General features: G+C 43.9%; 45 protein-coding genes (1 of these 45 running past the window's edge). 37 read left to right on the top strand and 8 right to left on the bottom strand.

The window, feature by feature from the left end; genetic code table 11:
- Both IEV61_RS15370 and IEV61_RS15365 read left to right on the top strand, forming a co-directional pair.
- Nucleotides 1-1348, top strand: partial view of a hypothetical protein gene (locus IEV61_RS15370; RefSeq protein ID WP_188417928.1) — the 3' portion only. Its footprint begins 86 nt before the window's first position; the window shows 1348 of its 1434 coding nt (coding positions 87-1434); the start codon falls outside the window, past its left edge; it ends in the stop codon at nt 1346-1348.
- A 132-nt stretch (nt 1349-1480) separates the two neighbouring features.
- Nucleotides 1481-2464, top strand: a complete 984-nt coding sequence (locus IEV61_RS15365) for a hypothetical protein (protein WP_188417927.1) — start codon at nt 1481-1483, stop codon at nt 2462-2464.
- A gap of 3 nt (nt 2465-2467) precedes the next feature.
- Here the strand turns inward: IEV61_RS15365 and IEV61_RS15360 are convergent, their stop codons facing one another.
- Nucleotides 2468-3349, bottom strand: a complete 882-nt coding sequence (locus IEV61_RS15360; RefSeq protein ID WP_188417926.1) for a LysR substrate-binding domain-containing protein — start codon at nt 3347-3349, stop codon at nt 2468-2470.
- Between the two features lie 142 nt (nt 3350-3491).
- On the opposite strand from IEV61_RS15360, the gene IEV61_RS15355 reads away from it, so the two are divergent.
- The 4 genes from IEV61_RS15355 to IEV61_RS15340 all read left to right on the top strand — a co-directional run bounded on the left by IEV61_RS15355 (nt 3492) and on the right by IEV61_RS15340 (nt 10480).
- Complete coding sequence (locus tag IEV61_RS15355; protein WP_188417925.1) at nt 3492-4721, top strand: MFS transporter; 1230 nt, start codon at nt 3492-3494, stop codon at nt 4719-4721.
- Between the two features lie 560 nt (nt 4722-5281).
- Nucleotides 5282-6031, top strand: coding sequence for a segregation and condensation protein A (locus IEV61_RS15350; protein WP_188417924.1), 750 nt, complete (start codon nt 5282-5284; stop codon nt 6029-6031).
- A 31-nt stretch (nt 6032-6062) separates the two neighbouring features.
- A complete protein-coding gene (glyA, locus tag IEV61_RS15345; RefSeq protein ID WP_188417923.1) occupies nt 6063-7334 on the top strand; it encodes a serine hydroxymethyltransferase in 1272 nt (423 codons plus the stop codon).
- 17 nt (nt 7335-7351) lie between these two features.
- On the top strand, nt 7352-10480 hold the full coding sequence (locus IEV61_RS15340; RefSeq protein WP_188417922.1) for a PAS domain S-box protein: 3129 nt from the start codon (nt 7352-7354) through the stop codon (nt 10478-10480).
- Nucleotides 10481-10712: 232 nt separating this feature from the next.
- On the opposite strand, the gene IEV61_RS15335 is transcribed toward IEV61_RS15340, so the two are convergent.
- Both IEV61_RS15335 and rlmN read right to left on the bottom strand, forming a co-directional pair.
- Entirely contained in the window at nt 10713-11411 is a 699-nt protein-coding gene (locus tag IEV61_RS15335) for a ComF family protein (RefSeq protein ID WP_188417921.1), read from the bottom strand.
- Between the two features lie 62 nt (nt 11412-11473).
- Nucleotides 11474-12574: a dual-specificity RNA methyltransferase RlmN gene (gene rlmN / locus IEV61_RS15330; RefSeq protein WP_188417920.1), complete on the bottom strand. Its 1101-nt coding sequence runs from the start codon at nt 12572-12574 to the stop codon at nt 11474-11476.
- Between the two features lie 187 nt (nt 12575-12761).
- Here rlmN and IEV61_RS15325 point away from each other — a divergent pair, with 187 nt between their 5' ends.
- The 16 genes from IEV61_RS15325 to IEV61_RS15250 all read left to right on the top strand — a co-directional run bounded on the left by IEV61_RS15325 (nt 12762) and on the right by IEV61_RS15250 (nt 35079).
- Nucleotides 12762-13925 carry an amidohydrolase family protein gene (locus IEV61_RS15325; RefSeq protein ID WP_188417919.1) on the top strand — a complete coding sequence of 388 codons (1164 nt, stop codon included), beginning with the start codon at nt 12762-12764 and terminating at the stop codon, nt 13923-13925.
- Between the two features lie 53 nt (nt 13926-13978).
- Complete coding sequence (locus IEV61_RS15320) at nt 13979-14254, top strand: acylphosphatase (RefSeq protein ID WP_308472336.1); 276 nt, start codon at nt 13979-13981, stop codon at nt 14252-14254.
- A 196-nt stretch (nt 14255-14450) separates the two neighbouring features.
- Complete coding sequence (locus IEV61_RS15315) at nt 14451-15932, top strand: lipopolysaccharide biosynthesis protein (RefSeq protein WP_188417918.1); 1482 nt, start codon at nt 14451-14453, stop codon at nt 15930-15932.
- A gap of 3 nt (nt 15933-15935) precedes the next feature.
- On the top strand, nt 15936-16370 hold the full coding sequence (gene dut / locus IEV61_RS15310) for a dUTP diphosphatase (RefSeq protein WP_188417917.1): 435 nt from the start codon (nt 15936-15938) through the stop codon (nt 16368-16370).
- 9 nt (nt 16371-16379) lie between these two features.
- On the top strand, nt 16380-18110 hold the full coding sequence (locus IEV61_RS15305; RefSeq protein WP_188417916.1) for a tetratricopeptide repeat protein: 1731 nt from the start codon (nt 16380-16382) through the stop codon (nt 18108-18110).
- Nucleotides 18088-18885: a lipoprotein insertase outer membrane protein LolB1 gene (lolB1, locus tag IEV61_RS15300; protein WP_188417915.1), complete on the top strand. Its 798-nt coding sequence runs from the start codon at nt 18088-18090 to the stop codon at nt 18883-18885. The genes IEV61_RS15305 and lolB1 overlap by 23 nt, the downstream gene beginning before the upstream one ends.
- Before the next feature lie 19 nt (nt 18886-18904).
- Entirely contained in the window at nt 18905-20218 is a 1314-nt protein-coding gene (locus tag IEV61_RS15295) for a murein hydrolase activator EnvC family protein (protein ID WP_188417914.1), read from the top strand.
- Between the two features lie 55 nt (nt 20219-20273).
- On the top strand, nt 20274-20588 hold the full coding sequence (locus IEV61_RS15290; RefSeq protein ID WP_188417913.1) for a Sec-independent protein translocase subunit TatA/TatB: 315 nt from the start codon (nt 20274-20276) through the stop codon (nt 20586-20588).
- A 21-nt stretch (nt 20589-20609) separates the two neighbouring features.
- The gene (locus tag IEV61_RS15285; protein ID WP_188417912.1) at nt 20610-20822 is read left to right on the top strand and encodes a Sec-independent protein translocase subunit TatA/TatB; all 213 of its coding nucleotides are present in this window, start codon (nt 20610-20612) and stop codon (nt 20820-20822) included.
- 93 nt (nt 20823-20915) lie between these two features.
- Complete coding sequence (gene gatA, locus IEV61_RS15280; protein ID WP_188417911.1) at nt 20916-22349, top strand: Asp-tRNA(Asn)/Glu-tRNA(Gln) amidotransferase subunit GatA; 1434 nt, start codon at nt 20916-20918, stop codon at nt 22347-22349.
- Between the two features lie 54 nt (nt 22350-22403).
- Nucleotides 22404-23702 (top strand): lytic transglycosylase domain-containing protein, encoded by a 1299-nt coding sequence (locus tag IEV61_RS15275; RefSeq protein ID WP_188417910.1) that lies wholly within the window; start codon nt 22404-22406, stop codon nt 23700-23702.
- 130 nt (nt 23703-23832) lie between these two features.
- Entirely contained in the window at nt 23833-24243 is a 411-nt protein-coding gene (locus IEV61_RS15270) for a hypothetical protein (RefSeq protein ID WP_188417909.1), read from the top strand.
- 145 nt (nt 24244-24388) lie between these two features.
- Nucleotides 24389-26674 carry an NADP-dependent malic enzyme gene (locus IEV61_RS15265; protein ID WP_188417908.1) on the top strand — a complete coding sequence of 762 codons (2286 nt, stop codon included), beginning with the start codon at nt 24389-24391 and terminating at the stop codon, nt 26672-26674.
- Nucleotides 26675-26875: 201 nt separating this feature from the next.
- Nucleotides 26876-27460 carry a Holliday junction branch migration protein RuvA gene (gene ruvA / locus IEV61_RS15260; protein ID WP_188417907.1) on the top strand — a complete coding sequence of 195 codons (585 nt, stop codon included), beginning with the start codon at nt 26876-26878 and terminating at the stop codon, nt 27458-27460.
- Between the two features lie 26 nt (nt 27461-27486).
- Entirely contained in the window at nt 27487-34515 is a 7029-nt protein-coding gene (sov, locus tag IEV61_RS15255; protein ID WP_229747165.1) for a T9SS outer membrane translocon Sov/SprA, read from the top strand.
- Between the two features lie 69 nt (nt 34516-34584).
- Nucleotides 34585-35079 carry a hypothetical protein gene (locus IEV61_RS15250; protein ID WP_188417906.1) on the top strand — a complete coding sequence of 165 codons (495 nt, stop codon included), beginning with the start codon at nt 34585-34587 and terminating at the stop codon, nt 35077-35079.
- A gap of 7 nt (nt 35080-35086) precedes the next feature.
- Here IEV61_RS15250 and IEV61_RS15245 read toward each other — a convergent pair whose 3' ends face one another.
- Nucleotides 35087-36871 carry a hypothetical protein gene (locus tag IEV61_RS15245; RefSeq protein ID WP_188417905.1) on the bottom strand — a complete coding sequence of 595 codons (1785 nt, stop codon included), beginning with the start codon at nt 36869-36871 and terminating at the stop codon, nt 35087-35089.
- 227 nt (nt 36872-37098) lie between these two features.
- On the opposite strand from IEV61_RS15245, the gene IEV61_RS15240 reads away from it, so the two are divergent.
- The 9 genes from IEV61_RS15240 to IEV61_RS15200 all read left to right on the top strand — a co-directional run bounded on the left by IEV61_RS15240 (nt 37099) and on the right by IEV61_RS15200 (nt 46633).
- Nucleotides 37099-38613: a MiaB/RimO family radical SAM methylthiotransferase gene (locus IEV61_RS15240; RefSeq protein WP_188417904.1), complete on the top strand. Its 1515-nt coding sequence runs from the start codon at nt 37099-37101 to the stop codon at nt 38611-38613.
- 40 nt (nt 38614-38653) lie between these two features.
- On the top strand, nt 38654-39034 hold the full coding sequence (locus IEV61_RS20790; RefSeq protein WP_373867851.1) for a four helix bundle protein: 381 nt from the start codon (nt 38654-38656) through the stop codon (nt 39032-39034).
- 27 nt (nt 39035-39061) lie between these two features.
- A complete protein-coding gene (locus IEV61_RS15230; RefSeq protein WP_188417902.1) occupies nt 39062-40297 on the top strand; it encodes a sigma-54 interaction domain-containing protein in 1236 nt (411 codons plus the stop codon).
- Complete coding sequence (gene lptE, locus IEV61_RS15225) at nt 40297-40815, top strand: LPS assembly lipoprotein LptE (RefSeq protein ID WP_188417901.1); 519 nt, start codon at nt 40297-40299, stop codon at nt 40813-40815. The genes IEV61_RS15230 and lptE overlap by 1 nt, the downstream gene beginning before the upstream one ends.
- Nucleotides 40816-40837: 22 nt before the next feature.
- Nucleotides 40838-41917 (top strand): hypothetical protein, encoded by a 1080-nt coding sequence (locus tag IEV61_RS15220; RefSeq protein WP_188417900.1) that lies wholly within the window; start codon nt 40838-40840, stop codon nt 41915-41917.
- An 8-nt stretch (nt 41918-41925) separates the two neighbouring features.
- The gene (secG, locus tag IEV61_RS15215; RefSeq protein ID WP_188417899.1) at nt 41926-42282 is read left to right on the top strand and encodes a preprotein translocase subunit SecG; all 357 of its coding nucleotides are present in this window, start codon (nt 41926-41928) and stop codon (nt 42280-42282) included.
- A gap of 298 nt (nt 42283-42580) precedes the next feature.
- Complete coding sequence (locus IEV61_RS15210; RefSeq protein WP_188417898.1) at nt 42581-42856, top strand: co-chaperone GroES; 276 nt, start codon at nt 42581-42583, stop codon at nt 42854-42856.
- Nucleotides 42857-42956: 100 nt separating this feature from the next.
- Complete coding sequence (gene groL / locus IEV61_RS15205) at nt 42957-44591, top strand: chaperonin GroEL (RefSeq protein ID WP_188417897.1); 1635 nt, start codon at nt 42957-42959, stop codon at nt 44589-44591.
- Nucleotides 44592-45205: 614 nt separating this feature from the next.
- The gene (locus IEV61_RS15200; RefSeq protein WP_188417896.1) at nt 45206-46633 is read left to right on the top strand and encodes an L-serine ammonia-lyase; all 1428 of its coding nucleotides are present in this window, start codon (nt 45206-45208) and stop codon (nt 46631-46633) included.
- Nucleotides 46634-46958: 325 nt separating this feature from the next.
- Here IEV61_RS15200 and IEV61_RS15195 read toward each other — a convergent pair whose 3' ends face one another.
- Nucleotides 46959-47240, bottom strand: a complete 282-nt coding sequence (locus tag IEV61_RS15195; RefSeq protein WP_188417895.1) for an ATP-dependent Clp protease adaptor ClpS — start codon at nt 47238-47240, stop codon at nt 46959-46961.
- 175 nt (nt 47241-47415) lie between these two features.
- Between IEV61_RS15195 and IEV61_RS15190 the strand changes: the two genes are divergently transcribed.
- Together IEV61_RS15190 and IEV61_RS15185 are read left to right on the top strand one after the other, a co-directional pair.
- Complete coding sequence (locus IEV61_RS15190) at nt 47416-48276, top strand: DOMON domain-containing protein (protein WP_188417894.1); 861 nt, start codon at nt 47416-47418, stop codon at nt 48274-48276.
- Between the two features lie 116 nt (nt 48277-48392).
- The gene (locus tag IEV61_RS15185; protein WP_188417893.1) at nt 48393-49241 is read left to right on the top strand and encodes a DUF5694 domain-containing protein; all 849 of its coding nucleotides are present in this window, start codon (nt 48393-48395) and stop codon (nt 49239-49241) included.
- 242 nt (nt 49242-49483) lie between these two features.
- Here the strand turns inward: IEV61_RS15185 and IEV61_RS15180 are convergent, their stop codons facing one another.
- Nucleotides 49484-52198, bottom strand: a complete 2715-nt coding sequence (locus tag IEV61_RS15180) for a carboxypeptidase-like regulatory domain-containing protein (protein WP_188417892.1) — start codon at nt 52196-52198, stop codon at nt 49484-49486.
- A gap of 96 nt (nt 52199-52294) precedes the next feature.
- Nucleotides 52295-52831 carry a dCTP deaminase gene (gene dcd, locus IEV61_RS15175; protein WP_188417891.1) on the bottom strand — a complete coding sequence of 179 codons (537 nt, stop codon included), beginning with the start codon at nt 52829-52831 and terminating at the stop codon, nt 52295-52297.
- A gap of 75 nt (nt 52832-52906) precedes the next feature.
- On the opposite strand from dcd, the gene IEV61_RS15170 reads away from it, so the two are divergent.
- From IEV61_RS15170 to IEV61_RS15160, 3 genes are read left to right on the top strand one after another with little or no spacing between them, the layout of a single operon-like run.
- Nucleotides 52907-53626: a 4'-phosphopantetheinyl transferase family protein gene (locus IEV61_RS15170; RefSeq protein ID WP_188417890.1), complete on the top strand. Its 720-nt coding sequence runs from the start codon at nt 52907-52909 to the stop codon at nt 53624-53626.
- Nucleotides 53623-54354, top strand: coding sequence for a lipoyl(octanoyl) transferase LipB (gene lipB, locus IEV61_RS15165; protein ID WP_188417889.1), 732 nt, complete (start codon nt 53623-53625; stop codon nt 54352-54354). Before IEV61_RS15170 ends, lipB begins: the two co-directional genes overlap by 4 nt.
- Before the next feature lie 59 nt (nt 54355-54413).
- Nucleotides 54414-55079 carry an SGNH/GDSL hydrolase family protein gene (locus IEV61_RS15160; RefSeq protein ID WP_188418092.1) on the top strand — a complete coding sequence of 222 codons (666 nt, stop codon included), beginning with the start codon at nt 54414-54416 and terminating at the stop codon, nt 55077-55079.
- A gap of 211 nt (nt 55080-55290) precedes the next feature.
- Here the strand turns inward: IEV61_RS15160 and IEV61_RS15155 are convergent, their stop codons facing one another.
- Complete coding sequence (locus IEV61_RS15155; protein WP_188417888.1) at nt 55291-56262, bottom strand: NAD-dependent epimerase/dehydratase family protein; 972 nt, start codon at nt 56260-56262, stop codon at nt 55291-55293.
- A 76-nt stretch (nt 56263-56338) separates the two neighbouring features.
- Between IEV61_RS15155 and IEV61_RS15150 the strand changes: the two genes are divergently transcribed.
- The gene (locus IEV61_RS15150; RefSeq protein ID WP_188417887.1) at nt 56339-57523 is read left to right on the top strand and encodes a formimidoylglutamase; all 1185 of its coding nucleotides are present in this window, start codon (nt 56339-56341) and stop codon (nt 57521-57523) included.
- The last annotated feature ends 148 nt before the right edge of the window (nt 57524-57671 follow it).

The raw sequence follows: 57671 nt of genomic DNA, 5'->3' as shown, positions 1-57671 counted from the left end.
TGCTATTGCCGCCCAGGTAGAGCTATTGAACCAAAAATATCAGCATGAAATTGAACTGGAAACACTGAAACAGAAGGGGGCTACTGCTATGCAGGAACTAATTAATAAAGCAACACTTGCCCAGCTTAAACTAACTGATAGTTTGACTCAAAAAAATGTTGCGGCCGATAGAAAAAGAGATTACAGTGTAACTGTTGTTGACGTAGTTACTAACGCACCTGTAGCAGCTGCTGATGTAACTGTTTCTTCAGAAGGGAAAATTTTTTCAGCAAAAACTAACGAACAAGGCGTTGCAACATTTTCTTCATTGTATCTGTTTCCAACCACTCCTTTTTTAATTTCCAAAACAGGGTATGCAGCAACACAAATTCTACAGCAAAACCTGCTTGTTGGTACGGCCAAGTTGTGGAACACGGCAGATTTAACCAACGAAATTACAGGTACGTTATACATTGAAACCGACTTAATCAATACAACACCCGAAAAAGTAGGCGCAAATGTTTTAGTAACAGCTTCGGCCAGTATACCTGCCAGTCCGTCTGGTGCATATACCGTGTATTTTCCAACTTACACTACTGCAACCGGTACCTATTCTCTTAAAGTACCTGTAGCGCCTAATGGCTACACACTGTCTTTTGAACAGGTTACCGCCGATCAAAAACTTATTGTTAATGCAACGGAAGATGATGCCGCTACCACGTTTCCTGCTGCCTTGCCAAGAGTTGCTACCATTAAAACCTATTTTGGCGTAAATAAATTTACAGCACCGGTTCCAACTGCAGTTAATACTATATACTTTAAGTTTGCGCCCGATGTTACAGGTAAAACTTTATACCTTTCGGGCAATGGATATTATTCAAACAATCAAGTGCTTTTATCTGCAACAGGTAGCAAATACCAGGTAGAAAGATTGAATGTTACCAGCACCTATAATAACAATGGTAACTATATAGACTACAACGCATTTACTTACACACCAAATAGTAAGGTGGATGTAGAATTGGTTGACGTAGTAGGAAATGTTATTGAAACGGCGCCGAAGTTAACCGGAATTATAGGTAGTAATGGAAAGCTGGCATACTATTATTCATCTGAAGGCGGAAATGGCTATGTTCATCTTAAACGAAACGATGCAGGTGTTTTAGTAGAAGGAGCTAAAGGAAGTATATTGAAAGCTAATCTTTACGATACATATTCTAATCTATATACGTTAAACCCTTCAAATTCAGTAAATACGGCAACTAATATAAGCGTTGCAAATACGTTTTTGATAACTAATAAAGGCGATAAAAAAGTTGTAAACTTTTATTACGGTGCCGGTGAAAGCAGAGTAAAGCAAGTTTATTAAAATAAGACAAGTGTTTAGGCCGCACCTTTTTTAAAAGGTGCGGCTTTTTTTTGAATGTTATTTTGCGTTTTTTATAACTACATTGTTTTTAAATTAATTTTCCCCAGGCCATTTGGGTAGCCTTCAATATTTATGAATCCGATACTAATTAAAATTGGTGCATGTGTTTTATTATTGACAGTTCTGCAAAGCTGCAAAGAAGCGCCGGGTACCTGGGTTAACAATAAGATAGCAACCAAACACAGGGCAGAATTTCATCAACTTAATGATCAATTGCTGGGCGCACTCAAAAGTAATAATACCTCACAATTGGAAAACATCATGTCGCGGGAGTTTTTAGAGAGCTCCGGCAAGAACAGGCAGATAGAGCTGTGCAGCATCCGTATGCGCGAAGGCAAAAACTATTTGCTGGATGAATACTACATGGTGCATCCCACGCCTGATCCTATTTCGGTGAAGTCATTTAAGTATGACATTAACAGCTATACCATAAGCTATAACCCGCTTACCCGCGAAAGGTATTTAGCCTTTTTTACCGTACAATATCATGGCGATAAGTGGCTGCTAACCGCCGTTTACAACAAATACAAATATGGTTGGAAAGTAGACGACCTGGAGCTGAACCCCTACACCGTAGGCGGTAAAACAGCCCCTGAGCTATTTAAACAGGCACAGCAGGAATATGACAAGCATTACCTCGTAAATGCCATGACCACTATGCAGCTATCACGCTCATGCGCACTACCCAGCGTACTTTGGCGGTATGATGAACAGGAAGAAATGGATGAGTTTTACTCCAAAATTGGCGAGGAAGCAGATAACGCTTATACTTTCCCTATAGTAGTTAAACAACTGCCTACCAAGCCTGCCATCATCAAAATATTTACGCAGAACCGCGATGAAGGTGTAATGCCTAACATCTATTACATTTCCAAAGTGAGCCTGAACGATACCCTGGCCGTTAAGAAAGAGCATGATGCCATGAAAAAGGTAATAGGCCTTATTATGCCCGGCATTGACAAAGGCAATAAGTACATACACTACACGGTATTTAACAAAATGCCCGACTGGCAAAAGAAAAATACACCGCAGTTTGACATCCTGGATAAGTATTAACGTTTACCCGCCGTTCATTACCCGCATAAGTTCATCAATAAACAAGATAGCCGCCTTTTTACGGTAAACGCCCTTTTGCCAAAGAATGTACGATTGCCGCTTGATTTCTTTGCCAGCAATAGGAACGGCGGCTACCTTGTCCCAACCAAAAATGGCTTTCTCATTTAAAATAGTGGCCCAATGTCCGTTTTGCACCAGTGATAACAGCGAATGTACATCGTTCATCTCTATCTTGATGTTGGGGCTGATCTTGCTTTTATAAAACAACTGGTTTATAAACTCGCGGGAACTAAAGCCTTTACCGGGCAATATGAGTTCCTGTTCGGCCAGTTCCTTTAAGCTTATCTTTTCCAGTTTGGCCAGCGGGTTACTCTTGGCTACCACCATTACGATGGTAGAGCTGAACAGGATCTGCATTTCCAGGTCTTCATCGTCTGATTCGTTGTGGAAAGCCAGGATCATATCCAGTTCGGCCAGGCGGAGTTTCTTCTCCAGTTCTTCGGGGTTACCATAGGTAATAAAGATCTTGATGCCCGGGTATTTGGTTGAAAAAGGTGCCAGTGCAGGCAGCAGGAGCGAGGTAAAGGCGTAGGATACGCCAATGTTTAACTCGCCGGTGGCAGCGTTGTTTAATTCGGAAATGGCTTGTTTGCCTTTTTGCACCTCGCGCAAAATCTTTTGGGCATGGGTTAAAAACACATGCCCGGCTTCGGTAATGCGTACGTGTTTGCCAATGCGGTCAAATAGCAGCATGCCCAACTCTTCTTCCAGCTGTTTAATTTGTTGCGATAGTGTGCTTTGGGTAATAAATACGGCCCCGGCTGCTTCGGTAAAGTTCATCGTTTCGGCGGCTTTTACAAAATATTGCAGTTGTCGTAGCTCCATAATCAATCGGTTTTACTAATCAATATCATTAAAACAATCTATTTTACAAATGTATCATTAAGGCCGATATTTGTAGCGTAAAGTATTTCAATAGTCTTGCATTAAGATCTCCCCTGAAATACTGCAGAAAACAGATTAGTGCATGAACGTGTTCCGCTCCCTTAAATACCGTAATTTCAAGTTGTTTTTCTATGGTCAGTCCGTATCGCTTATAGGCACCTGGATGCAAAAAACGGCCGTTAGCTGGCTGGTATATCGCCTAACCGGTTCGGCATTATTGTTAGGACTGGTGAGCTTTGTAAGTTTAATACCGTCGTTGGTGCTGGCCCCTTACGCCGGTAGCGTGGTAGACCGTCATAATCGTTACCGCATATTGCTAATTACCCAGGTGGTATCTATGTTGCAGGCGGGAGCATTGGCATTCATGATCTTGTTTAAATTTTACAACATTCCGGCTATTATAGGGCTGAGTTTGGTGCAGGGCATTATTAATGCATTTGATGTTACCTGCCGGCAGTCGATGATGGTGGAAATGGTAGATAAGAAGGAGGACCTGCCCAACGCCATTGCGCTTAACTCTACCATGACCAATTTTGCCCGTATAGCAGGTCCGGCTGTTGCGGGTATAGTGCTGAGTACTTTTGGCGAAGACTTTTGTTTCTTCGGTAACTTTCTAAGCTACATCCCGGTGCTCACCTGTTTGTTTATGATGAAACTGAATACGGTGGTGATCAGCAAACCGCAAAAAAGTATCTGGTACGAATTACAGGACGGTTTCAAATACGTATCGGGCGACCGCGACCTGAGCAGCCTCATTATTATGCTTAGTGTAAGCAGCCTGTTCGTTATACCGTTCAATACACTGATGCCCATATTTGCCAAAGATATTTTTAACGGCGATGCTAAAACGTTCAGTTGGTTTGAAAGCGCCGCAGGTTTAGGCTCAGTAATTAGTGCCGTTTATTTGGCTACCCTGAAAACCGATAAGCACATTACCCGCATCATCATTATTGCCAGTTTAATATTTGGCTCAAGTGTGCTGCTGTTGTCATACGCCCCGCAGTTGCCTTTAGCCCTACTGTTCATGGTAGTAACCGGTGTAGGGATGATGGCGCAAACATCGGCCATAAACACCTATATACAAACCCACGCAATACCTGCCATGCGAGCAAGAGCTATCAGTTATTATGTAATGGCTTACCAAGGTATGATCCCTATTGGTAGCTTACTCATAGGCTGGTTAGCCAACGAATTAGGCCCACGCGGTGCAGTTTGTGTAGAAGGGGTAGTGGGGATATTGGCTACGGGTTTGTTTGTACTTTACAAACGCAGGCAAGGTATGGAGCCGGTTATGGGTAGGCTGGCAGCATAACCCCTCCCAACCCTCCCCAAAGGGGAGGGCTTTATTGTGCTACACGGCTTATTTTTCAAATTCTCTCCTCGGGGAGGGGTGCGGCTGGCTTGTGTTGGGGCAGGGAGGGGTTTAACACGTATGATTAATGAACGCTTCACTAACCCCTCCCTGCCCTCCCCAAGGAGGGAATTAAAAAGAACACTCACCCCGCGAACAAGAGCATCGGCCTGACAGAAAAGGGGGCCAGCGTGGGCCTTGTGCGGGGAAGCTTTTTTCTGTCTTGATTTTTTTGTTACTTTTTGTATCAAGACAAAACTTAGCGGTAGCGATCTCATGAACACCATAAAAAAACAAACATATGTGAATAACGTAATGGGCCTCTCCGGCCAAGAGGAGACGAAGGTTGTTCGTTAGCATAAAATAAGGTTCAAAACGCACTAACCGAGCTAACCAGCACCTAACCGCTCGAACAGGATTTCTCACTACCGTTCGAAATGACAATACTTGAATTTGGTGTGCATTGACAGACTGTTAATTTAGACAAAGTCTTAACACACAATCACTATCTTTGAATTAGCATGTCTGATGAGAGTTTCGCCATCCGCTTACCGCAGTTCGAAGGCCCTTTCGATCTGTTGTTGTTCTTCATAGAACGCGATGAACTGGACATTCATGAAATAGCCATTTCGCAAATCACCAACGACTTTCTCGACTATATTCACCAGATGAGCAGCCTCAATATGGAGCTGGCCAGCGAGTTTATTTTTGTGGCGGCTACGCTCATGCGCATCAAAGCCAAAATGTTGCTGCCCCGCTACGAGGCCGAAAATGGCGAAACCGAGGCCGACAGTAAAGAAGACCTCATTCGTAAACTCATCGAATACAAAAAGTTTAAAGATATATGCGAGCAGCTGCGCCCGCTGGAAGAGGAACGCCTGAAGCAGGAACGCCGTGGCAACATTGCCGAAGAACTGGCCGGTATTGAGGCAGTAACAATGCCCGGCGAAGAACTCGCCGACTTAACCCTATACCGCTTAATGCAGGTATACGAGCGGGTAAACCGTCGCTTTTTATCCCGCAGCGAAGAGGTTACCCACACCGTAGTGCAGTATCCTTATACTATTGAAAAGCAAAAAAAAGCCATTGATGATTTGCTTCGTATTAACGGCCGGTTAGATTTTGATGCCATGGTTAAAAACTCAGATAACCGGGTACATTTTATCTATAACTTTTTGGCCATGTTAGAGATGTTGCAGCAAGAATTAATAGACATACAAATAGGGGTAAGCTATAATAATTTTTGGATTGCGCCCAAAACACCCCATTGATTTTGATTAACTTAGGCGCCTTATAAAGATCATGAAAAAAGATAAAATAATATTTCAGCTACTGGATGATGAGCAGAAACGCCAGGAAGAAGGCCTTGAACTTATCGCATCAGAAAACTTTGTGAGCAAGCAGGTAATGGAAGCCGCAGGCTCTGTTGCCACCAATAAATACGCCGAGGGTTTACCCGGTAAACGCTACTATGGCGGTTGCGAAATTGTTGACGAAATTGAAACCATAGCTATTGAGCGTGCCAAGCAATTGTTCAATGCAGAGTGGGTTAACGTGCAGCCGCACTCAGGTGCCCAGGCCAATGCTGCCGTAATGCTGGCTATACTAAACCCCGGAGATAAAATTTTAGGTTTCGACCTCTCGCATGGCGGTCACTTAACTCATGGTTCGCCGGTAAATTTTTCAGGTAAATTGTACCAACCGTTCTTTTACGGGGTTAAAAAAGATACCGGTTTAATTGACTACGAACAACTGCGCGAGGTTGCCCTGCGCGAAAAACCAAAACTGATCATCTGCGGTGCTTCGGCCTACTCACGCGATTGGGATTATGCCTTCATACGCCAGGTAGCCGATGAAGTTGGTGCCCTGGTACTGGCCGATATTTCGCACCCGGCAGGCTTAATTGCCCGCGGTTTATTAATAGACCCGCTTCCGTTTTGTCATATTGTAACCACTACCACCCACAAAACCCTGCGCGGCCCACGTGGCGGTATGATTATGATGGGTAAAGATTTTGAAAACCCATGGGGGTTAAAAACGCCTAAAGGCGAGGTCAAAAAAATGTCGGCCTTGTTAGATTCGGCTGTTTTTCCAGGTACGCAAGGCGGACCGTTAGAGCATATTATTGCAGCTAAAGCCGTTGCTTTTCATGAAGCATTGAGCGATGGCTATTTAAAATACGTAGTACAGGTTAAACTCAATGCACAGGCTATTTCTAAGGCTTTGGTTGATATGGGTTACGAAATCGTATCGGGCGGCACCGATAATCACCTGATATTAATTGATTTGCGTAACAAAGGCATCTCGGGTAAAGCAGCCGAAAATGCTTTGGTGCAGGCAGATATTACCGTGAATAAAAACATGGTGCCTTACGATGATAAATCGCCGTTTGTTACGTCGGGTATCCGTATTGGTACCGCTGCGGTTACCACACGCGGTATGAAAGAGAAGCAAATGGAGCAAATTGCCGAACTGATTGACGCGGTAATAAAAAATCCGGAAGATGAACCTTCTATAAAGAAAGTACGTAAAAGTGTTCATGCGTTAACGGAGAAATTTCCGCTTTACAGCTAAACAACATTAAAATTGAAATGATAATAACACGGGGCATTGTTCCTGATAATGAAGACGAACGCTTAAAGGCACTGCATACTTACGATATTCTGGATACCCTTCCGGAAGCGGAGTACGATGCCATTACGCGTTTGGCTTCATATATCTGTCAGGCCCCGTTTGCACTCATTTCTTTTATTGATAACAGTCGACAGTGGTACAAATCTGCCGTTGGTTTGCCCCTTTCAGAAACGCCCCGCGCCGAAACCTTTTGCCAGCACACCATTATGGATGATGTATTGGTTGAAGTGCCCGATGCTACGTTGAGCGAACTGTTTCATGACTACGAACATGTAAAAGGAGGGTTGGGTGTAAGGTTTTACGCCAGCGCTCCTTTAATAGATCCTGATGGATACCGCTTAGGTACTCTATGTGTATTTGATCAGCAGCCAAAGGTATTAACCGATGATCAGCGCGATGCCTTGCGTACGCTGGCTGGCGCCGTGATATCGCACCTGGCATTACGCAAGCAAAAAAAAGAGCTCGAACTAAATCTCAAGCGCCACGAAGAGTTTTTTCTGCTCTTCAACAGTTCGTCGGAAATCCACTACATAGCCGACGAAACTTCTAAAATAGAACTTATTAACAACACGGTTGAAACTGTTTTAGGCTATAAGCCCGAGCAGTTGATAGGCCGTTCATTGTGGGAATTTGAGGTAAACCAGGACCGTAACCAGTTTGCCCAGCAAATTGAAAGCGGCCTGCGGTCAAAAAGGGCTTTTGAAATAGAAACCTGTGTGAGGGCTAAAAGTGGCGCCGAAAAGTGCATTAGCTGGACGGTAATAAACCGCGAGGGCAAATGGTACGCCAGCGGCCGTGATGTTACTGAACAAAAAAAGGTGCAGGCGCAGTTAGAGCAGCTTTCGCTGGTGGCCAGTAAAGTTAGCAACGGTGTGGTAATAGCCGATGCCGAAAACCGGGTAATTTGGACCAATGAAGCCTTTGAGCGCATAACCGGCTACCAACTGGCCGATATGCAGGGCAAACGTATGGGCCTTACCCTGATGGGCGATTATGCCGACCAGGCCATTAGCAGCCACGTTGACGAAATGCTGAAGACAAGTAAGGCTTTCGAAATAGAGATCAAAATTCAGCATAAAGAAGGCCACATCATGTGGGTTTCGATCACTAATTCGCCCATACTCAACAGTGCTGGCAAGGCCGAAAAATATGTAAAAATTGTTACAGATATTACTGCCCGCAAAAGTGCCGAAAAGGATGTGGAGATCTTATCCTTCGCTTCAGAAAAATCGCCAAGTGGTGTGGTTATACGCGACCGCGATAGCCGGATTATTTGGATGAACGAGGCGCTCGAAAATACGCTGGGCTATAAGCTCGAAGAATTAAAGGGCAAAACATTTGGTAATTTTCTCATTGGAGCTAATACAGACCTGAGTGTTTATGAAAAGGCAAAAATTGCCTATGCCGAAAACCAGCCTTACGAGGTAGAACTTCAAATCTATAAAAAAGACGGAACACCTTACTGGGTAAATTTGGCCAATAGTCCGTTCTTTAATAAAGAAGGAACATTGGAACGGCAAATTACCGTTTGCGTAGATATAACCGAGCGTAAAAGGAACGAAGAGCAGCTTACCATGCTTTCGTTAGTAGCCAGCAGTACAGTAAGCGGGGTTATTATTAACGATGCTGAGGGTAACGTGGAATGGGTAAACCCGGCGTTTGAGGCAATAACCGGCTACGGCATTATGGATGTTTATGGTAACCACCTGGGCGATGTATTGAAAGGGGAATTGACGGATACTAGCATCATCGAACAATCGCGCGAGTTGTCAAAGAATAAGCAATCTTTTGAGGTAGATTTGCTGGTTTACCGCAAAAATGGTCAGCCGCTGTGGATCACGGTCATTAACTCAGTGATATTGAATGAAGCCGGTAAGGTGAATAAATATATTGAGGTGATCATTGACATTACCTCTAAGAAAATGGCCGAGCGTGAACTTATTGCTGCCAAAGAAGAAGCGCAGCAGTTGAACAAGGCCAAAGATATGTTCATCTCCGTAATGAGCCATGAAATACGTACGCCGCTGAATGCGGTGATCGGCATGTCGCACTTATTGTCTGAAGATAATCCTACTGAGTCGCAAAAAGAGAACCTTGATATACTTAAGTTTTCGGCCGAGAACCTGATGACGCTGATTAATGATGTGCTCGATTTTACCAAAATAGAAACAGGTAACATAGAGCTCGAGAAAATTAACCTCGACCTGCGTGAGATGGTGCAGAGTATTACCAGCTCTTTGCAGTACAAGGTGGCCGAGAAAGGTATTTATCTTAGCCAGAGTATAGATGACGCACTGCCAAAATACATATTAGGCGACCGTACACGGCTGGTGCAAATACTGCTGAATATTATTAGCAACGCCGTTAAGTTTACCGAAAAAGGTGGGGTTAACATTGATTTAAAGGTAATTGAAGAAAGCGCCCAGGAAGTACGCATACGTTTTGCCATAATTGATACCGGAATTGGTATCCCGGCTGACAAAACAAATACTATATTTGAATCTTTTAAACAAGCCTCGGCCGATACCACGCGTAAATACGGGGGTACAGGTTTAGGACTGGCTATATCTAAAAGTTTAATTGAGCTGCACGATTCGCGTATAAACGTAGATAGTGAGCTTGGCCAGGGGTCAACCTTCTGGTTTACTATAACCTTTAAAAAAGTGGATCAAACAGCTGTAAGTAATGATAATGCTGCCGAAATTGGCTTGAAGATGAACGTATTGGTGGTTGATGACAACCAGATCAATCGTTTGCTTATTAATAAGGTACTCAAGAAATGGGGCGTTACTGCCGATTTTGCCGAGAATGGCTTAGAGGCTATCCAAAAAACGGTTGCCAATCATAATTACGATGTAATATTAATGGATATTCATATGCCCGAAATGGGCGGCCTGGAAGCTACCCAGCTGTTACGCGGCAAAGATGATGAGTATTGCCGCAAGGTACCTATTATAGCCTTAACAGCATCGATGTTGAGCAACCAGCTTGATCAGATTGAAGAAGTGGGTATGAACGATTTTATCCTGAAACCCTTCGATCCTAAAAATCTGTACGATAAATTAAGCCGTTACCAAAAGCAATAAAATTTGGCATAAAAAAACAGGAGCTGCAACTTATCGCAAACTCCTGCCATTAATTATGATCAAACGCTCCGGGTACTTGTACGGGAGTGTTCTATAAAAGTTTCATTAATTATTAAGAAATTTTTATTTTCTAATTTTGCAAGCAAAAGCGAATGAGGAAATATGAAGTTTTTTGTACTTTTTTGATGAAACGGCGAAATATTATGAACTTATATGAGCCGTTTTTGCCATTTTAAACGGCGTAAGCCATAGCAGCAATACTTAGCTGCAACCCTGGTATTTTTAACAACTCCTGCGCGCAGGCCTCTAAAGTTGAGCCTGTGGTAATAATATCATCCACTAACAAAATATGCTTGTCTTGCAGGCGCTCCGGGTGCTTAAGGGCAAACACCTGTTGCATATTCTCAAACCGCGCAAAACGGCTTTTGTGGGTCTGTGTGGCCGTTTTAACAGTACGGATGAGGTTGTTTTCTTCTACTTGGGCCAACAATTTAGCCGCCAATCCGTGTGCAAAATTAGCGCTTTGGTTGTAACCCCTTTCGCGCAACCTGCTCTTGTGAAGTGGAACTGGTATAATATAGTCAACCTGTTGTAATTGAGTATTTTGCGATAATTGTAGCCCGCTAATTTCCCCCAATTTATTACCTATTTTTTGCATGCCCTGGTACTTAAACTGGTGCATGAGGTGCTGTACTTCACCTCCTTTTTCAAAGTAAAGCAGGGCGTATGCATACTGTAAATCAATTTTCCCCCAAAACTGGCGGGCCACCATATTATCGGGCTGACTGTGGAAGTTGGTATAGGGGAGGTTATACAGGCAAGCCGTACAAATAAGTTCTTCGGTGCCCAGTAAATTAGCCCTGCATGCCTGGCAAAGCCTTGGAAATAAGAGATTTAAAAAATTGGCCAGGTAACCGGTACGCAGGTTCATGCTTAAACAGAATATAGAATCAAGAGTACAGATTCAAGCGCACAAAAGCAAGTCGGGGCAAATTAAGATACCAATGCCTGTACAACTGGCGCTGTATTCTTAACTTCTTCCTTGGCTTTATCCTTTACGGCTAACTGTCCACAGGCGGCATCAATATCTTTACCGCGGCTGCGGCGTACGTTAGTAATAACGCCTTGTTTGCGCAAATAAGCGGCAAAGGCATCTATTTTATCCTCGCCTGCATTGGTGAAATCGGCAAAAGAAATAGGGTTATATTCGATGATATTGACCTTACAAGGTATGTGCTTGCAAAATTTAGCCAGTTCTACGGCATCCTGCAATTCATCATTAAAGTTGTTAAATACAATGTACTCGTAGGTAACCGCATTCTTGGTTTTGCTGTAATAGTATTTAAGCGCCTCGGCCAAAGCTTTTAACGAGTTTTGCTCATTAATGGGCATGATTTCGTTACGCTTAATGTCATTAGCCGCATGTAACGACAGGGCTAAATTGAATCTTACCTCATCATCGCCCAGCTTTTTAATCATTTTGGCAATGCCTGCAGTAGATACGGTAATGCGTTTAGCCGCCATGCCCAGCCCGTCTTCGGCAGTAATGCGCTCTATAGATTTAAGTACATTAGCATAGTTAAGCAAGGGCTCGCCCATACCCATGTAAACGATATTAGTAAGCGGAATGCCATAATTTTGTTGCGCTTGCTGGCTAAGCAACACTACCTGGTCGTAAATTTCGTCGGGATTTAAGTTGCGTTTACGGTCCATGTAACCCGTTGCGCAGAATTTACAAGTAAGGCTGCAACCCACCTGCGATGAAACACAAGCCGTCATACGCTCGGTGGTTGGAATTAAAACACCCTCAATTAGGTGGGTATCGTGCAACTTAAAAGAATTTTTTATAGTTTTATCCGCACTAAACTGTGAGTTATTTATTACAACGTTATTTATAGCGAAGTTTTCATCCAGTTTTTTGCGTAGTTCTTTAGAAATGTTGCTCATGTCCTCAAATGAAAAGCACGATTTTTTCCAAAGCCACTCATAAACCTGCTTGGCTCTGAAACTTTTTTCACCAAGATTGGTAAAGTGTTGCTGCAGAGCTTCTAAACTCAGGCTACGGATATCAATTTTGCTATTATTTGCGTTCACAATACAAAGATAGTTAAATTTAGTTGGCCTATATTTGCAGCTACGTTTTTGAATTGTAAAATTAAAAAACAACAACTTTAAGTTAATTGTATTACAAAGTCGTTATATAATTGTACAATGTTGTTATAGATACATTCTGTATCAGATTAGTGCCGGGGTGGTAGATAGATAGATAAATTTCATTTAAATGAAAAGTTTTAGAGCCGATTACGTTTTTCCTATTAATGCCGATCCAGTAAAAAATGGAATAGTTACTGTTGATGACGATGGTAAGATAATATCTGTAAGCACCCATGCCCAACCCGATGTTGAGGTTGAACAATTAAACGGCATAATTTGCCCCGGTTTTATAAACACCCACTGTCACGTAGAGTTATCTCACCTTCACGAAAAAACTACACAGGGTACAGGTTTAGTTGATTTTATTAAAGCTATACAGCAATTGCGAGCAGGCGATAACGATGCCATAGCCGATGCAGCCATTCGTGCCGACCAGCAAATGTATGACAACGGAATAGTAGCCGTTGGCGATATTTCTAATAGTGCGCTTAGCTTACCGGTTAAGCAAAATAGCAAGCTATATTATCACACTTTTATTGAAATGTTCAGCTTCATACCCGAAAGGGCCGAAGAAACATTTCAAACGGCGGTAGAACTACAGAAACAATTCAAACCACTCTCTGCCTCGCTTACACCACATGCGCCTTACTCTGTATCTAAAGACCTGTTTAAGCTTTTAAAACAGCACACCGATGCTAACGAGAACCTCATTAGCATGCACAATCAGGAATGCGAGGATGAGAATAAGTTTTATCGCTATAAAAACGGCAAGTTTTTAGAGATGTACGAGAGCTTTAGCCTGGATATAAGCTACTTTAAGCCACAGGCACGTAATTCTATACAGTCGGTTATACCGCTTATCAGTAACAGGCAGCAGGTGTTGTTGGTTCATAATACTTGTACCAATTTAAAAGATATCTATTTTGTAAAGCGTTTTGATCGTAAAATAAACTGGTGTTTTTGCCCTAATGCCAATTTATACATCGAGGGTAAACTTCCAAAAGTTGATCTTTTTGTTGATGAAGGCTTTAATATAACGCTGGGTACCGATAGTTTGGCTTCTAATGCCAAGCTCTGCATTTTGAGCGAAATGCGTACCATACAGCAGCATTTTCCGGCCATAACTATGGCTAAACTGTTGGAGTGGGCTACCATTAACGGTGCTAAATTTTTAGGTATAAGCGATGATTACGGTTCGCTTGAAGCCGGTAAAAAGCCAGGCTTAAACTTGATCACAGGTTTAGATGGCTTAAAAATCACGCCTGATACGCAGGTAAAACGTTTACTTTAATCTCTTCTTAATTAATCATAACCCGTATAATTGCATTTAGTAATTTAAGGGTTATGATCAAGCATTTAAATATAACCGTGCAGGGTAAAGTGCAGGGTGTGTCTTACCGTGCCACCACTAAAGCCGTAGCCGACCAGTTAGGCGTACGTGGCCTTGTACGCAACGAGCCCAATGGCGATGTATTTATTGAAGCCGAAGCCGAACCTATGCTGATGGACATGTTCGTAGAGTGGTGCAACGAAGGCCCGGATCCGGCTCGTGTAACTTTGGTAACCACCGAAGAGGGTGAAATTAAAAACTATCGTAATTTTGAAGTGGTGAAGAAGTAGAGTAACGAGTACAGAGTGCGGGGATAAGAGATGCCGGATATATGTTACTTGAAATTTACTCCAAATGCGTTAGGGGTATAAGCTGATACCGGCCCGTGGCTAAGGCCTGCAGGCGTATAAGCGGATAGCCCGAGCCCAACGGGAACGCCCGATAACTTATTCTTTAAGAAGATAAAACCAATTTAAATAATATTACTTGTCAACTGCTAAAAAATTTGCCGGGCAAACCGCAGTATATGGTTTAACAACCGTAGCGGGCCGTACATTAAACTTTTTTCTTACTTCTTTATATACCCGCGCCTACTCACCGAGTGTTTACGGCATATTTGGTAACATGTTTAGCTGGGCCTCTATATTTAATGCATTGCTTGCATTCGGTATGGAAACCACTTATTTCAGGTATCTTAATAAACATTCTGATAGTAAGCAAAAGGTATACAACAATTCTTTTGGAGCTATTTTTATTATAACGGTATTGTTTCTGTTAGTAACCCTGCCTTTGGTAAAGCCAATAACAGCATGGATACGAATTGATAGACATACATCTATGGCGGATTATGTAAATTATACCCGCTTTTTTATAGGTATATTAGTTATTGATGCCTGGTGTGTAATTCCGTTCGCTAAGCTACGTGCCGAAGGACGCCCGGGTCGTTATGGGATGCTTAAACTGGTGAATATCTTTATTTTCATCGGCTTGAATTTACTTTTTATTGTCGGCCTACCTTACATAATTAACCATCAATTGCCTGGTGCAGGTTTCTTGCTCGCAAATTTTAGACCTGGCTGGCTCGGTTATGTATTTCTGTCGAACTTAATAGCAAGTTTTGTGACATTTTTAATGTTACTGCCAGAACTGCTAAAACTGCGACCGGTATTAGATAAGCCCATGCTCAGCGAAATGCTGAAGTACAGCTGGCCTGTATTAATAGCTAACTTCTCGTTTATTATTAACGAAACATCAGATAAACTGCTTTTAGGTAAACTACTGCCCGAGAGTATAAGTAGCGGTCAGGTTGGTATTTACACGGCATGTGCTAAAATAGCTATATTTTTAAACCTCTTTGTACAGGCGTTTAGATTAGGTGCCGAGCCATTCTTTTTTAGCCAGGCAAAAAATAAGAATGCAACCGGTACATATGCTCAAATTATGAACTATTTCATCATAGCCGTGGCACTAATATTTGTGGGGCTAATGGCTAACATTGAGTTGTTGAAGTATTTTGTAGGAAAATCTTATTGGTCTGGCTTAAATGTGGTGCCGTTGTTACTGTTGGGTTATGTATGTTTAGGTATATACATGAACTTATCTATATGGTATAAGTTATCCGACCAAACTAAATACGGACTATATATCTCCAGTGTAGGCGCAGTGTTAACTATCGTTATAAACGTTGTTTTTATACCCAAGTATAGTTACATGGCATCGGCATGGGCCTCGTTAACAGCTTATGCCAGTATGATGATCATGTCGTACATCTGGGGGCAAAAAAATTATCCTATCCCTTATAATCTCAAAAAGAACTTAACCTACATTATAAGTTCCGTCATAATCGTATTTTTATCTTTTAGCGTATTTCACCGTAGTTTGCTGATAGGTAACGGCCTGCTTGTTTTATTTGCAGGTGCTGCTTTTATGGCCGAACGTAAACAGATAATGGCTATACTTAAAAAATAAACAATGATCATTCGCATTATCAATAACTCTAAAAATAACCTGCCCGCTTACGAAACGCTGCATGCCGCTGGTATGGACCTGCGTGCTGATGTAGAAGCTACCGTAGTGCTAAAACCTATGGAGCGCAAACTCATCCCTACCGGGTTGCATATAGAATTGCCTGAAAGTTTTGAGGCGCAGATACGCCCACGTAGTGGTTTAGCGTTTAAGCATGGTATTGGCATTGTTAACTCGCCCGGTACGGTTGATGCCGATTACCGCGGAGAGATTAAAGTATTGCTTATCAATTTTTCGGACACCGATTTTGAGATCAACGTGGGCGATCGTATTGCACAAATGGTGGTAGCCAAGCATGAGAAAGTACAGTGGGAGCAGGTGGAAGTGTTAAACGAAACATCGCGTGGTATGGGTGGTTACGGGCACACAGGCGTGGTATAATTTAAAAACATGAAATTTGGTTACTGGTGTTTAGGATTGTTGCTGTCACCGGCTTTGACATTTGCTCAGGGCAGTGGAGGTAATTCGGCTATTATTCCGGGGCGTACGCCAGTTCTATCTGCCGATAGCCTGGCCGTTAATCAAATTTATTTTGAAGCCCTGCGCCGTAAAACCATTGAAGACCAAAAAGGCGCTGCCGAGATGTTTGCGCGCGTGCTGCAGTTAGACTCCCGTAACGATGCCGCCATGTACGAGCTTTCGAGCTTGCAAAAGCTTCAGAATAACCAGCCCGAGGCGCAAAAGTTGCTGGAACGTGCTGTGGCCCTGAAACCCGATAACGAATGGTATTGGGTTTCGTTAGCTACCAGCTACGAAAAATCTAACGATATTCTCAAATTACAGCATGTTTTTGATGAACTGCTTCGCATTAATCCCAACAAGACCGATTACTATTTTGACAAAGCCAGTGCCTTTATGCTGGAGCAAAAGTATGATGAAGCATTAGCAGTATACACACGTTTAGAACAACTGACCGGCTTAACCGACGATTTGGTTGCAAGCAGACAAAAAATCTATCTAAAACAAGGCAAAATAGATTTGGCCGCTGGCGAAGTTGAGCAGTTATTGGTTAACAATCCCGACCAGGTAAGATATTATCTGCTGTTAGGCGAAATTTATAACTCCAATAACTTAACCGATAAAGCCCTTAAAGTACTGCAACGCGGTGAGAAGGTTAAACCCGACGATGGGATGATTCATCTGGCCCTGGCCGATACGTATCGTACTAAAAAAGACCTGGAAGCCAGTTATAAACAATTGCAGCTGGCCTTTTCATCGCCTGCGTTGGATATAGACCAAAAGGTGCGCATAATACTGGGCTATACCCCTAAGTTCCCCGACCCTAATGCCCGCGCCAGTGCCTTGGAGTTAAGTCGTATTGCGGTTGGCGTTCACCCCAACGATGCCAAGGCGCAGGCACTTTACGGCGATATGCTGGCGCAAAACAATAAGTTTAAAGAAGCTAAGGCAGCTTACCAAAAATCGGTGCAGTTAAACCCCGAAATTTATGCCGTGCACGAGCAGTTAGTAAGGCTTGATTTGGGTGATAATGCTTTAGACGATGCCATTAAAGATGGCGAGAATGCCTTATCGCTTTTTCCTAACCAGGCATGGATGAATTACCTGGTGGGTGTGGCTTATTTACAAAAGAAAGATGCCACCAAGGCATTAGGTTATCTGAAGAATACAGTGGCTTTAGAACTGGATGATAAAGATTTGTCGGCCCAAAGCTATGCCGCCCTGGGCGATTGTTACCACGAGTTGAAAGATAATGCAAAATCTGACGCGGCTTATGATAAAGCTTTGATATTTAACCCCGATAATATTTACACATTAAACAACTACGCCTATTATCTGTCTATACGTGGAGAGCAGTTGGAAAAAGCCGCACAATTGTCTAAACATAGTATCGATATTCAGCCAAACACGGCCTCGTTCGAAGATACTTATGCATGGATACTGTTCAGGCAAAAAAAGTATGCCGATGCTAAAACCTGGATAGAAAAGGCGCTGCAACATGGCAAGGACGCAAGCGCAACGCAGACAGAGCATTATGGCGATATCCTGTTTTACCTGGGCAATACCGATGCTGCTGTTCAAAACTGGAAAAAGGCAAAAGAATACGGCGCCAAATCGCCGTTATTAGATAGAAAGATAAATGAGAAGAAATATATTGAATAAATTGCTGATTGCTTTTTGCGTAATGGCTGTATTTGGCTGTAAGGCAAAAAAGCAACTGGTTGTACGCAAGGCCGACTCGGCCGTTGTTAACAAGCCAACCGTAAACCCAGCACTGGCTAAAATTACTGCTATTAAGTCGAAGCAGGTATTGTTTAACACTTTTTCGGGCCGGGCCAAAACAAAGTTGACATTCGATGGCAAGAGCAATGATGTTACGCTGAATATCCGCATACAGCATGGTAAAAAAATATGGGTATCTATCACCGCGCTTTTAGGCATTGAAGTGGCCCGTGCCTTAATAACGCCCGATAGTATTCAGGTAATTAACCGTATACAGGGCGTATACATTAAAAAACCTTTCAGCTATGTGTATACTTATGCCAACCGCGAGGTTAATTATTTAACGGTTGAGTCGCTGCTGGTGGGTAATGCCATTACCGAATTGCTTAATGAGAATAGTAAGGTGGAAACCGCTGCCAGTGGCAATACCACCATAAGCGGTAGCTTGCAAAATTTGGTTTATAACTTATTGATAGGGGCCGATTTTAAAGTTACCCGCACCAGTTTTGCCAATGCAGCAGCAAGGCAATCGTTACAGGTAACCAATGGTCAGTTTATACAGGCCGACGGTCGCATTATTCCTTCTCAGATCAGTATAAATTCTGTTGTACAGAACAAAAGTATTCAAGCCGAACTGGAATATAACCGTACCGAATTTAACCAGGTATTAGAATATCCGTTTAGTATTCCGGCCAGATTTGAACCTGCCAATTAAAATCAATATTTTTGGGCGGATGAAATTTGTAAAAATTGTATTACTTCTCGTTTTAACAGTTGGTTTCTTTAGTGCCCGTGCACAAAGCAGCGCCGAATTAAAGCGCAGGCGCATAGAGTTAACCAATGAGTTGGAAAGCCTGAAGCGCGAGTTACAGGAAACGCAGAACAACAAGAAGTCTACCTTTAAGCAGCTCAATATATTGAAAGCGCAAATTAGTTTGCGTGAAGAAAAGATCAACACGGTAAACTCCGAAATTCGCCTGTTGAGCAGCCAGATCAACGAAAATACCAACACGGTACATACCCTGCAAGAACAGCTCGATCAGCTAAAAAAAGAGTACGCGGCCATGATCGTGTTTGCCTATCATAACCAAAGTGCCTATAATAAACTGATGTTTGTGTTTGCCGCCAAAGATTTTAACCAGGCTTACAAGCGCTTAAAGTATTTACAGCAATTTGGTAATTACCGCGAGCGCCAGGCGCAATCTATCCAAGGCACACAGAAGGTATTGCATGTAAAAATAAATCAGCTCGACCGTACCAAGAACGAAAAAAGCAACTTATTACAGGAGCAGCAAAAAGAAAAAGAAACCTTAGGCAAAGAGCGTAATAGCCAGGTTGCCGTAGCCGAAGATTTATCTAAACAGGAAGGGGCACTTAAAAAGCAGCAAAGAGCCTTGTTGGCCCAACGTAAAAAGGTTGATCAGCAATTTGCATCGGCCCTGCGTCGTGAAATTGCCGAAGCGCGTCGTAAAGCCGAGGCCGAAGCCCGTGCCGAAGCGCAGCGTTTAGCGGCTATTGCTGCCGAAAAGGCCCGTGCCGAAAATAAATCGGCCGCAGAGATTGCCATCGCTGCAAAGCCAAAACCCATTGTTCGTAAAACCGATTCGGAAGTATTATCGTCCACCCCCGAGGCAGCCAAATTGTCTAATGACTTTTTGGGGAATAAAGGCCGCCTGCCATGGCCGGTTGCCACCGGGCAAATTGTGCAAGGCTTTGGCGTGTACTACACCGAGGGCATCCGTAACGATAACCAAGGGATAGATATCCGCACGCCGGCTAATTCGCCCGTAAGGGCTGTGTTTGATGGCGAGGTGAGTAACGTAGTTGATATCAGTGGTACTTACCTGGTTATTATTCGTCATGGTAAATACTTTACCGGTTACCTCAACCTGCGCTCGGTAAGCGTAAGCAGCGGGCAAAAAATTAACACCCGCCAAACCATAGGCACTGCCGCCACCGACCCGGCCACCGGCGAAACCATGGTGCACTTTGAAGTGCGTAATGTGGATGCGGTTGTAAATCCTAAAACTTGGCTTGCTCCACAATAAGTTGGAACATTGTGAAGTTATAATTGTATATATTTGTACCTTTAAATAATTACTCATGCTTAGTTCGGTTCTGTTATTCCTGAACATCGGCTCATCTGAGATGATCCTGATACTTTTTGTAGCACTTTTATTATTTGGGGGTAATAAGCTGCCCGAACTCGCAAGAGGTTTAGGCAAGGGGATCCGCGATTTCAAAGATGCCTCAGAAGGAGTGAAGCGCGAGATACATAATCAGATAAATAACTACGACGAAAAACCGTCGGAGCCTGTAGTTCGTAATTCAGATACTGAAACAGGAACGAATACTACAACGGCCAGTGAAGAACCCGGCCATACAGAACACGATTCTACAGTTAAAAAAGAATATTAAAATAAATAAACGATCATCATCATGGGAGGATTAGGCGCACCAGAAATTATTATTATCCTGGTTATTGTGTTATTATTATTCGGAGGACGCAAAATTCCTGAACTAATGAAAGGATTAGGACAGGGCGTTAAAGAATTCAAAGACGCAAGCAACAAGGACAATACTACAACCACCACTACTAACACATCTACAACCCGTCCAACCACGGAAGATACAACCAACGTGCATCCGTAATAGGATACGGTAGGCCGGTAGTTTCAAATTATAAAACTTATTAGCGGGTAATATTTTATTATCAACTGATAAGTTTTTTTATTTTAGCGCTCTATGGCTAAAAATTACAACACCTTAACACAAATACAGCACGACCTGCAAAGCGGTGCTATTACGGTTAAGGAATTGGTAACACAATACCTCCATAACATTAAACAATATGCCCACCTCAAAGCTTTCAACGAGGTGTTCGAACAGGAGGCGATTCAAAAAGCCGAAGAACTGGATGAGCGTATAGTCACTGGTACCACAGGAAGGCTGGCCGGAATGGTCATAGCTATTAAAGACAATATTTGTTATAAAGGCCATCAGGTTACGGCTTCCTCAAAAATACTCGAGAACTTTACTTCTATATTTTCATCAACGGTAGTAGAACGTTTGCTTGCCGAAGATGCCATTATCATAGGCCGCTGTAACTGCGACGAATTTGCAATGGGCGGCGCTAATGAGAACTCTTACTTTGGCCCGGTAAAAAACATGGCCGATGAAAGCCGTGTTCCCGGAGGTTCATCAGGCGGTTCGGCAGTGGCGGTACAGGCCGGTATGTGTCATGCCGCTATTGGCACCGATACTGGTGGTTCTATCCGTCAGCCGGCATCCTTTTGCGGTGTGGTAGGTTTAAAACCTACGTATGGCCGCGTATCCAGGCATGGCATTATTGCTTACGCATCTTCATTTGACCAGCCGGGACCAATTACGCAATCTGTTGAAGATGCGGCTCTATTGCTCGAAATAATGGCCGGTGCCGATGATTATGACAGTACAGCTTCGCGCGAGCCAGTGGCAGCATACAGCAATCTACAACCATCAAGCGGTAAAAAGAAGATAGCTTACCTGCAAGAGGTGCTGGATAGTGAGGGATTGGATGCCGAAGTTAAAGCCACCCTGCTTAAAACCATTGAAGATCTCAAGGCAGATGGGCACACTGTTGAACCGGTATCATTCGAGTATCTGGATTATGTTGTTCCTACTTACTACATTCTCACCATGGCTGAGGCATCTTCAAACTTGGCCCGCTACGATGGTGTGCATTATGGATATCGTAGTCCTAATGCAGTAGACTTGGTTACTACTTACAAGCGTTCACGCTCAGAAGGTTTTGGCACCGAGGTTAAGCGTAGAATTATGCTGGGTACCTTTGTGCTAAGCGCCGGTTACTACGATGCCTACTATGCAAAAGCGCAGAAAGTGCGTCGCCTTATAAAAGAACGCACCGATGAGATCTTAAAGGAATTTGATTTTATACTGACGCCAACTGCTCCTGAGCCTGCATTTAAAATAGGGCGGCAGGATATAGACCCGATAGTTACTTACCTGGAAGATATATTTACCGTACAGGCTTCATTGGCCGGAATACCTGCAATTTCGCTGCCTATGGAGAATAATAGTGCGGGTTTACCGTTAGGGTTGCAGCTTACTACTAAAGCCTTTAACGAAGCCGAGTTGTTAAATTTTGCAACTTATTTTGTGGGTTTGCGTAAAAGTTAATAAATTAGTTGCTGCGGAAAGTTTCGCACAAGCCATTACCTGTAATCCCTGATAATGAAGAAACTATTTACGATCATTCTTTGCGTCGTTGCATCGCAATCTTACAAAGCCCTGGCGCAGCCGGTTTTAGATACAACCTTAGCAGAACAAATCTCAGGGCAAAATTACCTGCAAAGCTATAAGCGCATTCTTCCTGCACCGGTAGCTGCCCAAATTCAACAAAATGCTTACGAAAACTCTGCTTTTAGGGTCCGGCTGGATTCTATGCAGAAAGACGTTCCCTTAGATTATAACGAGTTTGTACAGGCCTATATCAATGCTTATACTTCAGGCTCCCGCCGGGGTGATATACCTCGTATTATGGGTTTGTCTAAATATTACTTCCCTATTTATGAGAAGGCATTTCGTGAAGCTGGTATTCCTGATGAGATTAAGTATTTGTCTATCGTAGAGTCATCGCTCGATCCTAATGCCGTATCGCGTGTAGGTGCAACCGGTCCGTGGCAGTTTATGTTTGCTACCGGCAAAAATTACGGCCTTAACGTAAATAACTATGTTGATGAGCGCCGCGATCCTATCCAAGCTACTTATGCAGCTGCTGCTTACCTAAAAGATGCTTACCAGGAATTTGGTGACTGGCTGCTGGCCATTGCTTCTTATAACTGTGGTAAAGGCAGTGTAGAACGCGCCATGCAGCAGGCTAATGCGGTTGATTTTTGGTCTATTCGCCAATATTTGCCCTCAGAAACCCGCGGTTACGTACCGGCTTTTATTGCTACAGCTTACATCATGAAGTATTACAACCAGCATGGCATTATGCCGCAGGCTTGCAATATGAACTTAACTACAGATACGGTTGTGGTAAACAAATTCGTATCGTTAAACAACGTAGCCCGTGTGTTAAACATTGACGCCAACGAACTGGCTCTCCTTAACCCGGCATATACCAAACGAATTGTGAACGGAACTACCAAGGCCCCGCGCCGTGTAGTTATCCCGCAATTAGGTAAAGAAAAATATGGTTTATTATACAGCGCTTTAAACGGCGATGCCATTACCGAAAGAAATACGCAACCTGTTTATGCTACTGTTGCTGATGAGACAACAACAGTAACTACTAATAACAATGTTGCCGCCACAACATCAAAAGTAAAAACGCAGCATGTTGTTAAAAGAGGCGAAACGTTGAGTGGTATTGCAGACAAGTATGGTATCGATGTAGAAGACCTGCGGATATGGAATAACATTCGTGGCAACAAGGCTACACCCGGTAAAAAGTTGATGCTTTCGGCTCCAAATTTGGCAACCGGCAAACCTGCTACAGCCGGTAAAGAGTTGGCTATGGTGAAGTAATAAACATAACCAATTATAAAAAAGAAGCCACAGTATACATACTGTGGCTTTCTCGTTTCTTAACAGACGTTGTAATGTTTAAGTACTGAAATAGTTAACAGATTTGTTATTGTATCTAACTTGTAAATTCATGAATATTATAAAGAAGCTTACTATTTGCGCTGTATATCTTTTGATCTTTTGTTTGTGGTTAGCTCCCAAGGTGAGTGCGCAAACATCGCTCGAAATTAAGAAAGCCGATAAATTATTTAGCGGCTTTTGGATAGATAGAAAAACCAGTAGACAATTACTTATAGGTGTTGAGAAAGATGGGTATGTTATTATAAACGACTGGACCGGCAAAATGCAGGACAGGGGAAGTGCTGATGCCTACAAAGCTAACATCAAAGGAGAGAAACTGATTATGCCTCCAGAGTTTGAACACCATGCCCCATATGCGGAAATACTGATACTGAATAAAAAGCTTATCTATCTAACTAAGTTTAAAGACGTAACAGGTAAAGAAGTAGTAACCAGGCAATCTTTTGTGAAGAGGAATTAAAACATAGAAAATAAGTTATCCGGTCGGTTTGGTTCGCTAAAATGATGGTATACAATAGGCTTTCCCATCCATTCCATTAATAATCAACCTAATTGTGCAACAGTTTAAAAAGGAATTGTAATTTTGCCCACCTGATTTAGAGAAGATGAATACCAATAAACGCAAACAAGATGCCCTGAATTACCACTCTAAGGGCCGTCCCGGCAAGATACAGGTAGTTCCAACCAAGCCCACTAATTCGCAGCGCGACCTTACCATGGCTTACTCGCCGGGTGTGGCCGAGCCTTGCCGCGAAATTGCCGCCAATACCGACGATGTTTATAAATACACAGCCAAAGGTAACTTGGTAGCCGTTATAAGTAACGGTACAGCTGTATTGGGTTTGGGCGATATTGGCCCCGAGGCCAGTAAACCGGTTATGGAGGGTAAAGGCTTATTGTTTAAAATATATGCCGATATTGATGTGTTTGACCTGGAGTTGAACACCAAAAATGTTGATGAATTTGTTAATATAGTTAAGGCACTTGAGCCTACATTTGGTGGTGTAAACCTTGAGGATATATCGGCCCCAACCTGTTTTGAAATAGAACGGCGCTTAAAAGCCGAGATGAATATCCCGGTAATGCATGATGATCAGCATGGTACGGCTATTATATCTGGTGCTGCGCTGATGAATGCCTGCGAAATTCAGGGAAAAAAGCTGGATGAAATTAAACTGGTGGTAAACGGTGCGGGTGCTGCTGCAGTATCTTGTACCAAAATGTACCTGCAATTAGGTGTGAAAAAAGAAAACCTGTTAATGTTCGACATTGGCGGTTTAATTACGCCCGATCGTACCGACTTGGATGAAATCCGCCTGGAGTTTGCCAGCCACCGTACCGGTATAGTAACCCTTGCCGATGGTATGAAGGATGCTGATGTTTTCATCGGTCTTTCTGCCGGTAACCTGGTTAATGCCGATATGCTGAAAAGCATGGCACCAAACCCTATCGTGTTCGCTATGGCTAACCCCGAACCTGAAGTAGCTTATGATATAGCAGTAGCCGCTCGCGAAGACATTATTATGGCTACCGGCCGCAGCGATTATCCTAACCAGGTGAACAACGTATTGGGTTTCCCTTATATATTCCGTGGCGCATTAGACGTTCGTGCTACTGCCATTAACGAGGAAATGAAGATTGCGGCGGTGCATGCCATTGCCGAGCTTACCCGCAAGCCCGTACCCGAAGCTGTTAACTTAGCTTATAATACCACTAACCTGCGTTTTGGAAGAGATTACATTATTCCGAAGCCAATGGATCAGCGTTTGATCACCGAGGTTTCTGCTGCGGTAGCTAAAGCAGCGATAGATTCTGGCGTGGCCCGTATACAAATTACCGACTGGGATGCTTACGCCGAGCAGTTACGCTTACGCATAGGTGCCGATGATAAGCTGATGCGTAACCTGAGCGGCAAAGCCAAGCAAGCGCCAAAACGCGTAGTATTTGCCGAAGCCGATAATTATAAGATATTACGTGCAGCACAAATTGTAAAAGAAGAGGGTATCGCTATCCCTATACTATTAGGTAATACCGAAAAGATACGCCAGATTATTGACGAGCATAAGCTCGATCTGGATGATGTGAAGATTATTAACACGCTGGTTCCTTGCGAACGTCAGGAAGAATATGCACAGTTCTTGTATGAAAAGCGTCAGCGCCGTGGTATAACGTTATACGAAGCCAAAAAAATGATGCGCGACCGTAACTATTACGGTGCCAGCATGGTGCAGTTTGGCGATGCCGATGCATTAATATCGGGCTTAACCAAAAATTATGTGAGTACCATTAAACCGGCGTTGCAAATAATTGGTACCGAGCCGGGTGTAGCTAAGGTAGCCGGTATGTATATGATGATCACCAAGAAAGGTCCGTTGTTTTTTGCCGATACTACGGTGAACGTTAACCCAACCACGCAAGACCTGGTAGATATTACTGTACTAGTAGAACGTTCGGTTAAACAGTTCAACATCAGTCCGCGCATAGCCATGCTGTCATACTCTAACTTTGGTTCTAACGAGGGCGAGGTTCCTGAAAAAACACGCGAAGCCGTAAAAATACTGCACAAGCAATACCCCGATATGGTAATAGATGGTGAAATGCAGGCTAACTTTGCCATGAACCGCGATTTACTAAGCGACAATTTTCCATTTTCTACCCTGAACGGTAAGCCGGCAAATACCTTGATTTTCCCTAACCTCGAATCGGGTAACATAGCTTACAAACTATTGCAGGAAGTAGGCGGGGCTGAGGCGGTAGGGCCTATTTTACTGGGTATGAAAAAGCCGGTGCATGTGTTGCAGTTAGGTAGCTCCGTGCGCGAAATTGTTAACATGATCACTATTGCCGTGGTTGATGCGCAGCAAAAAGCGCAAGCCCAGGAGGCGCAATAGTAGCTACGGATAAATAATTATAGCTTGCCATTTATTGAAGGTTTTGATGAAACCTAATGGGATTTTGACCGTAAAAGGTCAAATTGCCTGATTCAATAAATGGCAAGTTTTTTTGTACCCGTGAACTCCAAAATTTTAGTACCTTTCTCTTCACAATCAAACTTATCTTTGATCTCTAAATTATAGCAATATCGAATAAAAATGTACGCATATATTGATGGCAAGCTGGCATTCAAAAGTCCGGCTTATGTGATAATTGATGCTGGTGGCGTGGGCTATCATATAAACATCTCCTTAAATACCTTCTCTAAAATAGGCGATGCCGAGCGTTGTAAGTTACATGTTTGGATGCATGTTAAAGAAGACGCCCACACGCTTTATGGTTTTTACGAAGAAGGCGAAAAACGCCTGTTTCTGCATTTGATCTCCGTTTCGGGCATTGGCCCTAATACCGGCCGTATGATGCTGTCTTCTATTACGCCACAAGAAATTCAGGCTGCAATTGTACAGGGTAACGTTACCCAAATACAGCGCATCAAAGGCATCGGTCCTAAATCGGCCCAGCGTGTTATTTTAGAGTTGCAGGATAAGCTTAAGAAAGACGGCCCAGATACCTTGATCTCTATGCCGGCTAACAATACCGTGAAAGATGAAGCATTATCGGCCCTGGTAATGCTTGGTTTTGCCCGCAATGCTGCTGAGAAAGTATTGGATGTCGAAATAGGTAAAAACACGGGTACTTTAACCGTAGAACAACTGATAAAGTTTGCGCTAAAAAGCTTATAATTAACCGTTTAATTTTAACTGTACGCTTGGCCAAAATATTTACCGTAAAGTTTTTTCTATGGTTTTTATTTTTATCTGTTTGCAGCGGTTTTAACTCCGTTTTTGCACAGGTAAGGCCTGCTATTGCCAAAGATTCAGTAAAAATAACGGTGCCTTACAAGGGCCAGAAATCTAAAAATTACAGGCTGCGGGAAGGACGCTTCGATACCGATCCACCTAACCTTACGCGTACCATTGAGTACGATGCCTCTACCAACCGTTATGTGTTAATTGAGCGGGTGGGCAACTTGCTGTACCGCGCACCGCGGTATTTAACATTTGTTGAATATTTGCAGCTAACCCAGCAGCAAAACCGCCGGGAGTACTTTAAGCAATTGACCGACAACTATGCCTACCAGTCGCAGCAGCCGGGCTTTATACCGCAGATCAAAATTCGCAGTCGTACGTTCGAGCAAATCTTTGGTAGTAATGTGATCGATATCCGTCCGCAGGGTTCGGCGCAGCTGGTGTTTGCCGGGCAGGTAAACAGCAACCAAAATCCGCTGTTCAATACCCGTCAGCGCAAGCAGTTCAACTTTAACTTCGATCAGCGCATCCAAATGAATATTACGGGTGCTATTGGCGATAAGTTGAAGATTGCCACCAATTACAATACCGATGCCCAGTTCCAGTTTGAAAACCAGGTAAAACTCGACTATACCGGGCACCCCGACGAGATTATTCAAAAGATAGAAGCCGGTACCGTAAGTATGCCGCTTAATACCTCGCTCATTAGAGGAAGTCAAGCACTTTTCGGGTTGAAAACCAAGTTAAAGTTTGGCAAACTGGATGTAACCAGCATCTTTTCGCAGCAACGTTCACAGGCACGTACCATCACCATTACCAATGGGTCGCAGCAGGGAGAGTTCCGCCTAACCGCGGCCGATTATGAAGCCAACCGCCATTATTTTCTGGCAAAATATTTCAGGGATAATTATAACAGGGCACTGGCCAACATCCCGCTCATCAGCACCAACGTAGTAGTTACCCGTGTAGAGGTTTGGACCACTAACCGCACCAATACCACCACCGATTCGCGCGATATCATAGGTTTATTAGATCTGGGAGAAAACCAGCCCTATAATACCACGCAGGTACAGGGCGGTGCAGGCTTTTCAGGATTACCGGCCGGTTTTGTGGGCCCGGGTTTTACACAGCAATCCAATTCTCTGCTTACCCGGTTATTTGGTTTGCCTAACCAGGGGCGGTTAACCAACTCTAACGATGTAGCCAATTTTTTCCAGGCATCGGGCGCTACCGATAACTTTGCCAAGCTGCCTTATGCCCGTAAGCTTACCAGCAAGGAGTTTACTCTGCATCCGCAATTGGGTTATATCTCTTTAAATTACCCGCTTAATAATGATGAGGTGCTGGCAGTTGCTTTCCGCTACACTTATAATGGGGTAGAGTACCAGGTAGGGGAGTTCTCTAACGATATCCCGGTAGATGCCACCAATCCAAGGGCTCTATATGTAAAGTTGTTAAAGAACGAGATACTGAAAACTAACCTGCCCACCTGGGATCTGATGATGAAGAATATCTATTCTTTAGGTGCTTATCAGGTAAGTTCATTAAACTTCAGGTTGGCCATCGCCCGTTTGGATGAGCGTGCCAGTGTGGAGAAATTTAATATTGAAGAAGGTAGCCGCATTACCGGCAAACGCTGGCTGCAGTTAACCCACTTAGATACACTGAATCAGCAGAACGACCGCCTGCCAGAGGGCGATGGTTATTTCGACTTTTTGGAAGGCATCACTATCGATTCGCAAAACGGGCGTATTATGTTCCCGGTAGTAGAGCCTTTTGGGGCCGATCTGGCTCGCAGGTTTACTTCAACAGAACAAAATCTCAGGAACAAGTATGTGTATCAACCCTTATATGATAGTACACGTACCATTGCCCAACAGTTTTTTCCGCAACTCAACCGGTACGTCATCAAAGGAACGTATTCTTCGCAGTCGGGTTCCGAGTTTCAGTTGAATGCCGTAAATATTCCACAAGGTTCGGTAGTGGTGAATGCAGGGGCCCTGCGTTTGCAGGAGGGTACCGATTATACGGTAGACTACAGCATTGGCCGTATTCGTGTACTTAATCAGTCGCTTTTACAATCCGGTCAGCCGCTTACCGTAAATATTGAGAATAACGAATTGTTCGGCATCCAGCAAAAAACCTTGTACGGTTCGCGGTTCGATTATCATGCCAGCCCTAACCTGGCTTTGGGCGGTACCATAATGCACTTAAGCGAACAACCGCTTACGCAGAAGCAGATTATTGGTGAAGAATCTGTTTCCAACACGATCATGGGTTTCGATGTGAGTTACAGTTCCGAGTCGCGCTGGTTAACACGCCTGGTAGACCGCTTGCCACTCATTAACACCAAAGTGCCATCGTACATTAACTTTTCGGGTGAGGTAGCGCGGTTAATGCCGGGTAACCCCAGCGCCACCAATTTTGCCGGCTCTAAAAATGGTACTTCTTACCTTGATGATTTTGAAAGCAGCCAATCCATTATCGACCTGAAAAGTGCTTTAGCCTGGCAAATATCGGGAACACCGCAGCTGTTTCCCGAATCGCGCCTGTTTAATGATCTGAGCTACGGTTACAACCGGGCACGACTGGCGTTTTACAACATCGACCCTATATTTTATAATTCCAGTTCTACCTTTAGCTTAACCCGTTCCGATCTGTCGAACCATTACGTAAGGCAGGTTTTAGAAACCGAAGTGCTGCCTTATCGCCAATCTGTTACTGGGCAGCCGTTAATTTTACCTACGCTCGATTTGGCTTTTTATCCAAACGTACGTGGTCAGTATAACTATGCTACTACAGGTGTTAATCCTGATGGTACGATGCAAAACCCGCGTAGCCGCTGGGGGGGGCTGTTCCGTAAGTTGGAAACCAATGATTTTGAATCGTTAAACGTACAGTACATTGAGTTTTGGCTGATGGACCCGTTCATTTACAAACCCAATTCGCAGGGTGGCGACCTGTATTTTAACCTGGGAAGCGTTTCGGAAGACATTTTGAAAGATGGCCGTAAGTCGGTAGAGAATGGCTTGCCCCCCGATGGCGGCACTACCCAAACCGATGAAACCGTATGGGGCCGTGTGCCACGGCTGCAACCTGTAATTAATGCTTTTGATAGTAACCCAGATGCCCGCCGTTTACAGGATATTGGTTTAGATGGATTGAATGATGCAGGTGAGCAAACTAAATTTGCCCCTTTTGTAAATCAGGTACGCAATACCCTGGCGCCACAAGCTGCCACGGCGCTGGCTAATGACCCTTCATCAGATAATTACCAATATTATCAGGGACCGCAGTTAGACCAGAACCGTGCTGGTATTTTGCAGCGTTACAGTCGTTATAACGGTACCGAGGGCAACTCTAAAACGGCCGAGCAATCGCAGGCCGAACTGGGTATTTCTACTTCAGCCTCCACTTCACTGCCCGATGGCGAAGACCTGAACCGCGATAACAGTATGAGCCAGGCCGATGAATATTTCCAATACAAAGTGTCAGTGCGTCCGCAGGACATGGTGATCGGTCAGAATTATATTAATGATAAAGTGACTTCGGCTGTACGCCTGGCCGATGGTACTACGCAAAATGTTAGCTGGTACCAGTTCAGGGTGCCTATTGCTGCCTATACCTCTAAAGAAGGGAATATTCAGGATTTTAAGGCCATCCGCTACATGCGTATGTTTATGACCAACTTTGCCGATACTGCTGTGTTGCGGATGGGTACCTTGCAACTGGTACGCGGCGAATGGCGCACTTACAACGTAGAAAACAACGCCACCAAAGTAATAGCCGATCCGGCGCTGGTAAATCCGCCGCTCGATGGGTCGACATTGAACGTGCAGGCTGTAAACCTGGAAGCCAATGGTAACCGTAGCCCCATACCTTACGTATTGCCGCCGGGTATTGAGCGCCAACGTGATTATAACAACTTGCGTACCGATACCCGGTTAAACGAACAGTCATTAGCTCTGAATGTAATTAACCTGCGTAACGGTTACTCGCGTGCTGCTTACCGCACATTTTATAACGATTTGCGGGCTTATAAACGCCTGCAAATGTTTGTACACGCCGAGGGCGATCAGCTGAATGATAATGATCTGAGTGCTTTCATTCGTTTAGGGGTGGATTATCAGGATAGTTATTATGAGTACGAAATTCCATTAAAGATAACACGACCAGGCACTGCCGATCCGGGTGCTATATGGCCGGAGGCTAATAATATTGATTTAGAACTGGCCGCCTTAACCCGGGCAAAGTTGGCGCGTGACAATGCCATAGCCAGCGGCCAGCTAAGTTCTATAGCTGTACCGTTCACTGTAATTGATGGCAACGCCAAAATAACCATTAAAGGACAACCCGATCTGAGCCGTTTACGCGCCATTATGCTGGGTGTTCGTAATCCCTATAAGGCAACAGGTGGTTTTGATAAGAATGCTATGGTGTGGTTTAACGAGTTGCGCCTGACCGACTTTGACCAGCGTGGTGGCTGGGCTGCCACCGCAAGGTTGAACGCGAAGCTGGCCGATTTTGCTGATATTACTCTGGCCGGAAGTAAAACTACCATAGGATTTGGTTCCATTGAGCAGCGGGTAAGCGAGCGCAGCCGCAGCGATAATCAAACTTTTGATGTGGCTGGCAGCATGGAATTAGGTAAGCTGTTCCCGGCTAAAACGGGCATGCACATCCCAATGTATGTAAACCTATCGCAACAGGTGGCCATGCCGCAGTACAACCCGGCACAACCCGATGTAGAACTGAAGGAAAGCCTGCGCAATGCCCCAACTGACGAAAAGCGTGATGAAATTAAGCGTATAGCGCAAGACTACACGATGCGTAAAAGCATAAACTTTACTAACATTCACAAGGCTAAAACCAACCCATCGGCCCCGGTAAAGGTGTGGGATGTAGAAAATTTAACGGGTACTTATGCTTATTCGGAGTATGAACATCATGATTATGTAACAGAGAACGACTATCAAAAGATCTACAAAGTTGCACTGGCTTATAACTATCTTAACCAGGCTAAATATTACACACCCTTAGAAAAGGTAATCAAAAGTAATATGCTGTCCCTGTTAAAAGATGTAAACTTCAGTATCCTGCCTTCGAGGTTAAATTTTGCTATCAGTTTTGATAGGTTCTATTCAGAAAATACCTTGCGCAACAACGACCCAGAGAACTTTTTACCAATACCCTCAACCACATTTAATAAGAACTTTAATATTACCCGGGTTTACGGCATAGGCTGGAACATTACTAAATCGTTGCAGATGGACATTGATGCCACCAACCTTTCGGTAGTTGACGAGCCGGCCGGCCGGGTAAACGGTTTAAAGCGCGATACGCTGTGGGAAAATCTTAAGCGCCTTGGCCGTACTACAAACTACAACCACACTATTAACTTTAACTACACCGTTCCTATTAACAAAATACCGGGTTTAGATTGGGTAAGCACCATAGCCCGTTACAGCACCAATTTTAACTGGCAAACACAGCCCAAGTTTGCTATCGATGATGCCAACATTAACGTAGGTAACACTATTCAAAACTCACGTTCTGTACAAATAAATCCAACATTGAATTTTACCGGGCTGTACAATAAGTTTGCTGCTCTGCGCAGCAATAACGGGAAAAGCGGCATTCTGGCAGGACTCATTACCAGTATAAAAAACGTAGGCGCCACTTATACCCGCAGCGATGGTACTTACCTGCCGGGGTACCTGCCTGCCACCTCTTTCGGCGGACAAGATTTTGGCTACAATGCGCCGGGTATAGGTTTCTTATTAGGCAGCCAGGCCGATATACGCCAGCGCGCCGCGATAAACGGATGGCTAAGTACTGATACGCTGCAAAATCAATTGTATGTAAATACGCTGAGCGAAAACCTGAATTTACGCAGTACCATCAGGCCTTTGCCAGATTTGACCATAGAGCTCACTGCTTTTCGTACGCAGGATCGTAATTTTCAAACTAATTTCAAATATAACGCGGCTACCAATAGCTTCGACAACCTAAGCCCTATAACCTCGGGTACGTACAGCGTATCTTACATGTCTATTGGTACGGCTTTCAGTAAAGATAAAGGTATTAACAACTATTCAAGTACTTTTCAGGCATTGCTGGATAACCGCCAGGTTATATCGCAGCGCCTGGGAGCCCAAAACCCTAATTCGGCCGGGGCAGCAACCAGTGGGTACCGTGACGGTTACGGACCAAACCAGCAGGATGTGCTGGTGGGCTCGTTCATGGCTGCTTATGGCGGTAAAGATCCGGGCAGTGTTAAGTTGAATAGTTTCCCTAAAATACCTATCCCTAACTGGCAGGTTACTTATAATGGTTTAAGCCGGGTGAGTTGGCTGAAAGAGTTTTTCGATTCGTTCGACCTGCGGCATGGTTACCGGTCTACTTATAGCGTAAATAGTTATAATTCATTGATCCGTTACCGGGAAGTTAATGGAGGCCCTGCCGAGCGCGATGTGAATAGCGATTTCCTGCCTTTTTACCAGTTTAGCCAGGTAACTTTATTTGAGCAGTTTGTGCCATTGGTAGGGGTTGATGTGCGTTTTAAAAACAGTATGACGGTAAATGCCGAATATCGCAAAAGTCGTACGCTGAGCCTGAGTTTGCTCAACAGTCAGCTGGCCCAGCAAAATGAAAACATCATGGTGTTTGGTTTCGGTTACCGCACGCGCGATTTCCATTTCCCGTTCGGCCTGTTCAATAACTTTAAGCTGAAGAACGACATCAACTTTAAGATAGACTTTGCCCTGCGCGATAATAAGATCGTGATTTACCGTGCCGATGTAGAGACTGCGGAGATATCGTCGGGTGCAAAGAACATAACCATTCGCCCGTCTATTGATTATGTGATCAATCAGCGGTTTAATTTCAATATATTTTACGATTCGAACATTACCCGGCCTTATACTTCGCAAACCTTCAATACAGCTTTTACCAACTTTGGTATCAATTTGAAATTGATGTTGCAGTAAATTTCAAAGTGACTGTTACATAAGTATTTGCTACTGCGTAATAGCTGTATCAATTTAAATTATTCGATAATGAAAAAGTTCATTTTTTTACTGGTAATAATTTGCGGCTATTTGGTGATAGGTTGTAAAAAAGATAAAGATAGCAGTAGCAAGATTAACGAGATAGCCGGGTATTGGGATAGGCGTACACTGAATACAACTACCCAGAACTATTTTGTTGAACAATTTCAGTTTAACACCAATGGCTCATATAGCCATATTTACAGCATTCATGATAAGGCTACGTTTTTGTTATTAGGCTATAGCGGAATATCCAGCGGCAGATTTAAGATTGAAAATCAAACAATTCTCTTATATGACGGCGAGAGCTATAACAAAAATAGTACGGATGAGTATGTTCCGCAAAGCAGCCTAACTAAAGTGCAAAGTGTAGATGTGACTGCTCAATATTCTGTTGATAACAAAAAAGGCACTCTATCATTAACATATAATTGCCCGCCAAATGCAGACTGTGTTGGCACCACCAACTTCAATAGAAGTATGGCAGTTGATAAGTATAAATAATATGCTACTAACGGCGCCTGTGTATACTCCTTCGTCTGTTACGCAGCTCTCTTTTTTCTGTGCGGGCTAACTTATCGGCCCGGCGTTGGGCTATGTGGCGTTTTACTTCTTTCTCCATCGCTTCATCGTAGCCGGCGCTGGCTTTAATGCCTTTGGCTAGTGTCTTCCATACGGTTTTGAAAAAGGCGGTATCTGGCTCACGTACGTAGGTCACATTATAGCTTCGGGGTGTGCCGCCCGGCGTGTCGGGGTTGTTGCGTTTTACAATTAAGGCATTTGCAAAAAGTGACGCCATACCCCGGTGCCGGTACATATCCTGAACGGTATCCATTTTGAGCACGTGGATCTTTAAATCGTGATACAAGAGCGTAACATTACCTTTAGATACAGTGCGGTCGGCTTTAATGTCAAAAGTTAATTTATCCAATTCGCCCGAGGTAAGTTTCACAAGGGCGAAAGGCATAACCGCTTTGTTTAACTTGCCCATATCCATTGGGCCAATGCTGCCTTTATAACTATAACTCCTTGCCGAATCCGTCAGGTTAAAAGTAAACTCAACTTGTAAAGGACCACTGTCCATTAAATACGAACTAAGCTTTATGTGTGTAAGGTTGTTTTTTTGCAGGGCGGCAGCGTTGTTGGTGATGTTATAGATATAACCATTGGTATTATTATAAGATACCATGCCCTGCCTGTGCGATTTTTTTCCATATCCCTTGTACGTTATATGGATGCGGTTTAACTGTACGGTATCCAGCGTAACATCATTCTTCAACTGGTGTATAGCCACGTTGGGGAAGGTAAGCAAGCGGTTGCCTTTGCGGGCTTTTCCTGCCGGATTTGCAAATGCTGTAAAATTGCCTCGCTTGATCATTAGTTTGGAGGCATGCAGCAAGCGGTATTTATTATAGGTCTTAAAATCGAACCCGTTAAGCTGCAGGGTATCGGTATCAAAATGGAACCAGGTACGTATGCCGCGTTTAATAAAAACAGAATCGGGCTTGGGAATAAGGCCTACACCAAATGCCTTGAGTTGCGAGGTTAAGGTAGAATATTGCAGCAACTTAATTTTATACTCGTATAAACCATTGTCTGATGGCCGGCTGAAATTATTGATTTCGGCCTGTATATCCTTAAAGTAATAAAAACGCGATGAGTCTTTTTGCGTGGTGGAATCAATCAGGAGTTCTTTACCGCTTAGGTTCATCTCTTTCAGTTCCGATATATTGAGCTCGTTTCCTGAGTAATCTTTGTAAGTAAACTTTACATCGTTAAGCATTACTTCCTTTACATGTACCGATTTTAGCATACCCTTAATGCGTTGCCAGGCGTTAAGGCGGCTGCCCACAATAGTATCGCGTTTGTGATTCAGCGCGTAGCTTATCTGCAATTCAGGTGCGCTCAAAACAATTTGTCCAATATCTAATTTTCGGTCATAGTATAACTTAAGCGGATGTATGTTCTTGAATACCAAGCGTTTTACTTTGATGGTGAACAGGTTATTGGGGGCAATCCCTAACTTTAGCAAACGCTTGTATACTGCCTGGTTAGGGGTTAAGGTTAAATTGTGGATCACCAGTTTGCTCTGCACAATATGCAGTTCGGCATCCGTAAAGTTAGCATGGTACAAGCTGTCTGAACTTGCTAGTACCGCATTCCTAACCCTATCGGCCAATATGGGCGACCAGTGCCTGTTTATAAAATAAGCAACAACCGTAATTAACAGCAAAAAAACTAATAAAACAGCGGCCAGTACTTTTTGCCACTTATGTTTTAAAAATTTGGATGTCATTGTCCTGTGAGCCTTCGTTTATCAAAATTAATAGGGTTAGTGTAACCTGTTGGCGTTACAACTCTACCAAAATAGCTATTTGAGTTGATATTGAAAACTTATTTGCGTAAATGCCCAGTTTACGTGTAATGGCCATCATAACAAGCCAAAGTCAATTTTTTAATTACTGCCAATCTGTCACGCAAGTATTTAAATTTTGTGTATTTTTGCAAACTTAATTTTGACTAATGATGGATTTGCTAATTCCGGATAAACAACATGATGAAAGCAGGCAAGGTGAAGCGTTGATGCTGGAGCAAACCCCTGATAAAAATAACGGCCGTAAGCTATATATTGAAAGTTATGGCTGCGCCATGAATTTTTCGGACAGTGAAATTGTTGCTTCCATTTTGCTGGATAAAGGTTTTGAAACCACTAAGGATTTTACCAACGCCGATGTGATCTTTATCAATACCTGCTCTATTCGCGAAAATGCCGAAGTACGCGTACGTAACCGCCTGAAAGAATTTAAGGTAGCCAAGGCTAACAACCCCGGTATGGTGGTTGGCGTGCTGGGCTGTATGGCCGAACGCCTGAAAGCTAAATTTTTAGAGGAAGAAAAACTGGTAGATGTAGTTGTAGGCCCCGATGCTTACCGCGATTTGCCTAACCTGATAGAACAAGTAGACAGCGGCCAGCGTGCCGTGAACGTACTGCTATCGCGCGAGGAAACTTACGCTGATATTAACCCGGTGCGTTTAAATAGTAATGGCATTAACGCGTTTGTATCTATAATGCGGGGTTGCGATAACATGTGCTCGTTTTGCGTGGTACCTTTTACCCGCGGCCGCGAGCGTAGCCGCGATCCGGAATCTATCATAAAAGAATGTACCGATCTGTTTGAACGCGGCTACCGTGAGGTAACCTTGTTGGGACAAAATGTTGATTCGTATAAATACAACCAGGCTGCCCCTCCCCAGCCCTCCCCGGGAGGGAGGGAGTTAGAGGCTTATTTGTTAGAAGAAAAAGAACCAGACTTTTCAAAAGCCCTCCCTCCCGGGGAGGGTTTGGGAGGGGCTACTAACTTTGCCCAACTATTGGTTATGGTGGCTGCCATAAGCCCTGAGCTACGTGTACGTTTCTCTACCTCACATCCTAAAGACATTACCGATGAGGTATTGCAGGCCATTGCCGATCATGATAATATTTGTAAGTATATTCACCTGCCGGTACAATCGGGCAACAGCCGTGTGCTCGACTTAATGAACCGTACTTACGACCGTGAGTGGTACATCAACCGTATTGATGCCATCCGCCGTATTATACCGGGCTGTGCTATATCAACCGATGTTATTACCGGCTTTTGCACCGAAACAGAGGAAGAGCACCAGGAAACCCTAAGCATGATGGACTATGTGCAATACGATTTTGCCTATATGTTCATGTACTCTGAGCGCCCGGGTACCTTAGCCGCCAAGCGTTATGCCGATGATATTCCTGACGAGGTGAAAAGCCGTCGTTTAACCGAGATTGTAGCTAAACAGCAACAACATTCACACTTGCGAATGCAAGCCCAGTTAGGCAAAGTGCAAAAAGTGCTGATAGAAGGTTTCTCCAAAAAATCAAAAAACGATTACGCCGGCCGCAGCGATCAAAACGCCATGGTGGTATTCCCAATAAAAGAAGGGTACGAACCGGGCATGTATGCTTATGTTTTGGCCGAAAGATGTACATCTGCAACTTTAATGGGAAAGATAATTTAGACTCAAGAGTACAGAGTCAAGAATCCAGAAAGCTGCAGGAATGAAACACAATTTTAAGAATTTGAAGGTTTGGCAGCGCTCAATGGACTTAACAGATCTTGCTTTTGAATATTGTAAAACTTTACCTGCAACAGAAAGGTATAATTTAATAGATCAAATTAATAGGTGTTCCTGTTCTATACCATCAAACATAGCTGAAGGTTCGGGCAAGAGAACCCATTTGCATTTTGCAGAGTTTTTGTCAACTTCTATATCATCATCTTATGAATTGCAAACACAGCTGCTAATTTGTCAACGGAGGAAATATGGAGAAGATAAAATCTTAAATGAGTGTTTGTCGTTAACAGAGGAAATACAAAGAATGCTGTTTTCTTTTAGAGAATACATATTGAGTGATGCAAGCAAAAGTCTGGATTCTTGATTCTGTGCTCTATATTCTACTTCAAAAATGAACGTACAAGAAATTAAACAACGCTTTGGTATCATCGGTAATTCGCCGTTGCTTAACCGGGCTATAGATATTGCCAATCAGGTATCGCCTACAGATATTTCGGTATTAATAACCGGGGAGAGTGGTAGCGGTAAGGAGGCATTTTCACATATTATTCACCAGTTAAGTCCGCGTAAACACGGGCCTTTTATTGCCGTAAACTGCGGTGCCATCCCTGAGGGAACCATCGATTCAGAACTTTTTGGTCACGAAAAGGGGGCTTATACCGGTGCCGTTGGCGAGCGTAAGGGGTATTTTGAAACGGTAAACGGCGGCACTATTTTCTTAGATGAAATAGGAGAGATGCCCCTGGGTACCCAAGCGCGTTTACTGCGCGTGCTGGAGTCGGGGCAGTTCATTCGTGTAGGTTCATCAAAGGTAGAAAAAACTAATGTGCGGGTTATTGCCGCTACCAATGTGGATGTTTATGAAGCGGTAAAAGCAGGCAAGTTCCGCGAGGATCTATACTACCGTTTAAATACTGTGCCATTGCGTATACCCCCCCTGCGCGACAGGAAAGAAGATGTGTACCTGCTGTTCCGTAAGTTTTCGGCCGATTTTACCGATAAATATCGTACCCCAGCTTTGCACTTGGATGAAGGTGCCCAGCAAGTACTCATGAATTATAGCTGGCCGGGCAACGTGCGCCAGTTAAAAAACCTGGCCGAGCAATTAGCAGTTTTGGAGCGCGATCGTACCATAACCGCCGCCACTTTATTAACTTATATGCCACAGGAGGCAGGCCGCAGTAACTTACCTATGCGGTTAGATAATCAACAACGTGAAGATTTCTCGGAGCGTGATATTTTGTATAAAGTGCTGTTTGATATGAAGCGCGATATGGTAGAATTAAAGAAGCTGGTAGCCGAAATTATTGAACACGCAGGCACAGGCGACAATTACACCCCCAACACACAAACGCTGAACCAATTATATCACGATATTGAACTACCCGCGAAGCAGGAGGCACAATTTACCATTCAACAGCCCGTTGTTAATACGCACAGCAATAGTGATGCGCTGATTACGCCGCATGCGGAGGAGGTAGAAGAATCTTTGTCGCTGGTAGAAAAAGAGTCGGACTTGATACGTAAGGCGTTGAAAAAGCATAAAGGCAAACGTAAACTGGCCGCTCATGAGTTGGGGATATCGGAGCGTACGCTGTATAGAAAAATTAAAGAATTGAATTTATAATGCTGAAAAAACTCTTGAGCTTTATTATCGTGGTTTGCGCCATGGTGTATTCATCGTGCAGTATAAGGTTAGATGCAGCCTCCATACCACCCGGTATGAAAACCATTAATGTGGAGTTTTTTGAAAATACGGCTCCGCTGGTGGTAAGTAACTTGAGCCAAACGTTTACCGAGGCACTAAAGGAGCGCATCCGTTCGCAATCGCCTTTAAGCATTGTGCGTGGCGAGGCCGATGCAGTTATACAAGGTTCTATAACCGGGTTTAGTTATGCGCCGGTATCGGTACAGGCCACGAATAATAATACGGCACCATTGGCTACGGCTACCCGTTTAACAATAACAGTTAGTGTTAAATACACTAATAATAAAGATAAAAAGGTATCGCCCGATTTTGAGCAGTCGTTTTCGCGCTATACCGATTTCACGGGCGATGTTAACTCACAAGAGCAAAACCTAATCAGGATTATTAATCAGCAGTTGACTGAAGATATTTTTAATAAAGCTTTTGCTAACTGGTAATCATTTTAGTAGTTTCAACCACGTGCAACAAGATAATCATCATCCTAAACAGTCATTTAGCCAAGTGCTTCAGGGTTATTCGGCCCAGTTAACCGACACGCAGACAGATCAGTTGCAAGCACTGTTGTACAGTTTTCCACAATGCGGTTTATTGCATGCTGTGCAGGCCCGTTCGGGTAATGCTACGAATGTTAATAAAGCTGCGGCCTGGTTTGGCACCAGCCATCTGCTTCACAAAGTTGTAACAGCCACTGAAAGTTTGCAGGTAGTCAATGCCATACAAATTATTTTTAAAGAGAGACCACAGCAAAGATCTGCCTTAGCCCAACAAGTAGTTACGTCTGCCGCCGATGTGTTGCCCATACAGTCGGAGCCTGCTATTGTAGCAGCGGGTGATGTGAAAATACCGCAGCCAATAGTTGAGCCGGAGCCAAAAAATTCAGTAACGGCCGAAGATGTTAAGTTTGCTCCACCCATATTTAGGGAAGAGCCGATGGAAGAAACGCAAAAGCTAATTATCGAAAACATAGCAGCCAACGATTATTTTATATTCGATAAAGCTTTTAACGACAGGAACCATATTGAACCCGAAGTAGTAGAGCCTGAATCTTTACCTAAAGAAAAGCCTCACTTTACTATTGCCAAGCCAGCAGAAGAAGGTAGCGTAACCCGTTACCATGATGACAAAATGCCTTATAGCTTTTTATGGTGGTTAGATAAAACCAGGAACAAGCACAGCCGGGTATACCAACCATTCGCTAAACCTCCAGCTAATGAGGGAACTGTTGTTGATGTTGCAGATGACCGTGTAAAAGAAGTTTTGGACGAGCGTACTAAAGAAGAAGAAATAGTAGAACGTTTTATACAGGAAGAACCACAAATGCGCATGCCAAGCGGTGATAAACTGGATAGTGAAAACAAAGCTAAAAACAGTGTTGAAGACCAGGAAGAACTTATTACCGAAACCCTGGCCCGCATTTATGCCGACCAAATGCTGTACTCAAAAGCTATTGCTGCATATAAAATTTTAATATTGAAAAATCCGGAAAAAAGACGTTACTTTGCCAGCCAGATTGAAATTTTACAAAAGAAAATAAATTAACATAAAAGATGTACTTAGTATTAATCATTGTTGCCATACTGGTTTGCTTGTTATTAGGCGTAATTGTGTTGGTGCAAAACCCTAAAGGCGGTGGTTTATCGTCAAATTTTTCAAGCTCATCACAGTTATTAGGTGTGCAAAAAACCGGCGACATTTTAGAAAAAGGTACATGGGTTTTAGCCATTACTTTAATGGTATTATCTTTAGCTATCAATGTAGCTATTAAAGGTGGTCCCAGCGATACCGGAAGTTCTGCCGTTCGCGATCAAATTCAAAAAGCATCAAAACCAAGCGGTAATGCCCCGGCCGCTGCGCCAATGACTATGCCTGGTGCTGCCAAGCCTGTTGATACTGCTAAGAAATAATTAAAATATTATACTGTTAATAAGGTATCAAAGCCGGTTGAGTTTCTCAATCGGCTTTTTTGTGTGATAGATTTTCCGATATGTAGCATTTATTACATGCGCTTTTCGAGGAAAGAAAGTGAAGTACTGCATGTCATCATGGCATTGTCATTGCTTTCAGTTTGACAGAAGTTTATTTGGTTGCAGTGCAGAAAATTTAATACTGACAATACAACAGCCCAAGGGTGTCAGCAGGCGCATTGGCATAATTAGTGTTCAATAGCAAGCAAACACTCAATTATTATAACAATTTATAATTATGTCATTAAACATTAAACCTATTGGTGATAGGGTAGTAGTAGAAGCTGCTCCTGCCGAAGAAAAGACTGCGTCTGGTATTTTCATTCCGGATACTGCTAAAGAAAAACCTCAACAAGGAACTGTAGTAGCTGTAGGTGATGGTAAGAAAGATGAGCCTATGACTGTAAAAGTAGGTGATGTTGTTTTATACAGCAAATACGGTGGTACCGAAATTACCATTGAAGGTAAAGAATACCTGATGATGCGAGAGTCTGACATCTACGGTATATTATAAGCAAGGATAGAAGGATTGAGGGAGCGAATGATAGAATAATTCATTCAAAAGCATTCAATCAGTCACACATTCAATAATTCAATCATTACAAAAAAAGAAAATGGCAAAACAAGTTAAATACAATGTTGAAGCACGCGACGCTTTAAAACGTGGTGTGGATATTTTAGCTAATGCAGTTAAAGTAACCTTAGGCCCTAAAGGTCGTAACGTAATTATCGACAAAAAATTTGGTTCACCTTCTATCACTAAAGATGGTGTTACTGTAGCTAAAGAGATCGAATTAAAAGATCCTTTGGAAAACATGGGTGCTCAAATGGTAAAAGAAGTAGCTTCAAAAACTGCTGATATTGCCGGTGATGGTACTACTACTGCAACTGTTTTAGCCCAGGCTATTATTACCGCAGGTATTAAGAACGTTGCAGCCGGTGCTAACCCAATGGACCTGAAACGTGGTATTGACAAAGCTGTTGCAGCTGTAGTTGCTAACCTTAAATTACAATCTCAAGCCGTAGGCGACGATAATAACAAGATCAAACAAGTAGCTACCATTTCGGCTAACAATGATGAAGTTATCGGTACCCTGATTGCAAATGCAATGGCTAAAGTTGGTAAAGATGGTGTTATTACTGTTGAAGAAGCAAAAGGTACTGAAACTGAAGTAAAAACAGTAGAAGGTATGCAATTTGACCGTGGTTACTTGTCTCCGTACTTTGTAACCAATGCCGATAAAATGGAAGTAGAGCTTGATAGCCCTTACATCTTAATTTACGACAAAAAAATCTCTTCAATGAAGGAATTGCTTCCTATTTTAGAGAAACAAGTTCAAACAGGCAAACCTTTGGTAATTATTGCCGAAGATTTAGATGGCGAAGCTTTAGCTACTTTGGTAGTTAACAAAATTCGTGGTTCACTGAAAGTTGCTGCTGTTAAAGCACCAGGCTTTGGCGACCGTCGTAAAGCCATGTTAGAAGATATTGCTGCTTTAACCGGCGGTACTGTTATTTCTGAAGAAAGAGGTTATAAATTAGAGAACGCTGATCTTACTTACTTAGGTACTGCTGAGAAGATCGTTATCGACAAAGATAACACTACCATCATTAACGGTTTTGGCGAAAGCGAAGCTATTAAAGGCCGTGTTAACCAGATCAAAGCGCAAATTGAAACCACTACCTCTGATTACGATAAGGAAAAACTGCAAGAGCGTTTAGCTAAATTATCAGGTGGTGTGGCTGTATTATATGTTGGTGCCGCTACCGAGGTTGAAATGAAAGAAAAGAAAGACCGTGTTGATGATGCTTTACATGCAACCCGCGCTGCCGTTGAAGAAGGCATCGTAGCTGGTGGTGGTGTAGCTTTCATCCGTGCAGTTGAAGCCTTTGCTGATATTGTTGCTGAGAACGAAGACGAAAAAACCGGTATCCAGATTGTGAAACGCGCTATTGAAGAGCCTTTACGTCAAATTTGCGAAAATGCAGGTATCGAAGGTTCAATCGTTGTGCAAAAAGTTAAAGAAGGTACTGCCGACTTTGGTTACAATGCACGTACCGATAAATATGAGAACTTAATTGGTGCTGGTGTTATCGATCCTACTAAAGTATCTCGTGTAGCTTTAGAGAATGCTGCTTCAATTTCAGCCATGTTGTTAACTACCGAGTGTGTGTTAGCTGATGATCCTGAAGATGCACAAGCAGGTGCAGGTGCCCCTCCAATGGGTGGCATGGGTGGTATGATGTAATATCCGCACTGTTCTAAATAATATTAATAAAGAAACCCTGTCCATAAATTTAGACAGGGTTTCTTGTTTTCAAAACTATACAACTACGTTTCTATGACATTTAAAGTTACGTTAAGTTAATCAAATGATTAACTTATGACAAATTCATGCATGATATGATTTATTTTTGTAGCAAATAAAATATTCAGGGTTATAGGCATACCATTTGAGTATTAGTCAGTATTATGAAACACATTACCCAGAAAAAGAAACAGCTGCAAACAAGGATTATCGCATGGGTAAACATGAATGCTCCTGAAATATTTGTTAGCTTGATGTCTTAAGCATATCTTAAACACATCATATATTATTGAAATAATAAAGGTCAACTCAGTTAGATTTGATCAAATTTTTTTCAATTAACATAGGCCACTTCTTGTAAAAGGTGGCCGTTCGTGTTTCTAAGGGTATTACCTTTCTAAAAAGTTTTCCAACCTGTGGGATGTTTCAGCCGGGTTTACGCCGCTCAAACCGTTTCATGTTTCTTCATAAAACCACAGATTTCTTTTAAAAACTTCCAATTAATTACATTATTCCTCACGTTGCCAAATTTGTGATTTGTAAATTTGTACGACATGCAAAGGGAGCAAATTTCGGTATTCGATATTTTTAAAATTGGCATTGGCCCGTCGAGTTCGCACACGTTGGGGCCATGGCGGGCAGCGCAGCAATTTGTACAAAGCCTGCAACAGCAAGAGGTACTTGCCGATGTTGTTCAACTGAAAATTTTGCTTTACGGCTCGCTCGCCAAAACCGGTAAGGGCCACGGTACCGATATTGCCATCCTGCTTGGCTTAAGCGGGCACGACCCGGTTACCTTTGCCGTAGACCAGCTTGATTCGAGCATTGAAGATATCAAGACTTCCCGTCAACTTGTTTTAGGCGGACAGCAGCCCCTCAGCTTTTATACAGACGATGACCTGATGTTCTTGTACAGTCAAAGCCTGCCCTTTCACCCTAATGCGGTAACCTTCCAGGCGTTTTTGAGTACAGGTAAGGCTATATCTGAAACTTATTATTCTATAGGTGGCGGTTTTGTGGTGAAAGAAGGAGCCGAGCATAATCATGGCGCCGAGGTAGACCTGCCTTTTCCAATAGAAACCGCTAACGAGTTACTGCACTGGTGCCGTAAAACCGGTCTGAAGATATCGGAAGTGGTGTTAGAGAACGAACTGGCCTGGCGCCCAGAAGCTAAGACCCGCGAAGGCCTGCTCCAGATATTGCGTGTATTGAAAGAATGTATTTACCGGGGCTGCCATACCACCGGCTACTTACCCGGTGGACTCAACGTAGCGCGCCGTGCTGCCGGACTAAACCGCAGGCTTACCGGCGACCGCAGCTATCATAACTTTAACGAGTGGATTGACGTGATACGCCAAACCGGTAACGGGTTCCAAAACACATTAGATTGGGTAAGTTGCTTTGCACTGGCCGTAAACGAGGAGAATGCCTCGTTTGGCCGGGTAGTTACCGCGCCAACCAATGGTGCTGCCGGTGTTATTCCTGCGGTGTTGATGTACTACATTGCTTTTTGCGATGGTTACAGCGAAGACCGCATTATTCAGTTTATGCTTACTGCTTCTGAAGTGGGTAGTATCTTCAAAAAAGGTGCTACCATATCGGCCGCTATGGGTGGTTGTCAGGCCGAAATTGGGGTATCATCGGCTATGGCTGCCGCTGCCCTTACCGAGTGCCTGGGCGGTTCGCAAAGGCAGGTACTCATGGCAGCCGAAATTGCCATGGAACATCACCTTGGCCTAACCTGTGACCCTATTGGCGGCCTGGTGCAGGTACCTTGTATAGAACGCAATACCATGGGTGCCATTAAGGCCATCACTGCCTCACAGTTAGCCCTGCAAAGCAACCCCGATAATGCCCGCGTAAGCTTAGATGCCGTGGTTAAAACCATGTGGCAAACCGCGCAAGACATGAACTCCAAATACAAAGAAACCTCCGATGGTGGACTGGCTATTAATATCCCGATCAGTTTGCCGGAATGTTGATAATAGTAGAGGAAAAGCAGGTTGCGGAGTAGCCAGGAGCGAAGAAAGATAGTTAAAGTGTTGCAGTAGAGACTGGCATCTTTAAGCCTGATAAAGTAAAGCACCGGAATTGTGAAGTTTTACTACTTAATAAATGACAGATTGCTAAGTAGACCTGTCACTTGAACAGGAGCTCTCACTATCGTTCGAGATGACAGGTGGTTGGATTGCCGTATTGATGAAGTCCTTGATCTTTCTTCTCCATGTCCTTACTCCTTCTTCTTCAAGTCCATTCTCCCCGAGTCCTTCTTCCCTAAGTCCTTCTTCTCCAAATCCCCAGCCCAACTTAATCCACCGATACCGTCAGGCCTTCTTGCTGTAAAATTTTACGGTAAACTTCCATTTCGGTGAAGGAGCCTTCGAGTACGGCACATTTACCTTCGTTGTGTACCTTCCAGGCAATTTTTTCTGATTGAGATTCGGAATAATCCAGGTATTTCATCATACAGTAGATCACGTGCTCAAAGCTATTCACATCATCATTCCACAAGATGAGGCGGTGCATTTCTTTTAAACTCGCCAGTATCTCTTCAAGCGTTAGCGTTTCTTCCTGTACTTCGGTGGGCATATCTTAGTTTAACAGCAAAGTTACTTAAAAGGCACAATAAAACGGTGTTATTGCGGTTTTAAAATTCAAATTGGCCACATTAATACTGTGTAAATCAAATCTTCAACGCTAATATTACCATACACATCACATGCTTAAAAAATCTCACCTCTGCGTTGCCATAGCTCTTGGTAGCATGGCTTTAAACGCAAACGCGCAAACCACACCTCAACCCAACGATCACTTGTTTAAGCCAGCCGGTGCGGTAACCATTGATGGTAACCTTAAAGAATGGGGCGATAGCCTGCGCTATTATAATGAGGAAAAGAAGCTGTATTATACCGTAGCCAATGATGGGAAGTATTTGTACCTCGCTATGCGCTTTAACGATCGCACCGAGCAGGAACGCATACTATGGGCCGGGCTTACCTGGGGCATTAATCCCAAGGGAAAAAAGAAAGAAATCTACAGCCTTACCTTCCCGGCATCAGACCCTGCCAGCACACCTGCCTTGGGCAACCGCCTACACGTAAACGATGAACAAGGCGGCCAGAAACCAAACGAAGCTGACCGCGAAGAAATACGCAAAGCACACCTCACCAAGCTGCGTAATATGAAAGTGACCGGTTTTAAGGATATTGATTACGACATAATTACCACCACCAATTCGTACGGTTTTAAAGCTGCGCTCGATTACGACGCCGATGGTAATATGGTTTACGAGGCGGCCATTCCCCTCAAGTTTTTTGATGCCGCCGATATTGCCAAAGGCGAATGGGCTTTCAACTTTAAGGTGAACGGCATTACCCGTCCATCGGGTACTAATGGTGGTACCGACAGACCCGAAGGTGGTATGGGTGGTGGCCGTGGCGGTATGGGCGGCGGCGGTAGAGGAGGCATGGGTGGCGGTGGCATGGCCGGTGGCGGCGGTCGTGGTGGCCGGGGCGGTGGTATGGGCCGTGGTGGTAATATGGGCGGCGGCCAGGCTATAGATCGCAGCAGCTTATCTAAGTCAGAAGATTTTTGGACTAAGTTCTATTTGTCGGCAGGGAATTAGTGATTGGTCTTTTCGGCTTTGAACGCACGATTATCACTAACTGCCATCTTTAATTTGATATGTTTGTAACGCATGCCTTAAAAATGCTGTCATAGCTATACACGTATATCACAATTATGAAACTTAAATTCTTATTACTCGCTTTGCTGGTTGCTTTTCAGGCGCAAGCACAAAACAATGCCGTAAGTCAACCTAAAGAAATATTGATCATAGGTACTTTCCATTTCGAAAACCCCGGTGCCGATTTGGCCAAAACAGATAAGTTTAATGTGATGACCCCGGCGGTGCAACAGGAACTTGAAACTATGGCTAACAAGATTGGCAAGTTTGGTGCCGATAAGTTTTTTGTGGAATGGCCTTACACCAGCCAAGGCAAGCTTGATACGCTGTATGAAAAATATAAAAGCAACCAGTTGTACGATTACCTGCTTCAAATTTGGCCCAAACAAACATCAGAGCGAGAAAATGAAATTTATCAATTGGCTTTCAGGGCGGCAAAAAAAGGTAATACGCCAAGAGTTTACGGTATTGATGTCAAAATGGATCTACCATTCGATAGCATGATGGTGGCTATTGACAAAGCCGGCCAAACCCCTTTAAAAAACGAAATATTTGCCCGCTTAAAAACCCTGGAAGCCGCAGAAAATGCAAGGCGTAAAAAGTATACCCTTACGCAATTGTTGCTGATGAACAACACGTCCGAATACCGTAAGGCTAACTATTCAGCCTATGTTACTTTGTTTAACCGTGCCGGAGCGCTTAATAACTTCAAAGGTGCCGATGTGGTTGATGTATGGTACAAACGTAACCTGTACATGTACTCGCTGGTGCAAAAACTTACCGAAAGTAAAGATAAAAGGGTGGTGGTGGTGTTAGGATCGGGCCATATAGCTTTGTTCAAGCAATTGATAGATTTAGACGAAAGCTTTAAGGTTGTAGAACTTAAAGACGTTTTGAATAAGTAAAAAATATGCTCTGGCAAGCTGCGCTTCCGCAAGCTTCCAGTTTGTGGGTACTTTGGCCGAAGTTTATAACTTCAGCCAAAGTACTACAACGAGTTACGTTGCGCTAAACTCGCGGTAGCGAATTTTTATATTATCCCGTCATTGCGAGGTACGAAGCAATCTCTACATCTGATTAGCCTACGCAGGGATTGCTTCGTACCTCGCAATGACGATATTTCTTAAACCCAGAATAACTCAGAGCACTACTGCACCTGGTAACTGAACACTTGCCTGCCCAAATGTCCTTCATCGTTTAAGCCTTCTACTACCACGCGGTACGTTCCTTTGGTGCCAGCGTTAAAGTATTCGAAAGAGGCATTGCCATTGCTGTCGGTAATAATATTAGGTACCCAGTGTATGGTGGTGCGCAGGTCGGCAATGGCTACATTGGTTTTAGGGTCGTCATATTTTGGAGCGTAAAACTGGCGGGCAGCATAAAAGCCTTTAGGGGTATAGGTAATTATGCCCGGCGAATAAATGTTAGCGGCACTATAATTATAATCTCCTCCGCGTTTGGTGTTAATTAACAGCACACCGCCGCTGCCGCGGCTTCCATAAATGGCTGTATTGCCAATGGTGCGTAAAACTTCAACACTGGCAACATCAAAAGGTGATATATTGAGCAAAAAGTCGCTTTCTACATAAACACCATCTAATATAATTTGCATAGGCGTGTTAAAACTGCGGGTAGAATACGGAACCCCACCTCTGAAAATTACGCCTACCAAACGGCCTTGTAAACACTGATCAATGGTGGCACAACCTATCTTTTCAAATACGTCGGCCGTAATTACCTGGTCGGCGTTACCTGCACCGTTAAGATTTGATGAATTGGTAAGGGCCGATTTTCGTTTCTCGGTAACGGTAACTTCTTTCAGTAAAATGGTATGATTGCCCAGTCCGTATTTAGCTTCCTCGTCGTATTGTTTTTTGCTGAATTTCAGGTAAGCGTTCAACGCTTCGGCACCCACTTCAACATCCTGCGGTCTTACGTTTTTTACCACCGAGCGGCTGGGGAGATTATCCAGCGTAATTTCTACGTTCTTGCTGTTTTTAGCTGTGCGTGCCTGTATCACAAACCTTATACTGTCTTTAAACAACAGATTTTTGAAGGCAAATTTGCCCTGCGCATCGGCCACGGTATCTAAAATAAAAGTACCGCCTGCCGTAGTAAACAACATTACCTTACTGTTGGGCACAGGCTTACCACCCAAAGTTTTTACCGTACCTGATATTTGCAGCGTTTTTTCGGCCTGGAAAGCAGGTGCCGGTATCTGATCGGCCAGTAGAGATTTCCATTCAAAGCGGCGGTAGCCCTGTGTTAACATCAGCACATCAAGGTCGGCATTGGTTTTTTCGTTGGGTTTGGTAAAATAGTAGTTTGGCTGTTCTACAAAACCCTTCAAATCGGAAGTTAATAGCAGGTGCGACAGGATGGAAGTTTCGGCAGCTTCATCGGTTTGTACCTTCGATTCATCAATAACCGAGGCCGAAAACACACCCACCACAGGCTTACCGTCACTGTTGGCTGCATTTAGGTTTATTTTAACTTTTTGCCTTGGGGCCGATGTGGCCGCACTTGCACTCACTTTCACAGTAAGCATATCGGCATCACGCTGTATAAATGCAATACGCTCGTTCAACGGCTGGCCGGCAGCTGTAAACAGCGTAAACTGTGCAATACCCGATGGAAATTTATTCTTAGGAATTAACGCGCTAAAAGTGCTTTGTCCGCCGCTATTGCGGGCCACATAACACACCACCCCGCCCGATTGGGCAACGATATAATTGTCTTTAGCATTAGTGCCTGCACCGCCCGTAACCCGCAGATTAATTTTTGCTGTATCTGCATTGTTTATCGTCATTACAAAACCCTGTTCGGCCGCAGCAGGTAAGGCTACAGTATTTTGCGAGCCATCGGGGTAAGTAATTTGAGCTTTATAAGTTTTACCGGCTTCGGGCGTAAGGGCAAATACGCCCATGCCCAAGTGCCGGGTGGTTAACTGGGCTACCTCGGCGTTGTTATTGTCGGTAATCATGCCTTTAATATCAACACCCAGTCCATTAGGGCCAACAGCCTTGAACGCCACACGCGAACGTACACCATTTACCAGGTTGCCACTTTCAGGAAAGAACTGTACATCGGCCTGCCCCGATGTAGTTTTAAGGATAATATTTTTGTTGATGGTCTTTTTATCATCAACCTTAATATTGGTAACAATTATGCCCGAGGTAAGCGGCGCCTGCTGGGTATTCAGAAAACTAATAGAGAGATTGCCCTGGGCATCGGTGGTGCCTTTGCTTTTAAGGATCTGCTTGTCGTTTACTTTTACGGCGTAGCTTACCTCTTTTCCTGCATAAGGTAAGTTGTCCAGGTCGGCGTAATTGATCACTGCATCAACCTTTTGGGCATTGTTTACTTTGCTGTATTTATAAGATGTTTTGGTAAACACGTTATTGGTAGCGGCGTTACCAATGGTAATGGATTTTTCGAAAAAGTATTCGGGCCCGGCATTGCGCATCCAGTTAGTATAGGCGCGTATGCGGTAAGTACCTTCCTGCAGGGTATCGCTAAGTGCAAAATCGCCCCAGGTTATACCGCTGGTTACCGGGAGTTTGATCCACTGTTTTACCGAATCCTGGTCGTTGATCAGTTCTATGTTCAAAGCCCCGCTAATGGCAGATAGCCGGTGCTCGGCCCCAATGGTGATGTAGGCTTTTAACCAAATATTATCGCCCACGCCGTAGTAGGGTTTATCTAACTGCAGGTAAACTTTTTCCTGCGGATGATCGGTTGTCCATTTCTCCAGCTGGGCTACGATCTTTTGGATAGGGTCATCTTCAGGTGTAATGAAAGCAAAGGCCACGGCAAGGGCAGCCATTACGAAAACGCCGGCAAAAAGCTTCTTTAAATTCATGGTGATGGGGCAGATGTTTATTTGCTTAAAGCATAAACGTTATAACGCAGATTATGCTTTATTAAAACGCTTATTTTTAAGTTTATACGTTAAATATCAAAATTTATTTTTCCACATCATGCTTTCTACAGGCCTTGTAGTAGGATTGTTATACTTGGCGTTGCCTTTGGTGTTGTAGAGCGTTTCAATATCGCCTTCTACTACAAAATAAATTAACTGGCCAATGGGCATTCCCGCGTAAATCTTTACAGGCTGTGCACACGAAATTTCCAGCGTCCAGGTGTTGCAAAAGCCTACATCGCCTTTACCGGCGGTGGCATGAATGTCTATACCCAAACGGCCCGTGCTCGATTTTCCCTCCAAAAAAGGAACATGCTGATGTGTTTCGGTATACTCTACCGTTACGCCAAGGTACAGGGTGCCAGGTTGCAGTGTAAAGCCGTCTTTAGGTATTTCAAAAGAATCTATTTCATTATGTACCTTGGCATCTAATACCCGGTTGCGGTAGGTGGCCAGGTACTTGCCCAAATGCACATCGTAAGAGTTTGTACCCAGGCACTCGCGCTTAAAAGGTTCAATAATGATATGGCCTTTTTCAATTTCTTCTAAGATACGTTTGTCTGATAAAATCATTTTCGGGTGACGGGTTACACCGCCTAAATTATAATTATTTAAGCTAATTTTGCGCTCCGCTTTTGTAAATTATTTATGGCCATTGCATTCAGAAAACAGGTAGACCCCGACACCGAATTTGCCCTTTGGCGCATTGAGGAGGAGGCCGATGCCCTGTACAGCCAGCTACAGCTCAACGAGCATGAAAAGGCTTTTGTAGAGCAATTGGCCAACGGTAAACGCCATTTGCACTGGCTGGCTACCCGGGTGCTTTTACGCACCATGTTAGATACCAGCGAGTATATTGATTGCCAGATAGACGAACACGGCAAGCCTTACCTGGTTAATTTACCCTACCATATATCGTTAAGCCATTCGTTCGATTACGCCGCGGTTATGATTAGCAAAAGCCGCCCCGTGGGGATAGATATAGAGCAGATCAAACAAAAGGTAGAGCGCATAGCGCCCAAGTTTTTGCGCCCGGCCGAGCGTACGGTAATTGACCCGCATCATAAAATTGCCTACCTGTATGTGTGCTGGTGTGCCAAGGAAGCCATTTACAAATGTTACGGCCAAAAAGAGGTTTCATTTTTAGATAATATTGCGCTGGAGGCATTCAGCTTTGCCGAAGAGGGGAGTGTGAATGCCAACCTGCACAAAGGTGAAGTAGACCTTGATTTTAGAGTGGATTATATGCAGTACGAAGATTATATGTTGGGGTATGTGAAAGCAGCCCCTCCCCAGCCCTCCCCGGGAGGGAGGGAGTTTAATAAAAAAGTCCTCCCTCCCGGGGAGGATTTAGGAGGGGCTTTATGAAGAACAAACACGTACAGTATCAGGATTGGGGATTAACAGATTACAAGCAGGGCTGGGACCGGCAGGAAGAACTGTTCAATGCCACGGTTAAACTGAAGGGTGAAATTCGCAACCGGCAAGCGGCCGTTGTGGACGGAGAAGAGGCTCCGGAAGAAATACCAACGCCCAACTATCTTGTTTTTTGTGAGCACCCGCACGTATTTACCTTAGGTAACAGCGGCACGCCCGACCACTTATTGCTGGATGAAGCCGGTTTGAAAGAGAAGAAGGCCGTTTATTACCCCATAAAACGTGGCGGCGATATTACCTACCATGGCCCAGGCCAACTGGTGGTTTATCCTATTTTAGATCTTGACAATTTTTTTACTGATATACACCTCTACCTGCGCACCTTAGAAGAAGCAGTGATACTTACGCTGGCCCATTACGGCATCAAGGCTGGTCGTTACCCCGGTTATACCGGTGTATGGCTTGATGCTGATAACGAACGCGCCCGTAAAATATGCGCCATGGGTGTGCGTTGCAGCCGTTGGGTAACTATGCACGGTTTGGCATTTAACGTAAATGCCAACCTCGACTACTTTGGTTACATTATCCCCTGCGGTATAGATGATAAAGATGTAACCTCTATGCAGCGCGAATTGGGCCACCCGGTAGATTTAAATGAAGTGAAAGAAATCCTGAAACATCATATTTCCGTACTTTTTGGTATGGAGATGATAGGATGAAAAAGTGGAACCTGATAATACTCACCATAACCGCCCTCACGGGCTGCTCCAGTAAAAACATGGATAACGTTATTGTAACCACACCCGTAATCCCAATTGTTGCGCCGCCTGTAGGCAATGGAACAACGCTTACGTACCTGGCCCTGGGCGATTCCTATACCATTGGCGAATCGGTTCCGGCCGATCAATCGTTTCCGTACCAGTTGGCATCGGCTCTCAATAAGCAGGAATACAGCGTAGGTAAGCCTACCATCATTGCCCGCACCGGCTGGACCACCGACGAACTTATCCGCGAGATCAATAATCAAAATCTCAAGAGTAAGTTTGATATAGTCACCCTGCTTATTGGTGTAAACAACCAATACCGTCATTATAATATTGATACCTATCGTACCGAATTTGTGCAGTTGCTAAACACAGCCTTGAGCTATGCCAACGGCAACAAAAAGCACGTCTTCGTTCTATCTATACCCAACTGGGGAGTAACACCCTTTGCCAAAGGGCAGGACGTGATGCAGATTACCAAAGAAATTGCGCAGTACAATGCCATCAACAAAGAAGAGAGTGAGAAGGCAGGCGTTAGTTATACCGACATTACCCCCATATCACAACAAGCCATTGCCGACCCAAGCCTGGTAGCCGCAGACGGGCTGCATCCATCAGGTAAAATGTACATGCTCTGGACGGGTTTGCTAAGTGCCGAGGTGTTGAAGAGTTTGAAGTAGGAGACGGTGTGCAGTCATGCCGAACTTGTTTCGGCATCTCATAGATAGATACTGATTTACCGCAATAGAATATAAAAGAAGTATAAGTTAGTATTACTGAAAACTAACTCGTTGTCATCTCGAACGATAGTGAGAGATCCTGTTTATCAAGACAGGTTAACTACCGGCTGCCTTGAACAAAATTTCTCGTTTGCACTCGAAATGACAAGGTTTAATTAACCTTTAACGCCTCGCAAACCTCTGCAATACTTTCCCTCACCGGTTTAAAGCTAAAGCCGGTTTCTTTGATGATTTTGCTGTTATCGTAATTCTGTTCTACAGTGGCGGCACGTGCCGATATTTTATCGAGCGATGGATCTCTTCCTGTCAAAGTAGCTACAAAAGATGCACCGCGCCAGGCCAGTTCAAGCATCCAGGGTTTGGCTTCGGTAGCCGGTTTCTTTTGGTCGAAGCAACCGGCAATAGTTTCCATCAGGTCTTTATAATTCCAGTTCTCGGCATTGATGATGTAACGTTCGGCGGTAATGTCGCTTTCCATGAGAGTTACCATGCACCGGGCTACATCTTCTACGTCTACCAATCCGCAGCTGCCCCGGGTGTAAAATTTTAATCCCCGGCGTACCGTTTCAAATAGTTTGCCGCTGCCTTCGGTGCCTGCGGTAGGGCCAATAATAATAGAGGGATTAACAATAACGGCATCCAATCCCTCGGCTATACCACGCCAAACTTCCATTTCGCTTTCCAGCTTGGATATAGAGTAAATGTTATTGGCAGGCGTTTCTTCCAGATAATTCTTTTCTGTGATCAACTGTCCCGGTTTGGCCTGGCCAATGGCGGCAATTGAGCTTACGTGCACTAAGCGCGCATCCTGCTCCAGGCACAAGTTTACTACATTGGCCGTACCCTTTACATTGGTATGAATCATGGGGTCTTTATCGGCCTGTTTGAACGATACCCAGGCGGCACAATGGTATACTTTTGTTATTTCCTCAAAAGCATCCTGCAGGCTTGTATCGTCCAGTATATCAGCTTCGCGCCAGTCAATTAAATGGCTGTAAGGCTGCAATATATCAGGAATAACCGATGTGCTGCGTTTAATACATCTGATAGATATATTTTGCGCAGCCAGCTGTCGGGCCAGTACAGCACCTAAGAAACCTGTTGCGCCGGTAACCAGAATCATTTAACGAGGGTAAGTTTTACAAAAACAGCGCAATTTAATTTAAAAAATGGATATTTGAGCTTTTGTAAGCAGCGATATGTCTTTAGCGGATTTCTTTACCCCGGTTGATGTTAACCAAATTATACCCGGCGAAGGTTACAAGCAGAGCCAGTTGGGTAACAAAATAGAAGCCTTTACCCAATATTTTCCCGACCTGGAACAAAAGCCCGATCTGGTAATTTTTGGCGTAAAGGACGACCGCAATGCCGTAGGGAATGCAGGCTGTGCCCTGGGCCCTGATTACGTGCGCGAGAAGCTATACCGCTTAAACGAGGGTAGCTACCATTCTAAAATATACGACCTGGGCAACATACGCCAGGGAGCTACCATAAACGATACCTATTTTGCCGTTAAAACGGTAATTGCCGAACTGGTGAAGCAAGACATTGTTGCCCTGATTTTAGGCGGCGGACAAGACCTTACTTACGCCCAGTACCTCGCTTACGAGGAAATGGAGCAAAAGGTAGACCTGGTGGTCATAGATTCGCACTTTGACCTCGATGAGCAGGCCGAAATGCAGGAAGATGATGCCACCACCTCACAATCGTACCTTAACAAAATATTCTTACACGAACCCAATTACCTGTTCAATTATAGCAACCTGGGCTATCAAACCTATTTTGTAAGCCAGGATAGCCTGCGCGTAATGGACAACTTGTTTTTTGATGTACACCGCTTGGGCGAGCTGATGGGTAACGTGAACGTATCAGAGCCTGTTATTCGCAATGCCAGCACCATTAGTTTTGATATGGGTGCTATTCGTTCGTCAGACGCTATGGGCAATGCCAATGCCACGCCTAACGGTTTTTATGGCGAAGAAGCCTGCCAGATGTGCCGCTACGCAGGGTTTAACGACAAGTTGAGCTCGATAGGTTTCTATGAGTTTAACCCGGCTTACGACAGTAACGGACAAACGGCCACGCTGCTGGCTCAAATGATATGGTATTTTATCGACGGCTTTTATAACCGCAAAAAAGATTTTCCGCTGCAGCCCAAATCGCAGTACCTGGTGTATAAAACAACGCTGAGGCATGAGGAGCACGAAATTGTATTTGTAAAAAGTAAAAAATCTGACCGTTGGTGGATGCAGGTGCCATACCCAACAGGCGGTTCGCTTAACGAGCGCTATCACCTGGTGCCTTGCCGCTACGAAGATTATACCACGGCCATATCCGGCGAAATGCCTGACCTGTGGTGGAGGACGTTTCAGAAACTGGCGTAAAGCCTTCTAAAATTCCCTCCTTGGGGACTACGGTGTACCTATATCTTTGAATAGGTTCCAGCCGTCTAAGACATCATAGAAACGTTGTAGTCCTCGCCATATCGTTGTCATGCCCGGTGGTTGTTGTGAACGGTAGCCTTTCCAGCCT

Source organism: Mucilaginibacter galii (assembly GCF_014635825.1).
GTDB lineage: Bacteria > Bacteroidota > Bacteroidia > Sphingobacteriales > Sphingobacteriaceae > Mucilaginibacter > Mucilaginibacter galii.
This window is presented reverse-complemented; position numbering and strand designations above follow the sequence as displayed.

What these genes read in the sequence shown, in the direction of transcription:
- IEV61_RS15190 (WP_188417894.1), top strand. Translation starts at nt 47,416, where the DNA reads ATGGCTTTAAACGCAAACGCGCAAACCACACCTCAACCCAACGATCAC.
- lipB (WP_188417889.1), top strand. Translation starts at nt 53,623, where the DNA reads ATGAAGAACAAACACGTACAGTATCAGGATTGGGGATTAACAGATTAC.
- IEV61_RS15170 (WP_188417890.1), top strand. Translation starts at nt 52,907, where the DNA reads ATGGCCATTGCATTCAGAAAACAGGTAGACCCCGACACCGAATTTGCC.
- IEV61_RS15355 (WP_188417925.1), top strand. Translation starts at nt 3,492, where the DNA reads ATGAACGTGTTCCGCTCCCTTAAATACCGTAATTTCAAGTTGTTTTTC.
- IEV61_RS15335 (WP_188417921.1), bottom strand. Translation starts at nt 11,411, where the DNA reads ATGAACCTGCGTACCGGTTACCTGGCCAATTTTTTAAATCTCTTATTT.
- lolB1 (WP_188417915.1), top strand. Translation starts at nt 18,088, where the DNA reads ATGAGAAGAAATATATTGAATAAATTGCTGATTGCTTTTTGCGTAATG.
- IEV61_RS15155 (WP_188417888.1), bottom strand. Translation starts at nt 56,262, where the DNA reads ATGATTCTGGTTACCGGCGCAACAGGTTTCTTAGGTGCTGTACTGGCC.
- IEV61_RS20790 (WP_373867851.1), top strand. Translation starts at nt 38,654, where the DNA reads ATGAAACACAATTTTAAGAATTTGAAGGTTTGGCAGCGCTCAATGGAC.
- dut (WP_188417917.1), top strand. Translation starts at nt 15,936, where the DNA reads ATGATCATTCGCATTATCAATAACTCTAAAAATAACCTGCCCGCTTAC.
- IEV61_RS15160 (WP_188418092.1), top strand. Translation starts at nt 54,414, where the DNA reads ATGGATAACGTTATTGTAACCACACCCGTAATCCCAATTGTTGCGCCG.
- gatA (WP_188417911.1), top strand. Translation starts at nt 20,916, where the DNA reads ATGGCTAAAAATTACAACACCTTAACACAAATACAGCACGACCTGCAA.
- IEV61_RS15265 (WP_188417908.1), top strand. Translation starts at nt 24,389, where the DNA reads ATGAATACCAATAAACGCAAACAAGATGCCCTGAATTACCACTCTAAG.
- IEV61_RS15150 (WP_188417887.1), top strand. Translation starts at nt 56,339, where the DNA reads ATGTCTTTAGCGGATTTCTTTACCCCGGTTGATGTTAACCAAATTATA.
- IEV61_RS15320 (WP_308472336.1), top strand. Translation starts at nt 13,979, where the DNA reads ATGATCAAGCATTTAAATATAACCGTGCAGGGTAAAGTGCAGGGTGTG.
- IEV61_RS15270 (WP_188417909.1), top strand. Translation starts at nt 23,833, where the DNA reads ATGAATATTATAAAGAAGCTTACTATTTGCGCTGTATATCTTTTGATC.
- IEV61_RS15325 (WP_188417919.1), top strand. Translation starts at nt 12,762, where the DNA reads ATGAAAAGTTTTAGAGCCGATTACGTTTTTCCTATTAATGCCGATCCA.
- IEV61_RS15305 (WP_188417916.1), top strand. Translation starts at nt 16,380, where the DNA reads ATGAAATTTGGTTACTGGTGTTTAGGATTGTTGCTGTCACCGGCTTTG.
- IEV61_RS15240 (WP_188417904.1), top strand. Translation starts at nt 37,099, where the DNA reads ATGATGGATTTGCTAATTCCGGATAAACAACATGATGAAAGCAGGCAA.
- IEV61_RS15200 (WP_188417896.1), top strand. Translation starts at nt 45,206, where the DNA reads ATGCAAAGGGAGCAAATTTCGGTATTCGATATTTTTAAAATTGGCATT.
- IEV61_RS15295 (WP_188417914.1), top strand. Translation starts at nt 18,905, where the DNA reads ATGAAATTTGTAAAAATTGTATTACTTCTCGTTTTAACAGTTGGTTTC.
- IEV61_RS15250 (WP_188417906.1), top strand. Translation starts at nt 34,585, where the DNA reads ATGAAAAAGTTCATTTTTTTACTGGTAATAATTTGCGGCTATTTGGTG.
- glyA (WP_188417923.1), top strand. Translation starts at nt 6,063, where the DNA reads ATGAAAAAAGATAAAATAATATTTCAGCTACTGGATGATGAGCAGAAA.
- IEV61_RS15360 (WP_188417926.1), bottom strand. Translation starts at nt 3,349, where the DNA reads ATGGAGCTACGACAACTGCAATATTTTGTAAAAGCCGCCGAAACGATG.
- dcd (WP_188417891.1), bottom strand. Translation starts at nt 52,831, where the DNA reads ATGATTTTATCAGACAAACGTATCTTAGAAGAAATTGAAAAAGGCCAT.
- IEV61_RS15285 (WP_188417912.1), top strand. Translation starts at nt 20,610, where the DNA reads ATGGGAGGATTAGGCGCACCAGAAATTATTATTATCCTGGTTATTGTG.
- IEV61_RS15195 (WP_188417895.1), bottom strand. Translation starts at nt 47,240, where the DNA reads ATGCCCACCGAAGTACAGGAAGAAACGCTAACGCTTGAAGAGATACTG.
- lptE (WP_188417901.1), top strand. Translation starts at nt 40,297, where the DNA reads ATGCTGAAAAAACTCTTGAGCTTTATTATCGTGGTTTGCGCCATGGTG.
- IEV61_RS15290 (WP_188417913.1), top strand. Translation starts at nt 20,274, where the DNA reads ATGCTTAGTTCGGTTCTGTTATTCCTGAACATCGGCTCATCTGAGATG.
- IEV61_RS15230 (WP_188417902.1), top strand. Translation starts at nt 39,062, where the DNA reads ATGAACGTACAAGAAATTAAACAACGCTTTGGTATCATCGGTAATTCG.
- IEV61_RS15185 (WP_188417893.1), top strand. Translation starts at nt 48,393, where the DNA reads ATGAAACTTAAATTCTTATTACTCGCTTTGCTGGTTGCTTTTCAGGCG.
- IEV61_RS15365 (WP_188417927.1), top strand. Translation starts at nt 1,481, where the DNA reads ATGAATCCGATACTAATTAAAATTGGTGCATGTGTTTTATTATTGACA.
- IEV61_RS15340 (WP_188417922.1), top strand. Translation starts at nt 7,352, where the DNA reads ATGATAATAACACGGGGCATTGTTCCTGATAATGAAGACGAACGCTTA.
- secG (WP_188417899.1), top strand. Translation starts at nt 41,926, where the DNA reads ATGTACTTAGTATTAATCATTGTTGCCATACTGGTTTGCTTGTTATTA.
- IEV61_RS15350 (WP_188417924.1), top strand. Translation starts at nt 5,282, where the DNA reads ATGTCTGATGAGAGTTTCGCCATCCGCTTACCGCAGTTCGAAGGCCCT.
- IEV61_RS15180 (WP_188417892.1), bottom strand. Translation starts at nt 52,198, where the DNA reads ATGAATTTAAAGAAGCTTTTTGCCGGCGTTTTCGTAATGGCTGCCCTT.
- ruvA (WP_188417907.1), top strand. Translation starts at nt 26,876, where the DNA reads ATGTACGCATATATTGATGGCAAGCTGGCATTCAAAAGTCCGGCTTAT.
- groL (WP_188417897.1), top strand. Translation starts at nt 42,957, where the DNA reads ATGGCAAAACAAGTTAAATACAATGTTGAAGCACGCGACGCTTTAAAA.
- IEV61_RS15275 (WP_188417910.1), top strand. Translation starts at nt 22,404, where the DNA reads ATGAAGAAACTATTTACGATCATTCTTTGCGTCGTTGCATCGCAATCT.
- IEV61_RS15245 (WP_188417905.1), bottom strand. Translation starts at nt 36,871, where the DNA reads ATGACATCCAAATTTTTAAAACATAAGTGGCAAAAAGTACTGGCCGCT.
- IEV61_RS15210 (WP_188417898.1), top strand. Translation starts at nt 42,581, where the DNA reads ATGTCATTAAACATTAAACCTATTGGTGATAGGGTAGTAGTAGAAGCT.